The following is a 56,155-nucleotide window of genomic DNA, read 5'->3' as shown; positions in this document are numbered from 1 at the left end:
GCACCTGCGGCCCTTCGACGAGTGCTTTGCCCCACTTGGTTTTCTGCGCACTGCCGTCGAGCTTGGGCAGGCTGATCAGCAAAAGGGTGTCTTCGGCGGGGCGTGAGCAATATTCGATCAGCGCCGCAGCGCCCTTGTCGCCCGGCTTGCCGGAGGGTAGGCGCAGTTCCAGCACGCGTTTCTGAGCGAACAGCGAGAGGCTGGCACCCGCCTGGAGCAGGGTGCCCCAGTCGAAGTTGGCATCGGCGCTGAATACCTGACGCTCATCGAAGCCCTGCTGGCGCGCAGCCAGGCGAATGGCGTCGGCGGCTTCCTGGCACAGCAGCGGATCATCGCCGCTGACCACATAAACCGGGGCGAGCGCGCCTTGCAGGTGCTTGTTGAGCTGGGCGGGAGCAAGTTTCATAAAAGAAGTCGGGGCGCCGAAGCGCCCCGTTCAGCCTCAGCGGGCCGGGATTTCCAGCGGCGATTGCTGGGGTTGGGCTGCCTGGGCGCGGCGGGCCGCTTCCAGTGCCTCGGCTTCTGCCCGGGCGCGCTCGTCGGCCTTGGCTTGCAGCTCGTCGAGCTGGGCCGGAGTCAGCAGTTGCAGGCGCAGCACCATGTTCTGTACCAGGTCGCGACGCATTTCCTTGCGGATCTGGCTGGCTTCCTGGCCGGAGCCGGTGATGTTGTTGCCGTCATGCACGTAGATCTTGCGGACTTCCAGCTTGTCGTTGAGCAGCGGCGTGTTGTTCTGGCCCTGGATCTCGTAGGACAGTTCGGTGCTCAGCTCGTATTCCACCGAGCGAGCGGAGCCGGCGTAGCTGGCGGCGCGCTGGTTTTCGACTTCGTTGGTCAGGACCAGTTTGAACGGCGCGCCAGCATGGACGTTGACGCCGCTGTTCTTCAGCACGTCGCGCAGTTGAGTGACCGTTTCGCCGTAAGCGTTACGGGCGCTCACATCCAGTTCCTTGATGGCCAGCTCGTTGGTCCCGGTACCACGCAGTTGGAAACCGCAGGCGCTGAGCATTACCGCCAGGCCTATTACCAACAAATTGCGTTTGATCATCTTGTTGCTCCCTTGAAACCTTGTGGGCCTTGTCTGTGCGGGCGCCCGCCAGGGCGCCCGGTCCTGTCAGTTGGCGACGATGTTGACCAGCTTGCCGGGTACCACGATGACCTTGCGGATCGTCAGGCCTTCGGTGAAGCGCAGCACGTTCTCGTTGCTGCGTGCGGCGGCTTCGACGTCCTCGCGGCTGGCGGCGGCAGGCATTTCGATCTGCCCGCGCAACTTGCCGTTGACCTGGATGACCAGTTGCAGGCTGTCCTGCACCAGGGCGCTTTCGTCCACGGCTGGCCAGCCGGCGTTGATCGCCGGGCCGCTGTGGCCGAGGCTCTGCCACAGGCCATGGCTGATATGCGGGGTGATCGGAGCCAGGATCAGGGTCACGGCTTCCAGACCTTCCTGGATCAGCGCGCGGTCCAGCTCGCTGTCCTGGGCGGCCTTTTCCAGCACGTTCATCAGGGTCATCACCTGGGCGATGGCGGTGTTGAATTTGTGGTGCTGGCCGACATCGATGCTGGCCTGGCGAATCGCCGAGTGCGTAGCGCGGCGCACGGCTTTCTGCGCGTCGCTCAGGCTGCTCAGGTCGGCCTTGGCCGGCAGGCCCTGGGCGACATGCGCCTGAGCCAGGCGCCAGACACGACGCAGGAAGCGGCTTGCACCCTCGACGCCGGAGTCGGACCATTCCAGGCTCATGTCGGGCGGCGAGGCGAACATCATGAACAGGCGGCAGGTGTCGGCGCCGTAGGCATCGATCATCGACTGCGGGTCAACGCCGTTGTTCTTGGACTTGGACATCTTCTCGGTGCCGCCGATTTCCACCGGCAGGCCGTCGGTCTTCAGGCGTGCGGCGATGATCTTGGCTTTCGCATCACGCTCGAGCTCGACGTCGGCCGGGTTGAACCAGTCCTTGCCGCCGTTGCTGGCAACGCGGTAGTAGGTCTCGGCGACGACCATGCCTTGGGTCAGCAGGTTCTTGAACGGCTCGCTGGAACTGACCAGGCCTTCGTCACGCATCAGCTTGTGGAAGAAACGCGCGTAGAGCAGGTGCAGGATGGCGTGTTCGATGCCGCCGATGTACTGGTCGACCGGCAACCAGTGGTTGGCCGCTTTCGGATCGACCAGGCCACCTTCGTAGTTCGGCGACGCGTAGCGGGCGAAGTACCAGGACGACTCGACGAAGGTGTCCATGGTGTCGGTTTCGCGCTTGGCCGCAGTGCCGCATTTCGGGCAGGTGCACTCGTAGAACTCGGGCATGCGCGCCAGCGGCGAGCCAGCGCCATCCGGCACGACGTTCTCCGGCAGGGTGACCGGCAACTGGTCTTCCGGCACCGGTACGTCGCCGCAGGACGGGCAATGGATGATCGGGATCGGGCAGCCCCAGTAGCGCTGGCGGCTGATACCCCAGTCGCGCAGGCGGAACTGGGTGCGAGACTTGCCCGACTCCTTGCGGATCAGCGCGGCTTCGATGGCGTCGAAAGCGCCGGCGAAGTCCAGGCCGTCGAACTCGCCGGAGTTGATCAGTTGGCCATGCTCGCCGTAGGCGGCCTGCCATTCGCTACCGACTTCATCACCGGCGCTGGTGCGGACCACGGCCTTGATCGGCAGTTGGTACTTGCTGGCGAATTCGAAGTCGCGTTCGTCGTGGGCCGGTACGGCCATGACTGCGCCGTCGCCGTAGTGCATCAGCACGTAGTTGGCGACCCACACCGGCAGCTTCTCGCCGGTCAGTGGATGGCGGACCAGCAACGAGGTGGCCACGCCTTTCTTTTCCTGGGTGGCGATGTCGGCTTCGGCGACGCTGCCGCTCTTGCATTCGTCGATGAACGCTTGCAGTTGCGGGTTGCCCTGGGCGGCGAGGGTGGCCAGCGGGTGCTCCGCGGCGACGGCGACGTAGGTCGCGCCCATCAGGGTGTCGGGACGGGTGGTGAAGACTTTCAGCGCGCCGGCTTCGCCGATGCTCGCCTCGTCATAGGGGAACTGCACTTCCATGCCGCGGGACTTGCCGATCCAGTTGCGCTGCATGGTCTTGACCTGCTCGGGCCAGCCCGGCAGATCGTCGAGGCTTTCCAGCAGCTCGTCGGCATAGTCGGTGATCTTGAAGTAGTACATCGGGATTTCGCGCTTCTCGATCAGCGCGCCCGAACGCCAGCCACGGCCGTCGATGACCTGCTCGTTGGCCAGTACGGTCTGATCGGCCGGGTCCCAGTTCACGGTACCGTTCTTGCGGTAGATCACGCCTTTTTCGAACAGGCGGGTGAACAGCCACTGTTCCCAGCGGTAGTAGTCCGGCTTGCAGGTGGTGACTTCACGCGACCAGTCGATGGCCAGGCCCAGGCTCTTGAGCTGGGTCTTCATGTAGTCGATGTTTTCGTAGGTCCACTTGGCCGGCGCGACGTTGTTTTTCATCGCGGCGTTTTCCGCCGGCATGCCGAAGGCATCCCAGCCCATCGGCTGCAGGACGTTCTTGCCGAGCATGCGCTGGTAGCGCGCGATCACGTCGCCGATGGTGTAGTTGCGCACGTGCCCCATGTGTAGCTTGCCGCTCGGGTACGGGAACATCGACAGGCAGTAGTAAGTGTCCTTGCCTGGCTGTTCACTGACTTCAAAAGACTTGTGCTCGTCCCAGTAGGACTGGGCGGCGGCTTCGATTTCGCGGGGCTGATAGTGTTCGTGCATGGCTACTTTGCGCTGAGAAATGGGAGACCTTATCCAGGCCGGTTGAAAACCGTTTGTGCCCGGTAATCCGGTGTCAAGAGTGAACGCCGTAGCATACATGACCCCCAACGGTCGTGGGAAACCCTGATTGCATCGCGGGCCGGCGCCAGGGCCGTTGGTCGCGGCGTCCAGCCGCTTTTGCCGGTGACGCTAAGCTCATGTCTGGGGGAGATGAATTTTATCTTCGATGAGGTGAGCGGATGGGAGAGTCGCAGCTACAAGCATTGAAACCGGAGCTTTACGAACGACTGATCGACCGTCTGGGACTGGCCCTGGATGTGGCCCGGACCTCGGTTCGATTACGCGATGAAATGCCCGACGAACTGGAACTGCGTGGTTTGAGCAGCGCCGAGTTCGACGTTATCAAAGCCTATCTCGAGTCCGCGCCGGCACGCGGGCAAAAAGTTTCCGGCGTTGCACCCTCAATGGAAGCGCCCCCTTCGGGTCGGGTCATCTGGCTCAAGGACAAGGCACGTTCCACCGCAGCGCTCAACACCCGAGCGCTGCAACGCAAATAGCGTTAGGCCTATCACGGCGCAGTCTGGAGTGCGCCACCGCAGCATTCTTTTCTCCGATACGGCGCCTGGTTACTGTTTCCAGGCGCCGATTTCTCTTAGGCTTCGCGCATTTCAGGGAGATGCCCGATGCCGTTTCGTTTCTTCGTCAAACAATGGTTGATGCCGCCAGGCATTTTCTTCGTGCTGCTGATTGCCGGCTGGTGGCTGCGCAAATCGTGGCCGCGCACGGCGCGTTTGTGTTTCGTCGCGGGATTCGGCGGTCTGCTGGCGATGAGCCTGCCGGTGGTGATGCAGCATGTGGCCAGCCAGATCGAAACGGTGCCGGCGCTGCGCATGGATCAGTGGGCAACGCTGGCCGAGCATGCTGATGCCATCGTTGTCCTCGGCTCAGGGCGCGAGCGCGGCGACCCGGCCTGGGGCTCGCAAGACCAGCCAACCGGGGTGGCCCTCGAACGCATGCGCTATGCCGCGCAACTGGCCAAGGCGTCCGGGCTGCCGGTACTGACCACGGGCGGTCTGCATTACGGCTCGCCGCCCAGCGAAGCACGGCTGATGGCCGATTCGATGCAGCGGGATTTCGGTGTGTCGGTGCGCTGGCTGGAGGAAGAGAGCCGCACCACTTGGGAGAATGCCGAGCTGAGCGCCGCGATGCTGCTGCCACAAGGGGTCAAGCGGGTTGTCGTGGTGACCCAGGCCTGGCACATGCAGCGCTCGGTCTGGAGTTTCCAGCAGGCTGGTTTTGACGTGGTGCCAGCGCCGGTGGGCTTCATGGGCATCGACCACGGCTACCCGTTCGGCGGTTGGCTGCCGCACAGCAAGGTGATGTGGCAAAGCGGCCAACTGTTCAACGAAGCAGTTGGCCTTGTCGGTTACCGACTTTTCTACTGAGGCTCAGACGGTCTTGGCGATCCGGCTGGTCAGCAATGCCCAGCCCAGCAACAGCGTGCAGAGGATCACCAGCGGCCACGAACGCCATTGCAGGTAAGGCGTCAGTTGCTGCATCGGCACCACTTCGCCGTAGAGGATGGCGCGTTCGAACTGCGGAATCTGCGCGGTGATGCGACCGAACGGGTCGATCAGGCCGGTAACGCCGTTGTTGGTCGAACGGATCATCCAGCGTCCGGCTTCAAGGGCGCGCATCTGCGCCATTTGCAGGTGCTGCAGCGGGCCGATGGACTTGCCGAACCAGGTGTCATTGCTGATGGTCAGGAGGATGTCGCTGCGTGCCGCCAGGCTCGCGGCCAGTTCCGGGTAGACCACTTCGTAGCAGATGAACGGCGCAAGCTGGTAGCCCTTGGCCTGCAGCAGTGGCTGGTCGGCCGGGCCGCGGGCGAAGTCGGACATGGGCAGGTCGAAGAATTCGATCAGGCCGCGCAGCAGGTCTTGCAGCGGAACATATTCGCCGAAGGGCACCAGCTTCTGTTTCAGGTAGGTGCCGTCGCCTTCGCCGATCGCGGTGATGCCGTTGTAGTAGCGCCGCTGCTCGTGTTCGATCTGCCGCACCGGAACCCCGGTGATCAGCGCGGAATGCCGATCCCCGGCAAAGCCGCTCATCATGTCCAGATAGCCTTGCACCGAATCCTTGAACACCGGCACCGCGGTTTCCGGCCAGACGATCAGGTCGACCGGCTTGCTGGTGAAGCTCATGTCGCGGTACAGCTCCAGTTGACTGCGCAACTGGTTGGGTTCCCATTTCAGGCTTTGTTCTATGTTGCCCTGGATGGCCGCGACCTTCAGGGGATCGCCGGACGGCACGGTCCAGGCATGCCCCTTGAGCCCCAGGCCGATGGTCCACGGGCAGACCAGCAAGGCGATGCCGGCCGCGAGGAAGGCTTTGCGCTGGCGCAGAAGACGCAGGTTGCACAGCAGCGCGGCGGTCAACGCCAGCGTGAAGGACACCAGCCACATGCCGCCCACCGGCGCGAGTCCGGCGAGTGGGCCGTCAAGCTGGCTGTAACCGGCGTAGAGCCAGGGGAAACCGGTCAGGAACCAGCCGCGGAAGGCTTCCTGGCCCAGCCACAGGGCGGCGAAGCCCAAGGCGTCGGCCAGTGGCGCTTCGTTGCGCCGCAGCCAGCGCGCCCAGAGCCAGGCGGGCAGGGCAAAGAACCAGGCGATGGAGGCGAAGAACGCGAGCATCAGCCCGCCGGCCAGCAGCGCCGAGGCACCGCCGTAGGTGTGGATACTGACGTAGATCCACCAGGTGCCGGCGGCGAACAGGCCGAAGCCGTAGCACCAGCCGCGACCCAGCGCCTGGCGCGGGCTCAGCTCGCGCAGGCCGAGGTAGAACAGGCCCAGCGACAGCAAGGCCAGCGGCCAGATATCGAACGGCGCGAGCGCCAGCGGAGTCAGGGCGCCGGCCGCCACGGCCAGCAGGTTACCGGGCCAGCCGGGGCGGGTGATCCAACGCATGGTTGTCCTTAACGGGTGACGGGGGTCAGGCGCAGCAGGTGTATCCGGCGGCTGTCAGCGTTGAGGATACGGAAGCGATACGGCCCGATTTCAGTGGTTTCGTTGCGCTTGGGCAGGTGCCCGAACGCGCTCATGACCAGGCCGCCAACGGTGTCGAACTCGTCGTCGGAGAACTCGCTGTCGAAGAACTCGTTGAAGTTCTCGATCGGGGTCAGCGCCTTGATCAGGAAATCACCGCTGGGCAGCGGTTTGATGTAGCTGTCTTCCTCGACATCGTGCTCGTCCTCGATATCGCCGACGATCTGCTCCAGCACGTCCTCGATGGTCACCAGACCTGCCACGCCGCCGTATTCGTCGATGACGATGGCCATGTGGTTATGGTTGGCGCGGAACTCGCGCAGCAGGACGTTCAGGCGCTTGGATTCGGGCACGAAGGTGGCCGGGCGCAGCAGGTCCTTGATGTTGAAGCTGTCGCCGTTCTCCTTGAGGATCAGCGGCAACAGGTCCTTGGCGAGCAGGACGCCGAGGACATCGTCGTGGCTTTCGCCAACCACCGGATAGCGCGAGTGCGCGGCGTCGATGATCGCCGGGAGGAACTCGCGGGGCGACTGCGACGACTTGATGCTGATCATCTGCGAGCGCGGCACCATGATGTCGCGCACCTGCAGGTCGGCGACCTGGATGGCGCCTTCGACGATGGTCAGCGCTTCGCTGTCGAGCAGCTTGTTCTGGTGGGCTTCGCGCAGCAGCTCGAGGAGCTCCTGGCGGTTTTTCGGCTCATGGGCAAAAGCCTGGGTCAGTTTGCCCAGCCAGGACTTTTGCCCGTTGCTCGATCGATCTTCGCTCATGGCGGTTACTCGTGGTCCTTGCAGATATCGGTGTGAGGTGTGTCGTCTTCGTCGTCGGCATAAGGGTCCGGATGACCCAGTTCTGCTAGCAACGTTCGTTCCAGTGCTTCCATTTCCTCGGCCTCATCGTCATCGATGTGGTCGTAGCCCAACAGGTGCAGGCAACCATGGATGACCAGGTGCGCCCAGTGGGCTTCAAGGGACTTTCGTTGCTCGGCGGCTTCACGCTCGACCACTGCCACGCAGATCACCAGATCGCCCAGCAGCGGAATATCGAGCATGTCGTCGGGGACGTCGGCGGGGAAGGACAGTACGTTGGTGGCGTAGTCCTTGTGCCTGTACGTGTGATTCAGTTCGCGGGCTTCAGCTTCGTCCACCAGACGGATGGTCATTTCCGAGTCGGCAGTGCGCTGGCGCAAGGCCAGTTCGCACCAGCGGCGGAACAGGGCGTCATCGGGGGCGGCCGCTTCGGTCGCCCGTTGCAGGTCCAGTTCAAGCATTGCGCGGTTTGCCTTCAGCCTTGGCCTGCTGGTCTTCGAAGCGCTCGTAGGCTTCGACGATGCGTTGCACCAGTGGATGGCGCACCACGTCCTTGGGCTGGAAATGGGTGAAGGTGATGCCCGGCACGCCTTTGAGCACCTCGATGACATGGGCCAGGCCCGACTTGGTGCCACGCGGCAGGTCGACCTGGGTGATGTCACCGGTGATCACGGCGGTGGAGCCGAAGCCGATGCGGGTCAGGAACATCTTCATCTGCTCGACGGTGGTGTTCTGGCTCTCGTCGAGAATGATGAAGCTGTTGTTCAGCGTGCGGCCACGCATGTAGGCCAGCGGGGCGATTTCGATGACCTGGCGCTCGATGAGCTTGGTCACGTGCTCGAAGCCGAACATTTCATACAGGGCGTCGTACAGCGGGCGCAGGTACGGATCGATCTTCTGGGCCAGGTCGCCGGGCAGGAAGCCGAGTTTTTCACCCGCCTCTACCGCCGGGCGCACCAGCAGGATGCGTCGCACCTGTTCGCGCTCGAGCGCGTCCACGGCGCAGGCTACCGCGAGGTAGGTCTTGCCGGTACCGGCCGGGCCGATGCCGAAGTTGATGTCGTTGCCGAGGATTTCCTTGACGTAGCGTTGCTGGTTCAGCCCGCGCGGACGGATGGTGCCCTTGCGCGTGCGCAGCGAGACGCTGACTTCGTTGATGGCCGGGTTTTCCAGCGCTTCAACCGTGGATTCCTGGAGGTACAGATGGACCATTTCCGGCGACAGTTCAGTGGCCTTGGTCTCGCGATAGAGACGGCGCAGCAGTTGCTCGGCGGAGGAGGTGACCTTGGGCTCGCCAATCAATTCGAACTGGTTGCCGCGATTGCGGATTTCGATGGCCAGGCGTTGTTCGATCAGGCGCAGGTGCTCGTCGAACTGGCCGCACAGGTTGGCGAAACGGTGAGCTTCGAAGGGCTCGAGGATGAAACGATGGGGTTCGATGGGTGCGTTCAAGGTTGTTTTAAGCCGCCCTTGGGCAAGAAATATGTGGTGAAGGATAACCCCAGCCGCGTGCCTGCGAAAGCGCTGAAACGATCAATGGGTGGCGGGTTTGTCCGGCCCCGCCACCGTGCGCGATCATCGGGTGACCCAACGGGTGCACAGTGCAGGACCGGTGGCGGACTGTTCCCACGCCAGTGGTCCCAAGGGCCTGTGCTATAGTTCGCGCCCTCTTTGATTCCGATCTTGCCTGCCGAAAATGACCAAGCGTGAAGCCCCCATCTACAAAGTGATCTTTCTCAATCAGGGTCAGGTATTCGAGATGTATGCCAAGCAGATCTACCAGAGTGATCTGTGGGGCTTTCTCGAAATAGAGGAATTCGTGTTCGGCGAGCGCACCCAGGTGGTGGTCGATCCCAGCGAAGAGAAGCTCAAGGCGCAGTTCGAAGGTGTCACCCGCAGCTTTGTGCCGATGCATTCGATCGTGCGAATCGATGAAGTCGAGCGCCTGGGTACGCCGAAGATCAGTGAGGCCAAGGGCGTCAGCAATGTGATGCCGTTCCCGATGCCTATCTCGGATAAGTAAGCCGGAGAAATAAGCCCGGATCAGGGCAGTGGCGAGAAGGGGGTGCGACCGTCGACGGTCTGCAGCTCCAGCAAATACTTGCGGAAAATCTGCCCGAGCACCTGGGTAGCGACTTCCAGTTCATCACGCTGCATCTGCGCCGCCACCTGGTCGGCCAGGTCCAGCGCATCCTCGGCGCCGTTGACCGCCGCCATCTTCAGCACGATATACGCCTGGACGTTGTTGGCGGGGACGCCTTCGCCGCGGAAGAACATCGTGCCCAGTTGCAGTTGCGCGTCGGCGTGGCCTTGCAGCGAAGCCTGCTCGAAATAATTCAGGGCCTGATTGAGGTCGCGCGGAGTGTTCTTGCCATCGTGATAGAACTCACCCAGTTCGTATTGCGCCTGGGCATCGCCGGATTGCGCGGACTGCTTGCAGCGAGTCACGGCGTCGGCGAGTTCTTCTGGGGACGTGTTGAGGGTGCAGCGGCCCGTGGTGGGGATCAGCAACGAGTTACCGCCTGCCATGGCCAGCAGGGGCTGAAGTAGCAACAGGCAGCCCAGGACGAGGGCGCGGCCGGCGCGGTTCATGGTGATCGACTTACCTCTGCAAAGCTGCGGCCAAAGTGTGTCTGGTGGCACATTATGGGATAAGCAGCGCCAACCTTACAAAGTCTTTACCAGAATTTCTGTTAATGAGACGGAATTAACTGCCACGCCTTTGGTTAATTCTTAATAAACAGGGGCGAAAGTCTTACAAGCTATTGGCTTCAAGACTTTCGCCCCCGTTATGTTTGCCCGCTGTTTACTTCAGGCTGGCGAAGGCCCGCTCGGCGGCATCGAGGGTGATCTTCAGCTCGGTTTCGCCATGGGCGATCGAGGTGAAGCCCGCTTCGAACGCGCTTGGAGCCAGGTACACGCTGCCTTCCAGCATCAGGTGGAAGAAGCGCTTGAAGCGATCGGTGTCGCTGCCCATCACGTCTTCGAAGGTGACGATATCGTCGGCCCCGGTGAAGTACAGGCCGAACATGCCGCCCGCCTGGGTGGTGACGAACGGTACGCCCGCCGCGTCGGCGCGTTGTTGCAGGCCGTCCAGCAGGCGGCTGGTGAAGGCGCTCAGCTCGTCGTGGAAGCCCGGACGGCTGATCAGCTTCAGGGTGGTCAGACCGGCGGCCATGGCCAGCGGGTTACCGGACAGGGTGCCGGCCTGGTAGACCGGGCCCAGCGGGGCGATCTGTTCCATGATGTGGCGCTTGCCACCGAAGCAGCCGACCGGCATGCCGCCGCCGACGATCTTGCCGAAGGTCGACAGGTCCGGAGTCACGCCGTAGTGCGCCTGGGCGCCGCCGAGGGCGACACGGAAACCGGTCATCACTTCGTCGAAGATCAGCACCACGCCGTGCTGGTCGCACAGGCTGCGCAGGCCTTCGAGGAAACCCGGCGCCGGCGGCACGCAGTTCATGTTGCCGGCCACCGGCTCGACGATGATGCAGGCCACGTCCTGGCCCACTTCGGCCAGCATTTTCGCGACCGCGTCGATGTCGTTGAACGGCAGGGTCAGGGTGTGTTTGGCGAAGTCCGCCGGCACACCGGCCGAGCTTGGCACGCCCTGGGTCAGCAGGCCGGAGCCGGCTTTCACCAGCAGGCTGTCGGAGTGACCGTGGTAGCAGCCTTCGAACTTGATGATGCTGTCGCGACCGGTGAAGCCACGGGCCAGGCGGATGGCGCTCATGGTCGCCTCGGTGCCGGAGCTGACCATGCGCACCATTTCCATCGACGGCACCAGCGAGCAGACCAGGTCGGCCATCTCGGTTTCCATCGCGGTCGGAGCGCCGTAGGACAGGCCGTGCTCCAGTTGCTTGCGCACGGATGCCAGCACGTCCGGGTGGCTGTGGCCGAGGATCATCGGGCCCCACGAGCCGACGTAATCGACATAACGCTTGTCGTCTTCGTCGGTGACGTAGGCGCCTTCGGCGTGTTTGAAGAACAGCGGGGTGCCGCCGACGCTGCGGAAGGCACGGACCGGCGAGTTGACGCCGCCGGGGATGTGTTTCTGGGCGTTGGCGAACAGGATTTCGGAACGGGACATGGTGGTCTCTCGCAAATCAGATACGGGTAAAGAGGGCGTTGAAGGCACGGGCGCGGCGGGTGACTTCCTGCGCGCTGTCGGCACCGAACAGGCCGTGGATCACCGCCAGCAGGTCGGCGCCGTGCTCGACCAGCGGTGGAGCGTTCTCCAGGGTGATGCCGCCGATGACTGCGATCGGCAGTTTGATCCGCGTGCGGGCCTGCTCCAGCAACTCGACGTTGGCCGCCGGCGCGCCGGGCTTGGTCACCGAATTGAAGAAGCGGCCGAAGGCGACATAGCTGGCGCCTTCGCGGGCGGCCTGTTCGGCCAGATCAAGCTGGGCATGGCAAGTGGAACCGATGATTGCCTGGCGCCCGAGCAGGGTCCGCGCCGGGGTCAGCGGGCCGTCGGTCTGCCCCAGGTGCACGCCGACGCCCAGGCGCGCGGCCAGTTCAGCGTCGTCGTTGATGATCAGGCGGGTCTTGTAGCGCTCGCAGAGGTCGCGCAGGGCTTCGGCCTCGCGCAGGCGTTGCGCCTGGTTTTCGCTCTTGTCGCGGTATTGCAGCAAGGTCACCCCGCCTTCCAGCGCGGCCTCGACGTAAGGCAGAAACCGGCCGGCCAGCAACTGGCTGTCGGTGATGGCATACAAACCGCGTAGCTTCATTACAGGCGCCTCACAGCAATTCAGTGTTTCAGGAGCAGAAATCCAGGGGCAGGCGGCGGGGCACGAACTGGCCCTTGCCCAGTTGTTCGGCGTCGCGCAGGGTCCGCCAGGTGTAATCCAGCGCCGAGCGCACCGCGCTCGGCAGTTGCTCGCCAAGGGCCAGACGGCCGGCGAGGGCGCTGGCCAGTGTGCAGCCGGAACCGTGGTAGCTGCCGGGCAGGCGCTGGCAGGTCCAGGTGGATTGCTCGCCGCCGCGGCTGTAAAGACGGTTGTGGATTTCGGTTTCTTCGCCGTGGCCGCCGGTGATCAGTAGGTGCTTGACGAACGGCAGGAGTTTTTCCGCGCATTCGTCGGCCGTGCCCTCGGGCAGTTCGGCGAGGATGCGCGCTTCGGGCAGGTTCGGCGTGGCGATGGTTGCCAGCGGCAGCAGGCGTTCGCGGATCGCGTAGCCAACTTCGTCCTTGCCCAGCCGACCGCCGCCACCGGCGCGCAGCACCGGATCGCAGACCACCGGCAGGTGCGGATGCGCGCTGAGCAGTCCGACCACGGTTTCGACCATCTCCAGCGACCCGAGCATGCCGAGCTTGACCGCGGCGACCTCGGAATCAGCCAGGACGATGTTGGCCTGGGCCAGTACCCACTCGCGGTCGAGCACGCGAAAGTCCTGGACATTGACGGTATCCTGCACGGTCAGTGCGGTCACGGCCGGAGCGGCGTGACAGCCTTGCGCGATCAGGGCTTCGATATCTGCCTGCAAGCCGGCGCCGCCACTGGGGTCGTGGCCGGAGAGACAGAGGACAACGGGGCGGGAGCTGTAGATATTCATGGTGCGCGAGCTTACCACCAAACTCTTTTAGCGGGTTTGCCGCCGCGCGCGAGTTTTTTGATCGAGCGGTCAGAAATATTTTGTTTTATGGCTGTAGAGGCCGTGTCAGAGCGGCTGGTTTGAAATTCGCCGTGGTTGCTGGCAGCGCCGAGCGGCTATACTTGCGCGCTTCGAAATTGACATCAGGCACTGCCGGATTTCGTCGTCTCAAACGGACAGGAGGCATCGCGACGCGACCGTGCAGGCCACGCTGGGGCTGTATGCGCTATTTGCTGATCGTTCTGTTGGGCTGGCTTCCGTTGCTGGCCGATGCGGTGGAGTTCGACGACTCGACCCGAAACCTGCCCCTGGGCCGCGTCATGCAGGTGTTCGAAGACCACGACGGCAGTGCCTCCATCGCCCAGGTCAGTGCGCCATCCTTTGCCACCCACTTCCAGCCGCACCAGGCTGATGTGCTCAACGCCGGTTATTCCAAGTCCGCGTTCTGGCTGAAAATCGACCTCCACTACAACGCCATGCCCCAGGCCGCGCCGCGCACCTGGCTGCTCGAGCTCGCCTACCCGCCGCTGGATCACCTTGAGCTGTATCTGCCGGACGCAGGCGGCAGTTACCGCCTGGTCCAGCGCACCGGCGATGCGCTGCCGTATGCCAGCCGGCAGATCGCCCAGAACAACTACCTGTTTGAACTGCCCTTGCAGCCGGACCAGTCGCTGACCGTCTACCTGCGCCTGCAAAGCGAAGGCTCGGTGCAGGCGCCGCTGACGCTGTGGTCTGGCCAGGCCTATCTGGAAGCCCTGCCGGCGAAGATCTATGTGCTCGGGCTGATCTACGGCGTGCTGCTGGGGATGCTGGTCTACAACCTGTTCATCTATGTCAGCGTGCGCGACACCAGTTACCTCTGGTACATCCTTTATATCGCCTCGTTCGGTCTCTATCAGTTGTCCGTCAACGGTGCGGCGGTGGCCTATTTCTGGCCGGACAGCCCGTGGTGGGCGAATGCCGCGACGCCGCTGTTCATCGGCGCTGCCGGCCTGTTCGGTTGCCAGTTCGCCCGCAGTTTCCTGCAGATGGCCCGCCACAGCCGGACCTTCGACCGCCTGTTGCAAGTGCTGGTGGCCTGCTCGGCGCTGGTGATGTTGATGTCGCTGGCGTCCAGCTACGGCCTCGCTTTGCGCCTGGCCACCGCGCTGGCGCTGGCCTTCACCCTGTGCATCTTTGCCGCCGGCCTGTTCGCCTGGCGGCGAGGCATGCGGGTAGCGCGCTACTTCATCATCGCCTGGTCGGCGTTTCTGCTCGGTGGCCTGGTCAACACGCTGATGGTGCTCGGCTACCTGCCCAACGTCTTCCTCACCATGTACGCCAGCCAGATCGGCGCGGCGCTGGAGGTTGGCCTGCTGTCGCTGGCCCTGGCCGACCGGATCAACGGCATGCGCGATGAACAGGCACGAACCCTGCGCGAAGCCGGTCATGCGCTGGAGCAAATGAACCAGCAACTGGCCCACAGCAACCGCCTCAAGGATCAATTCCTCGCCACCGTGACCCACGAACTGCGCACTCCGATGAACGGCGTGATCGGCTCGCTGGAACTGATGCAGACGCTGCCGCTGGAAGCCGAGCTGGGCCACTACCAGCACACCGCCAGTGTTGCTGCGCAGAACATGATGCGCATGGTCGATGACATCCTCGTCCTCACTGAACTGCAGGCCGGCCGGCTGGCCGCGCGCAACGAGCCGTTCAGCCTGCGTGGCCTGCTGCATGAATTGCGCGGGCGGTTCCACCCGACAGCTCTGGACAAGGGTCTGCTGCTGAACCTGGACGCGGCGGAAGAACTGCCGGACCGGATCGTCGGCGACCGGCACAAGCTGGCCCTGTGCCTTGGTCACCTGCTCGACAACGCCCTCAAATTCACCCACCGCGGCGGCGTCAGCCTGCGGGTGCGGGGTGGCCGGGCGCAGGGGCAGTCGCTGCATTTGAGTTTCGTCGTGCGCGACAGCGGCATTGGCTTCGCCGCGCTGGACGAGACCCTGCTGTACCAGCGTTTCTTCCAGGTCGATGGCTCGATGAGCCGTGAATACGGCGGGCTCGGTATTGGCCTGGCGATCTGCCGGAAGCTGGCCGGGCTGATCGATGCCCGATTGCAGCACAGCTCGGTGCCGGGCGAGGGCAGCCGCTTCGAACTCGATGTAGCGGTGACCTTGGTAGCGCCGCAGGTCGACGCCCACGGGCAGGTGTCATATCGCGGCTAGTGTGGCGTTTATGTCACTTTGACCCTGGCGTAGGGCGTGATTCACTGGCTTTTTCAGACACGTCCTATCGATCAGGAGCCCGCATGAACCTGCATCAGTACGCTGAAACCCACGAAGTCACCAACCAGCCGCCGTCCCTCGATGGCGCCAACCTCTACCGCCTCGACCTGCCGTTGCAGGAATGGAGTCGCAGGTTCGGGGCCGGTTGGGCCGAGTCGCGGATCGATGCCTACGGTGCCCTCGCCGGCGGGCCGCTGATGGCAGCGGGCTTTCTCGCCAACCAGAACAAACCGCAATTCGTCAGCCATGACCGCTACGGCCACCGGATCGACCTGGTGGAGTTTCATCCGGCCTATCACGAACTGATGCGCACGGCCGTCGAACACGGCCTGCCGTCACTGCCCTGGACCGACCCGCGGGAGGGCGCGCATGTCGCCCGCGCCGCTATGACCTACCTGCACAGCCAGGCCGAAGCCGGCAGTGGCTGTCCGCTGACCATGACCTTCGCCGCGGTGCCGGCGCTGAAGTTGCAGCCGGAACTGGCGCACTACTGGTTGCCCAAGGTGCTGGCCACCGAGTACGACCCACGCAATGTCGGCGACCGGCACAAGGCCGGGGTCACCATTGGCATGGCGATGACCGAGAAACAGGGCGGCACCGACGTGCGGGCCAACACCACCCGGGCCTACCCGGTGGGTTCGCCGGGGCCGGGCCAGGCCTACGAGCTGGTCGGCCACAAGTGGTTCTGTTCGGCACCGATGTGCGACGCCTTCCTCACCCTGGCGCAGACCGAAAAGGGCCTGAGCTGCTTCCTGCTGCCGCGCCATCGCCCGGATGACCAGCGCAACGAGTTCTACGTGCAGCGCCTGAAGAACAAGCTCGGCAACTGGTCCAACGCGTCCAGCGAAGTCGAGTTCCGCGGCGCCCTGGCCTGGATGATCGGCGAGGAAGGCCGCGGCGTGCCGACCATCATCGAGATGGTGGCGATGACCCGCTTCGACTGCATGGTCGGTTCCAGCGCGTTGATGCGCCAGGCCCTGACCCAGGCAGCCCATCACTGCGCGCACCGTCAGGTCAGCGGCCGCCTGTTGGCGGAACAGCCGCTGATGCAGAACGTGCTGGCGGACCTCGCGCTGGAAAGCGAAGCGGCGCTGGCCCTGAGCCTGCGCATGGGCCACGCCCTGGACCATCTCGACGATCCGCACCAGGCCCGCTTCGCCCGGCTGGTGACGGCGGTGGGCAAGTATTGGATCTGCAAACGCGCCCCGGCGATGATCAACGAGGCCGCCGAGTGCATGGGCGGTGCCGGTTATGTCGAAGACAGCATTCTCCCGCGGCTGTACCGCGAGGCGCCGGTGAACTCGACCTGGGAAGGCTCGGGCAACGTCCAGTGCCTGGACGTGCTGCGGGCGTTGTCCAAAGAGCCGGGTGTTCTCGACAGCCTGTTCGCCGAACTCGGCGACGGCCACGGCGACCCGCGCCTGGCCGCGCATATCGGCAACCTCAAGGCGGCGTTCGCCGACACCGGCGATATCCAGTACCGCGCCCGGCAACTGGTCGAAGAAATCGCCGTCGGCCTGCAGGCCAAGCTGCTGCTGGAGGCGGGCAACGCCACGGTGAGCGACGCCTTTATCGCCAGCCGCCTCAGTGCTGGCGGGCGGGTCTACGGCACCTTGCCGCGAGGCGTGGACGTCGCCGCGCTGGTGCAACGGGCCACGCCGGCCTGGCCGCTCTGAACGGGCGTGCCTTTGGCCGCGGATGTAGGCAAGATGGAAACCTGCATGTCAGACAGGAAGTAACCAGTGAGCCGTTTTGATGAAGCCTTCGTTGTCGTAGAAACCGCCGAGCAAGCCGTCGATCGTCTGGCGGCCCTGCACGAAAACGCGACTACCGCCCTGAGCCAGGCGCTCAAGCGCTACCTGAAGGACCGTACCGAGCCGGATGCGGACGAGCGTGCGCAGTTCCGTTATCCCGAACTGCGCCTGACCTATCACTACAACGGTGAGGTCGCCGCCACCACCCGCGCCTACGCCAAGGTCCAGTTGCCGGGCACTTATAGCGTTACCGTGACCCATCCAGCGGCGTTCCGCGGCTACCTGCTGGAGCAACTGCGCCCGTTGATGCAGGACTTCACCGTCACCGTCGAAGTGGGCGTCAGCGAACAGAACATTCCTTACCCCTACGTGGTCGAGCAGGGCGATGAACTGGCCGGCACCGGCATCACCGCCGCGGCGCTGGCGCGGGTGTTCCCGAGCACCGACCTGTCCGCCGCCACCGATGGTATCGCCGACGGCCTGTACGATTGGGGCAGCGCCGAGACCCTGCCGCTGGCGCTGTTCGACGCCGCGCGGGTGGACTTCTCGCTGCGCCGCCTGGTGCATTACACCGGCAGCGACTGGCGTCATGTGCAGCCGTGGATCCTGCTGACCAACTACCACCGTTACGTCGACCAGTTCATCAGCCATGGCCTTGAGCAATTGCGCGACGACCCGCGCTTCGTGCGCATGGTCCTGCCGGGCAACGTCATCATCGAAAAGGCCATGGACAACGGCGAGGCTCAGGCGCTGGTGGCCGGGGTGGTGTGGCACCGCTACCAGATGCCGGCCTATCACCTGATCGCCGCCGATGGCGACGGTGTCACCCTGGTCAACATCGGCGTCGGCCCGTCCAACGCCAAGAACATCACCGACCACCTGGCGGTGCTGCGCCCGCATTGCTGGCTGATGATCGGCCACTGCGGCGGCCTGCGGCAATCGCAGACCATCGGCGACTACGTGCTGGCCCACGCCTACATGCGGCGCGACGGCATTCTCGACCGCGTGGTGCCGCCGAACATTCCGATCCCGGCCCTGGCCGAAGTGCAGATGGCCTTGCAGGAAGCGGCGGCGCAGGTCACCGGCGAACGTGGCGACGAACTGAAGAAACGCCTGCGCACCGGCACCGTGCTGACCTACGACGACCGCAACTGGGAACTGCGCTGGGCGCAGGAACGACCGTTGATCAACCTGTCGCGCGCCGTGGCGGTGGACATGGAAAGCGGCACCATCGCCGCTCAGGGTTATCGCTTGCGGGTGCCTTACGGCACGTTGCTGTGCGTCTCCGACAAGCCGCTGCACAGCGAGATCAAGTTGCCGGGCGCGGCCAACGCCTTCTACAACCGCGCCGTCAGCCAGCACTTGAAGATCGGCATCGCCGCCCTCGATCTGCTGCGCACCGAACTGAACTCGCTGCACTCGCGTAAACTGCGCAGTTTTGACGAGCCGCCGTTCCGCTGAGGCCCCATGCCGTTACCCCCACGCTCCACGCCGCGCCGCCCCGCGGCAAAACCCGCCGGTCCGCGACGCCCGCCCAAGGCGCCGCCGGCCGAGTCGCGGTTGATCCTGTTCAACAAGCCCTTCGACGTGCTGACCCAATTCAGCGACGGCGAGGGGCGGGCGACCCTCAAGGATTTCATCGCGGTGCCCGGCGTCTATCCCGCCGGTCGCCTCGACCGCGACAGCGAAGGCCTGCTGCTGCTGACCAACGACGGCCAGTTGCAGGCGCGCATCGCCGACCCGAAGCACAAGCTGCCGAAAACGTATTGGGTGCAGGTCGAAGGCGAGCCGAACGAAGAGCAGATCCAGCGCCTGCGCGACGGCGTCGAACTGAATGACGGCATGACCCTGCCGGCCCAGGCCCGGCAACTGCAAGAGCCGGAACTCTGGCCACGCAATCCGCCGGTGCGGTTTCGCAAGAGCGTGCCGACCTCTTGGCTGGAGTTGATCATCAAGGAAGGGCGTAACCGCCAGGTGCGACGAATGACCGCGGCGGTGGGGCTGCCGACCCTGCGTCTGGTGCGGGTCAGGATCGGCGACTGGACTGTGGACGGGCTTGAGCCAGGCCAGTGGAAGGAAGTGCCTGCGAAGCGCTGAGGCTTACTGATGAAGCTCGATCCAGGTGATCACCACGCTCTTGATGACGAAGGCGAGGACGCCCAGGCCGAGCGCGAAAAACAGGATGAACGTGCCGAGTTTGCCGGCCTTGGACTTCTTTGCCAGGTCCCAGACGATGAAGCCCATGAAACCAATCAGGATGGTGACGAGGATGGTCATCATCCACTCTTCGAACAACACAGGATCCATCGATTTTCTCCGGCGGCGTGAGGCGCGCAAGTATACGCCTCACCCTCAGGGCTGACTAACGCAGGTGCGTCAGCGGCAGCTCCGTACTGGCCAACACTTGATTCAGGACAAAGCTTGAGCGAACGCTGGTCACGCCCTCGATACGGGTCAGGTGACCGAGCAGCAGTTTCTGGTAATGATCCATGTCCGGCACCACCACCTTGAGCTGGTAGTCGGCGTCCATCCCGGTGACCAGGCTGCATTCCAGCACCTGCGGCAGGTTGCGGATCGCCGCTTCGAAGGTTTCGAAGCGCTCGGGGGTGTGTCGGTCCATGCCGATCAGCACGTAGGCAGTCAGGCTAAGGCCGAGCTTCTTGCGGTCCAGCAGCGCGACCTGGCGGGAGATGAAACCGTCGTCTTCCAGTTGCTTGACCCGTCGCGAGCAGGGCGAGGGCGACAGCCCGATGCGCTCGGCCAGTTCCTGGTTGGAGATGCGCGCGTCGCGCTGCAATTCGGCGAGAATGCTCAGGTCATAGCGGTCCAGCTTGCTCATCGATCAGGCCTTTTCTGTTTGAATTGCTGGCAATTATTAATATTTAGTAAAAAATTGCGCAAGTGGTGTTTTTTTCCGCAATCTTCGCAATCCTCTATCACCTCTATTTTCCTATGATTGTTTCCAGAATCACTGCCCGGACACACGTCCACGGCGACTGACTCAATCAGGACAGTCGCGGCCAGCAATCCCACAGGGTTGTGCTTGGCCCCCGGGCTACACACGGTCCACAAGACAGGTGTGAGGTGAGCCGGCGTCACAAGCGCCGAGCCAGGACAAAATTCTCAAAGGGCGACCCAATGGTCGCTCTTTTTTAATGTCCGAGATTTCATCTGGCGACCGGAACCGCGCCTGCTAGAGTGGCGCTGTGATCATTTCCTACGATGAAAGAGGAACAGCATGACCTTGCGTATCTGGCCGTTGGTGGGTGTCGGCGTGCTCTGCCTGAGCCTGGGCGTCCACGCCGATGACGAGCGGGATCACCGCGGGCCTTCGGAGTCCCGAGGTGGCGAGCAGCACCAGCAGGGATCGCCGCTGGGCCAGCGGCCGGACGAAGTGCGACAGACCCAGCAGCCGCGCCAGGGCCATTACCAGGACATCCCCCGGCGCAACGATGGCAATCCGAACTGGCAGGGCAACCAGGGCGGTCAACGACCGCAGCAGCCGAACTGGAACGGCCGCCCCAGCGGGCATGGCAATGGCTGGGGCCCGGGGCCGCAGTATCGGCCGGGGCACACCATCGACCGTTTCCCTGATCGTTTTTCGCGGGTGCCGTATCGCGGCCAGGACTACTTCTTCTCTGGCGGCTACTGGTATCGGCCGCATGGCGGCGGCTACGTCGTGGTGACCCCGCCTTACGGCGTGCGGGTGAGCTACCTGCCGGATTACGCCCGCGAGATGTGGATCGGCGGGGCGTTGTTCTTCCTGGTGGCGGACACCTATTACCAATACCTGAATGACAGCCGCGACTACGTGGTGGTCAATCCGCCGCAGGTCCAGCAGCCCGTGCCGGTGCAGGGCAGTGGCTATGACGTGATCGCCTATCCGATGCAGGGCCAGCCGCCGCAGCAGGTCGAGCAGGACCGCTACCAATGCCATCGCTGGGCGGTGGAGCAGAGTGGTTTCGACCCGGCCTATGCCAACCAGGCGCCACCGGTGCAGGTGGCGGATACCTATCGGCGGGCGATGGGGGCTTGCATGGCGGGGCGGGGGTATAGCGTCAACTGATCCTGGGGCTCAATCGCTGGCGTGTCGGGGTGCCGAACCGCCGCGATTGAGGCCCTGGAGATCACCCCTAAACCGGATCCGCATGTACCAGCACCTCGGCCCGCGGATACTCCCGTGTGATCGCCGCTGCCGCGTCCTCGCACAACCCGTGCGCCTGGGTCAGCGGCAACGCCCCCGGCAATTCCAGATGCACCTGCACGAACCAGCGATTTCCCGAAACCCGCGTGCGCAGGTCATGCGCCCCGACCACGCCCGGCACCGCACACACCAGGCCGAGCATCCGCTCGCTGACATCCGCCGGCAATTCCTCATCCATCAGCGTGGCAAAGCTCTCGCGAGCGATGGTCAGCGCGCTCCAGAGGATGTAGACCGCAATCCCCAAGCCGAAAAACGCATCCAGTTGCGGCCAGCCAAACGCTGCCAGCAACAGGGCGACGAGGATGCTGCCGTTGAGCAGCAGGTCGGAACGGTAATGCAGCGAATCAGCCCGCACCGCCGTGGAGCCGGTGATGCGGATCACCCGCGCTTGCACCATCAGCAGCGCCACGGTGAGCACCAGCGACAACACCATCACCGCCACGCCCAGCCCGGCATTGCCCAGCGGCTGAGGGTTCTGCAGCCGCTCCACGGCCTGAAACGCGATCAGCACCGCACTGACACTGATAAACAGCGCCTGCGCCATGCCCGCCAGCGCTTCGGCCTTGCCGTGCCCGTAACGGTGATCTTCATCGGCGGGGCGCAGCGCGTAATGCACCGCGATCAGGTTGAGAAAGGACGCGGCGCCGTCGAGCAGCGAGTCGGTCAGGCCCGCCAGCAGGCTGACCGAGCCGCTGAGCCACCAGGCGATCGCCTTGCTGACGATCAGGATGCACGCCACCGCCAGCGAAGCGCGGGTGGCGAGGCGCAGCAGGCGAGCGTGCTCGGCGGAGGTGGTGGTCATGTCAGGCGGCAGGAACCAGGCCGTACATCGCCAGTTGTTCGGTGCTGCCTTTGTGCTGGATCAGGCGTGGGTCGTTCAGCGGCAGACGCTGGCCCAGTTCGCTTTCGATAATGGCTTGCAGGCGGGTGTTGTCCACTTTGCCGTCAGCGCCGATGGCTTCGTTGAGCTTCTCTGGCGAGACTTGCGCGGTGCTGCCGCCCGGCAGGTAGATCGCGCCGCTGGCGAAGTCGATGCCGAAGGCGATCAGGCCGGGGATCACGTAGAAGAGGATGCCGACCGCGTCGAGGGCGACGATCACCGGGTCGATCTTGCCTTCGATCTGGCCGCGGCGGTCGGGGTAGAACAGGGTGCCGCAGGCCGTGAGCTGGGTCAGCAGGGCCGCGATCAGGGCGCCGCCAGTGACACGGGAAGAAATACGCATTGAGAGTCTCCGCAATGAAAGCCGCAACGATACCGGCAAAAGGCCGGCTTCAGGGGATAAGACCATGATAGGGCAGGGTGGGTTCGCCGTTATACTCGCCCCATTGTTTGAGGGCTACCATGATTTCCTTACCGATTGATGCCGTTCTGCCAGCGCTGCGCGAAGCCTTGGCGCAACGCCACGAAGCCGTGCTCGAAGCACCGCCTGGCGCCGGCAAGACCACCCGCGTACCGCTGGCGCTGCTGAACGAGCCGTGGCTGGCCGGGCAGACCATCCTGATGCTCGAACCACGGCGCCTGGCCGCCCGCGCCGCCGCCGAACGACTGGCCAGCGAACTGGGCGAAAAGGTGGGCGAGACGGTCGGTTATCGCATCCGCCTGGACAGCAAGGTTGGCCCGCGCACGCGCATCGAAGTGGTCACCGAAGGCATCCTCACCCGCCGTCTGCAGGACGATCCGGCGCTGGAGGGCGTCGGCCTGCTGATCTTCGACGAGTACCACGAACGCAGCCTTGATGCCGACCTCGCCCTGGCCCTGAGCCTCAATGGTCGCGAACTGCTGCGCGATGATTCGCCGCTGAAAATCCTGCTGATGTCCGCGACGCTGGAGGGTGAACGCCTGTCGGCGCTGCTCGACGACGCCCCGGTGATCAGCAGCGAGGGTCGCATGTTCCCGGTGCAGATGCGCTGGAGCCGGCCGTTCCAGCCAGGCGAGTACATCGAGCCACGAGTGGTCGATACGGTGTTGCAGGCGCTCGACGACGAAAGCGGCAGCCTGCTGGTGTTCCTGCCGGGTCAGGCCGAGATTCGCCGCGTGCACCAGTCGTTGCAGGAAGCGCTGGCGGGCCGCGCCGGCATTCTGCTCTGCCCGCTGCATGGCGAACTCGACCTGTCTGCCCAGCGCGCCGCCATCGAGCCGGCTCCGGCGGGCACGCGCAAGGTGGTGCTGGCGACCAACATCGCCGAGACCAGCCTGACCATCGATGGCGTGCGGGTGGTGGTGGATGCCGGCTTGGCGCGAGTACCGCGTTTCGACCCCGGCAGCGGCATGACCCGCCTCGACACCCAGCGTATTTCCCGCGCCAGCGCGACCCAGCGTGCGGGTCGCGCCGGGCGTCTGGAGCCGGGCGTGTGTTACCGGCTGTGGTCCGAGGCCCAGCACGAGCAACTCGCGGCCTATGGCACCGCGGAAATCATCCAGGCCGACCTCTCCGGGTTGGCCCTGCAACTCAGCCGCTGGGGCGTGACCCCGGCGCAATTGTGCTGGCTCGATGTGCCGCCCGCCGCCGCGTACGCCCAGGCCCAGGACCTGCTCCTGCGCCTGGGCGCGCTGACGGCGGAGCGCCTCGGCCTCACCGCTCACGGCCAGTCGATGGCCGAGCTGCCGGCGCATCCGCGTATCGCCCACTTGCTGCTGCGCGGCCAGGACCTCGGCCTGACCGCGATGGCCTGTGATGTCGCCGCCTTGCTCGGCGAGCGCGACATTCTTCGCGGTGCGGGCGCCGACCTGCACAGCCGCCTGAGCCTGCTCAGCGGTGAAACCCGCGCCAACCGTGGCGGCCAAGGTGGCGTGCAGCGGGCGCGGCAGTTGTCGCGCCAGTACCGTGGCTATCTGCGGGGCAAACCCGGCGCCGCCGTCACCGACCCGGATCACCCGCGCTGGCTCGGCGCGCTGCTGGCGCTGGCCTACCCGGACCGGGTGGCCCAGCAGCGCCGCGCCGGGGGCGCCGAGTACCGGCTGGCCAATGGCCGCGCCGCGCAGTTCGGCGAGGCCGATGCCTTGATGAAAGAACCCTGGTTGGTGGTCGCCGATCTCGGCAGCCGCCAGGGCCAGCGCGAAGAGCGCATCTACCTGGCCGCCGAGCTTGATCCGGCGCTGTTCGATGACGTGCTCGCCGAGCAGGTCAGCGTGGTCGAGCAACTGGAGTGGGATGAAAAGGAAAACGTCCTGCGCGCCGAGCGCCAGCGCAAGCTCGGCGAACTGGTACTCAGCCGCGAACCGCTGACCGGCCTGGACGCCGACGCCCGTGCCCGCGCCTTGCTCGACCTGGTGCGACGCAAGGGCTTGGCGCTGTTGCCGTGGACACCGGAGCTGCGCCAGTGGCAGGCGCGGGTGACGCTGCTGCGCCAGCTCGACCTCGCCGCGGGCGCTGAGAGCGAATGGCCGGACCTGAGCGACGACGCCTTGCTGGCGACCCTGCCGGACTGGCTGCAGCCGTATCTCGGCAAGGTCACCCGCCTGAGCCACTTCGCCCAGCTCGACCTCTCCTCGATCCTGCGCAACCTGTTGCCGTGGCCGCTGCCGCAGCGCCTGGACGAATGGGCGCCGGTGCATATCAGCGTGCCCTCGGGTTCGAACATCCGCGTCGATTACAGCGAGCACCCGCCGGTGCTGGCGGTGCGCATGCAGGAACTGTTCGGCCTGGCCGACACGCCGCGCATCGCGCAGGGTCGGCAGACGGTCTTGCTGCACCTGCTGTCGCCAGCGCGGCGGCCGGTGCAGGTGACCCAGGACCTGGCGAACTTCTGGCGCAGTACCTACGCCGAAGTGAAGAAGGATTTGAAGGGGCGCTATCCGAAGCATTACTGGCCGGATGACCCGCTGGTGGCGGAAGCGACGGCGCGGGCCAAGCCGCGGGGGACCTGAGTGCGCCGTTAAGCGCACTCGGGTTTCTGCTGAATCTCAGCCCGCCTCGGAGAAGTCGGCAACCTGCACGTTACGCCGGAAGCCGCTGGTCAGCACCAGCAGGTAGACCACGCCGACGCCGAACCAGGCCAGGCCGATGCTCAGGGTCAGGGCGGACAGGCTGGTCCACAGCCACAGCGTCAGGGCCAGGCCGACCAGCGGCACCACGCCGTGCAGCAGCAGGTTTTTCGGCTGGCCTTTGGCGAACAGGTGGGTGCGCAGCACAGCCATGTTCACCGCCGAGAAGGCCACCAGTGCGCCGAAGCTGATCAGTGACGCCAGCGTTCCCAGGTCGATGACCAGCGCCACCAACGAAATCAGCGACACCAGCAGGGTCGCGTTGACCGGGGTGCCGAAGCGCGCCGACAGCGTGCCGAAGCAGCGCTCCGGCAGCAGCTTGTCGCGGCCCATGCTGTAGATGATCCGCGAGACGGCCGCTTGCGATGCCAGCGCCGAGCCCAGGCTGCCCGCGACGAAAGCCGCGGTGAAGAAGTTGGCGAGGAACTGGCCGCCGACCGTGAACATCACTTCATTGGCGGCGGTGTCGGCGTTTTCGAAGTGGCTGCCCGGGATCGCCAACTGGCTGAGGTAGGCCAGCAGGGTGAACAGCACGCCCGCTGCCAGGGTGGTCAGCATGATCGCGCGCGGCACGGTGCGGCGGGCGTCACGGGTTTCCTCTGCAAGGGTCGATACGGCGTCGAAGCCCAGGAACGACAGGCACAGGATTGCGGCGCCAGCCATCAGCGGGTCGAAGCCGGGCTTGCTGCCGTCTCCCAGCAGCGGCGAGAGGTAATCGACAGGTCCGGCATTGCCCAGTGAGTTACAGGACAGGGCCACGAACACGACGATGAAAATCACCTGCGCGCCGACGATCAGGTTGCTCGCCTTGGCGACCGAGCGGATCCCGAGGACGTTGAGCACGGTCACCAGGGCGATCGACACCAGGACGAAAACCCAGGCCGGAATGGCGGGGAAGGCGATGTTCAGGAACAGCCCGATCAACAGGTAGTTGATCATCGGGATAAACAGGTAATCCAGCAGCAGCGACCAGCCGGCGAGGAAGCCGATGTTCGAGCCGAAGGCGATATTGGTGTAGGAGTAAGCCGAACCCGCTACCGGAAAGCGGCGAACCATGATGCCGTAGGACGCGGCGGTGAAGAGCATGGCGGCGAGGGTCACCAGGTAGGCGCCTGCGGTTCTGCCACCGGTGGTTTCGGTCACGATGCCGTAGGTGGTGAAGATGGTGAGCGGCACCATGTACACCAGCCCGAAAAAGACCAGGGCGGGCAGCCCGAGCACGCGACGAAGTTGTTCGTCACCCTTCGCGGTGAGGGTGTGTTGGGTAGTGGTCATCTGGAGTCCCGTTATTTTTTTTATACGGTTGCACGCATGAAACTGCGCGGCGGCGATACCTGCCGAACGTGTCCTGTGTGCGGGCTAGGCTAGCAGCCGGGGACAAAGCACCGTAAGCGAATTGATAGTGCATGCGCGCAAGGTGTGATTGCCGAGATGCCCGGTCTAGAGCGCTAGCGCCTTCAGGCGTTGAACCCCAGTGCCGCCGAAATCTCCCCGCTCGCCGCCAGCAGGGCATCGAGAAACGCCTCCTGCGCTGCGGGCGTGTTCATCACCGCGTCAGGACCGGACAGGTTGATCGCGGCGGTGATGGCGCCGCTGTGATCGCGGATCCCGGTGGCGATGGCGGTGGAGTAATCCGAGCGGTGCAGCACCCAGCCGCGTTCGCGGTCCTGGGCGATCAACTGACGCAGTTCCGGCAGGGTGCGGGGCGCTGGCGGCGGGTAGTCGTCCAGGCGCACGTGCTGGTAAAGCTGGCTCAGTTCGTTGTCGTTCAAGGCCGTCAGCAGTACCCGGCCCAGGGCTGTGCCGTGACAGGGCAGGCGGGTGCCGATGGGGATGTTCACCGTCAGGCGCTGCGGGGCGAAGGCGCGGTAGATGTAGAGGCTGTCGGTTTGTTCGCGAATGCTCAGGTGGCAGGACAGCGAGGTGCGGTCACGCAGGTCGTTGAGGTGCGGCATGGCGACTTCGACGATGTCGCGGCTGGCGAGGTAGGCGAAGCCGTCGGAGATGACCCGGCTGCCCAGTTCGAAATCGCTGCGCCCGACCTTGCGCAGGTAGCCCATGTCCACCAGCGTCTGCACGATGCGGTAGACGGCGGAGGGGCTGACCGCCAGGCGCTCGGCCATGTCCTGCATGCTCAGGGTGCGCTGGCGAGCGTTGAACATGCCGAGGATGGCGAGGCCGCGTTGCAGCGCGGGGACGTGGTAGTCGGTGGGTTCGATGGCGGTCATTGGGGTCTCCTGAGAGGGCCGCAGAGCGGCCCCAAAATAGATCAGCCAAGCAAACTCTCAAGGCTCACCGGCAACCCCCCAAACTCCCCCATCGCATCCAGCAGCGCGTCCTGGAAATACGCCAACGAAGCCCGATCAAAAAGAATGTGGAACCGCGCCAACTCCGCGTTCCCGGCATTGATCACAATCGCATTGAGCCGCGCCACCGAGGTCTGCGCCACGCTCCCCACAGGGAAGGCTTCGCTGCGCAGGTCGACGCCGCACAGCTTGGCCATCACCTCGGCAACATGCCGCCCGGACAACTGCACCCAGGCGTGACTGTCCTGGCGCGGCAGCAGGTAGTTGCGCTGGTCGCTGAACACCCAGCCGGCCTCTTCGGCGGCGATGCGTTCGCCGCGATCCACCAGGCTGCCCAGCAGCAGATACTCGGTCTGCGACAGCCGCGCCACCAGCGTGCCGTCGGCGAGAAACACGGCCTGGTTGGGTGCCGTCGGCAGTTCGTAGCCACGCTGTTGCAGCCAGGCGGCGGTGTCGGCGCCACGAAAACCCACTCGCGGCAGGTCGGTCAGGTCGATGAGCGCGCAGCGCTCGATAGGGTTGAGGCTGGTCATGGCTCAGAGCTCCTGGCGCTGGTTGGCGGGGTCGTAGAACGGCAGTTTCACCACGGTGGCCTGGACCACTTCGCCGCCTTCGACGCGGATCGGAATGCGCATGCCCGGCTCGGCCTGGTCGGCGCCGGCGTAGGCCAGGCCGATGATCTGGCCCAGCGTCGCGGAGTACTCGCAGGAGGTGACGTTGCCGCTGATGTCCGCACCGCTGAGCACCAGATGGCCTTCCAGCGGCTGGCTGCTGCCCTTGGGCAGGCTGAAGCCGACCAGTTTGCGCTTGAGCGGCTGGCGTTCGAGGATCTCGATGGAGCGCTTGCCGACGAAGAACGGCTTCTTGCGACCGATCGCCCACTGCATGTCGATCTCGCCGGGGTGGGTCATGCCGTCGGTGTCCTGGCTGATGATTACGTGGCCTTTTTCCAGGCGCAGCAGGCGCTGGCTTTCCACGCCGAACGGACGAATACCGAATGCGGCGCCGGCTTCCATCAGCACGTCCCAGAGTTTGCCGCCATGGCGCGCCGGCACATGGATCTCGTAGCCCAGCTCACCGACGAAACCGACCCGCATCAGCCGCGCCGGAATTCCCGCCACGCGGCCAGTGCGCACCGCCAGATAAGGGAAACCCTCGGCGGACAGATCGACGTCCGCGCAGACCTTCTCCAGCACCTTGCGCGACAGCGGCCCCGCCACGTTCACCGCGGCCAGGGCGGCGGTGACGTTGGTGATGTCGACGTCCAGGCGCCATTGCGCGTTCCACTTGAGCATCTGCTGGTAGATGCGGTCGACGCCGCTGGTGGTGGCGGTGACGTAGAAGTGGTGTTCGGCCATGCGCGCGATGACGCCGTCGTCGATCACCACGCCATGCTCGTTGGTCATCAGGCCATAGCGGGTGCGGCCGACTGGCTGTTTTTTGAACGGCATGGTGTACATGCGCTCCAGTAACTCGGCGGCATCCGCGCCGCGCACGTCGAGGCCGCCGAGGGTCGAGACGTCGATCAGGCCGACCTTCTCGCGCACCTGGCGAACCTCGTCCTGCATGCAGCGCTCGCGCTCGCCGGGCTGGCCGTAAAAGGCCGGGCGCTGCCAGATGCCGGCGGGCATCAGCTTAGCGCCGGCGGCGACATGGCGGCTGTGCATGGCGGTCTGCCGATACGGGTCGAACGCGCGGCCGGCGACGTGGGCGAGTTTTTCCGCTTCGAACGGCGGCCGGGCGGTGGTCACCCCGGTTTCGCTGATGCTGCGCTGGGTCGCCTGGGCGACCAGTCGCGCGGTCGGCAGCGCCGAGTGGCGGCCCTGGGACGGGCCCATGCCGACCGTGGAGAAGCGCTTGACCAGTTGCACGTCGCGGTAGCCGCTGCGGGTGGCGTTGACGATATCACGCACTTGCAGGTCTTCGTCGAAGTCGACGAAATCCTTGCCCTTGGGGTGGGCGAAGATCGGCCAGTCGAAGTTGACCCGCGCCTCGCCGGCGAAGGTGACGTCGCCGATGCCCGGCGCCAGTCCCAGCGCCTGCACGGCGGCGGCGGCAACCCGGCTGCCGTCGAGCAGCACGTTGTCCAGTTGATGGCGGCCATTCACCGAACCGGCGACGGTCAGGCCGTCGGGCAGACCACTGATGGCGAACTCGGCGCGCTGTTCGTCGTAGGCCAGCTTGCCGCCCGCCTGGCACAGCAACTGGTAGACCGGCATGTAGCCGGCGGACATGCACAGCAGGTCGCAGTCCAGCGTCAGGCCGCGTTCGGCGACCTGGCCCTGGGCGGTGATGCGGCGGATGTCCACGCCGCTGACGTGGCGCATGCCTTTGTCGTGCAGCGCTTCATAGACGGTGCTGCCGACATGCACGGGGATGCCCTGTTTCTCCAGCGCGACTTTCAGTGCCATGTCGGCGGGTTGCTGGCGCATGTCCACCAGCGCCGCGACTTTCACGCCCTGTTCGGCGAGGTCGAGGGCGGCGAGGTAGCCGTCGTCGTTGCCGCTCAGCACCACCGCGCAGTTGCCCGGTTTGACCGCGTACAGCTTCATCAGCCGTTGCGCGGCGCTGGCGAGCATCACGCCCGGCAGGTCGTTGTTGCGGAACACCACCGGCTGGTCGAAGGACCCGGCGGCGACGATGCACTGCTTCGCCCGCACCTTGTACATGCGCCGGCCCTGGATCACCGGCAGGTAGTTGTCGGTAAACCAGGCGTTGCAGGTGGCCTGGGTCAGCACCTGAATATTGGCGTGGCCTTGCACCGCGTCCACCAGTTCGCGACGCAGGGTTTGCGCGCGCTGGCCGTCGGCGTCGAAGCGCGCGTAGGTCAGCGCGCCGCCGAGTAACGCCTGCTGCTCCACCAGCAGCACCCGCGCCCCGGCATTGGCGGCGGTGAGGGCGGCGCTGAGTCCGGAGGGGCCGGCGCCGATGATGGCGACATCAACAAACAGGTACGCCTTGTCGTAGTACTGCGGCTTGAAGTTCAGGTCGAGCACGCCGAGGCCGGCTTTCTTGCGGATCAGCGGCTCCCAGACTTTCCACATGCCCTTGGGCTTGTAGAACGAGCGGTAGTAGAAACCCACGGGCATGAAGCGCGAGAACTTGCCGAGCCATGCGTCCTTGTCGCTGTCCAGCGAGCCGTTGAAGTTCTGTCCGGTGACGGTCATGCCAGCGTCGATGGCGTGCGCGTCGGCCAGCACGTTGGGTTCGTCCGGCAGTTGCACCAGGGTGTTGGCGTCTTGCCCGGCCATGGTCAGCGGGCCGCGCGGGCGGTGGTATTTGAACGAGCGCGAGAGCAGCCAGCGGCCGTTGGCGAGCAGGGCGCTGGCGATGCTGTCGCCGGCGAAGCCCTGGTAGTCGGTGCCGTCGAAACTGAAGCGCAGGGGCTGCTCGCGGTCGATCAGCAGGCCCATCGGAGCGGGGAGGCGGTTCATCCGGCGATCTCCTCGGTGCGCGGGGCGAACTCGACCCGCTGGGTGAAGATTTCCTTCGCGTCGAAGGTGCGAATGATCTGGTCGGTGACGGTGTGGCGCTCGGCGAGGAACCAGTAGCTGGAGGCGTTGTGCAGCCACCACTCGCGGACGACGCCGGCGAGGTTGTCGCTGTTGAACACGTAGTCGGCCCATTCGGTGTCGCTGCAGGTGGCCGGGTCGGGCATCGCCTTGAACTCGCCACCGTAGGTGAACTCGCTGATGTTTCTCGGCCCGTTGAGCGGGCAGTGCATGATTTTCATGACGTTCCCCTTAGTGGCTGGCCGCGGTGGCGCCCATTTCGTTGACCTGCTGGAAGGTGCTGAAGCGCTCCAGGGCGAACGGCTTGATCAGCTCCGGCACGCGGCCGCCGCTGGCCACCAGCTCGGCCATGGTCTTGCCGCAGATCGGCGTCGACTTGAAGCCCCACGTACCCCAGCCGGCATCGAGGTAATAGTTCTGCACCGGCGACAGGCCCATGATCGGGCTGTAGTCCGGGGTCATGTCGGTGATCCCGGCCCACTGGCGCATCAGCTTGGCGTTGGCCATGAACGGGAACATCTCGATGGCGTGGGCCAGCAGGCTTTCCTTGAGGTCGAGGGTCGAGCGGGTGTTGTACAGCGGGTACGGATCGGAGCCGCCGCCGAAGACGATTTCGCCACGGCTGGTCTGCTGCACGTAGCAGTGCAGGGCGGACGAACTCACCAGCGGGTCGAGGAACGGCTTGAACGGCTGGGTGACCATGGCCTGCAGCGGGTAGGTGTGGATCGGCGCGCGAATCCCGGCCTTTTGCAGCATCAGCGAGCTGGCGCCGGCGATGGCTTGCACCGCGCAGCCGCACTTCACCGTGCCGCGGTTGGTCTTCACCGCGGTGATGCGGCCGTGCTCGATGACCAGGTCCTGCACTTCGGTGAGCTGGTGGATTTCCACCCCGCGCTTGGCCGCCTGCTTGGCGTAGCCCCAGGCCACGGCGTCGTGGCGCGCGGTGGCGCCGTCGATGTGCCAAAGGCCGGCGATCACCGGCAGGTGACCGGGGTCGAGGTTGAGGGTCGGCACCAGTTCGCGGATCTGCTGGCGGTCGAGCATTTCGGTGCGGCCACCGAAGTGCTTGTTCACTTCGGCGCGCTGGCGGAAGGCGCGCACCGTGGCGTCGGTGTGGGCCAGGGTGAGCTGGCCGCGCTCGGAATACATGATGTTGAAGTCGAACTCGTTGGAGAGCTCCTGGAACATCTTCACCGACTCGATGTAGAAGCGCACACCTTCGCTGGTCAGGTAGTTGGAGCGGATCACCGCGGTGTTGCGTGCGGTATTGCCGCCGCCGAGATAGGACTTTTCCAGCACCGCGACATTGGTGATGCCGTGGTACTTGGCCAGGTAATAGGCGATGGCCAGGCCATGGCCGCCGGCGCCGATGATGACCACGTCGTAGGACGGCTTGAGTTCGGTCGGCGGCGGCAGATCGACTTCCGCCGGGTATTCGGAGCTCAGGCCGTATTTCAGGAGATTGAAGGGCATGCGGCCTCCGGATGCTCAGCGAAAGTGACCGACGCCGGTTGTTGCAGGCGGGCGGCGGTCAGGGTGTTTTTCATCAGGAAGGCGATGGTCATCGGGCCGACGCCACCGGGCACCGGGGTGATGGCCGAGACGGTGGGCAGGGCGCTGTCGAAGTCGACGTCACCCACCAGCCGCGAGCGCTCGCCTTCGCTGATGCGGTTGATGCCGACATCAATCACCACCGCGCCGGGCTTGAGCCAGTCGGCGTCCACCAGGCGCGGGCGGCCGACGGCGGCGACGACGATGTCGGCCTGGCGGCACAGTTCCTTCAGGTTGGCGCTGCGCGAATGGACCACGGTCACCGTACAGTGCGCCTTGAGCAGCAGCGCGGCCATCGGCTTGCCGACGATATTGGAGCGGCCGATCACCACCGCGTGCAGGCCGGCGAGGTCGCCGCAGGTGTCGTGCAACAGGCGCAGGCAGCCCGCGGGCGTGCAAGGCGTGAGCACGTCGCGGCCCTGGCTGAGGCCGCCGACGTTCTCGGCGTGGAAGCCGTCGACGTCTTTCAGCGGGTCGATGGCCTGGAGCACGCGGGTTTCGTCGATATGCCCCGGCAGCGGCAATTGCACGAGGATGCCGTGCACATCGCGGTCGGCATTTAACTGCGCGATCAGCGCCAGCAGCGCGGATTCATCGGTCTCCGCCGGCAGTTTGTGTTCCAGCGAGCGAATGCCGCATTCCTCGGCGCGCAGCACCTTGTTGCGCACATAGACCTGGCTGGCAGGGTCCTGGCCGACCAGCACCACCGCCAGCGCGGGGGTGATGCCTTCGGTTTTCATCGCCTGCACCTGGCTTTTCACTTCGGCGAGGACACGGGCGGCGGCGGCCTTGCCGTCGATGATTTTGGGGGAGATGGGCGTGTTCACCGGAAGATCACCGTGCGGTCGTCGTTGAGGAAGACCCGGTGCTCCAGGTGGTATTTCACCGCCTTGGACAGGGCCACGGTTTCGGTATCACGGCCTACGTTTACGAGGTCGTCGGACAGGTAGCTGTGGTCCACGCGCTGCACTTCCTGCTCGATGATCGGGCCTTCGTCGAGGTCGGACGTCACGTAGTGGGCGGTGGCGCCGATCAGCTTCACGCCGCGGGCGTAGGCCTGGTGGTACGGCTTGGCGCCTTTGAAGCCGGGCAGGAACGAGTGGTGGATGTTGATGGCGCGGCCGGCAAGCTGTTTGCACAGGTCATCGGAAAGGATCTGCATGTAGCGGGCGAGCACCACCAGTTCGGTGCCGGTTTCTTCGACGATCTGCAGCAGCGCGGCTTCCTGTTGCGACTTGGTGTCCCGGGTCACCGGCAGGTAGATGAAGCGGATGCCCTCGCGTTCGGCCATGGGGCGCAGGTCGAGGTGGTTGGAGACGATGGCGGTGATCTGCATGTCCATCTCGCCCTTGTGGTGGCGGTAGAGCAGGTCGGCGAGGCAGTGGTCGTATTTGCTGACCATCAGCAACACGCGCATCGGCTGCGCGCTGCCGTGCAGGCTCCATTGCATGTCGAGGCGCCGGGCCACCGGGTCGAAGCCTTGCTCGACCTCATCGATGTCGCCTTCGTAGTGATCGTTGAAACGGAACACCGCACGCATGAAGAAACGCCCGCTGGTCTCGTCGTCGAACTGCGACATTTCGCTGATGTAGCAGCCTTTTTCTGCCAGGTAAGTGGTGACCGCCGCGACGATGCCGGACGTTGCCGGACAACTGATCTTGAGGATGTAGTGGCTGGTGGCGTGTTGCATTTCAGGTCCTCGGGTGGAGTGGCGGCAGCTCTCGCAAGGCGGAAATTTCAGCGGTGAAGCGACGTTTTGTCGGTGAATATTATTTATTGGTGGGAATAAAATATTCCTTTTGCGCTTTTATAGGCGAAAGGAAGGTGCAGGTCTAGCCTGTGGGGAAAATTTTTATCTTGGGAGGAAACTTTTGCGAGGGTGACGCTGGGCAGGTTTCGCGACGGCTCGACGCCGTCGCGATCAGCACTTCATTCGTTGCCGTAATTCATCACCGACAACAACCGGATCGGCACCTGCACCAGCTTCTCCGGCCCATGCGGCACATCACCATCGAAGGTCAGGCTGTCGCCGGCCTGCATGTGATAGAGCTGGTTGCCATGGCGGTACACCAGTTCACCTTCGAGCAGGTGCAGAAACTCGGTGCCGGGGTGGGCGAAGGTCGGGAACTCTTCGCTGGCGTCATCCATGCTCACCATGTACGCCTCGAAATTCTTCTTCGGCCCACGGGTGTGGTTGAGCAGGTGGTAGGTGTGGCCTTTCTCGGTGCCGCGGCGCACCACTTCCATCCCTTCGCCGGCCTTGACCAGAATCGCATTGCCGTCCGGCTGGTCGTACTGGCTGAACAACTTGGACATCGGCATGCCCAGCACATCGCACAGGCGGCTGAGGATATCCAGGCTGGTGGACACCTGGGCGTTTTCGATCTTGCTCAACATGCCTTGGCTGATCCCGGCGATGCGCGCCACATCGGCCAGCTTCAGCTCCTGGGCCTGGCGCTCGCGGCGGATCTGCATGCCCAGGTACTGCTCCAGGCGAAGGCGAGGCGGGGTCTCGGTATTCACGGTCGGTCAATCCTGCTTGTTTTCGGTTCAGGAAATTTAATTTCGCACTGAGAAAGTGCAAAAAAGATCCCGGCGCCGGGTCAGGGCGCTGGGACTTTCCTCGGGTGAAAGAGAGTTTCCCATATAAACAGCAGACCGGTGCAACGCCGGGGCCATTTCTGTTGGCCGCTGAAAAATTGGCAAGGGCATTGCATTCCTGCAAGGAAACTAAATTTCCTGATTGGAATTCACATGATCCAGGCCAGCTTCCCACCGCGGGTTTCGCTTCTTCGGGCACAGATGCTGGCGCGTTCCGTCCTTGTTCGCCTGCCTTCTATCGACCGCCTTGCCCTTTTCCAGGAGTGAAGAATCATGTTGCCAGTTGAAACGCAGCGCATCATCGAACAGCACGGCATCAAGTACGTGCTGGCCCAGTTCGTCGATATCCATGGCGCCGCGAAGACCAAATCCGTTCCGGTCAACGGGCTCAAGGCGGTGGCCGAGGACGGTGCCGGTTTCGCCGGCTTCGCCATCTGCGGCATGGGCATGGAACCCCACGGCCCGGACTTCATGGCCCGGGGCGACCTGTCCACGCTGGTGCCGGTGCCCTGGCAGCCGGGCTACGGCCGGATCGTCTGCATCGGCCACGTCAACGGCGAGCCCTGGCCCTACGACACCCGCTACGTGCTGCAACAGCAGGTGCAGCGCCTGACTGACAAAGGCTGGACCCTCAATACCGGCCTGGAACCGGAATTCAGCCTGTTCCGCCGCGATGCCGGCGGCAAGCTGCAACTGGTGGACGCCTCGGACAACCTCGACAAGCCTTGCTACGACTACAAGGGCCTGTCGCGCTCGCGGGAATTCCTCGAACGCCTGACCGAAGCGCTGCAGCCGGTGGGCTTCGACATCTATCAGATCGACCACGAAGACGCCAACGGCCAGTTCGAGATCAATTACACCTACAGCGACGCCATGGAGTCGGCGGACCGCTTCACCTTCTTCCGCATGGCCGCCGGCGAGATCGCCAATGACATGGGCATGATCTGCTCGTTCATGCCCAAGCCCGATCCGAAGCGCGCCGGCAACGGCATGCACTTCCACCTGTCGATCGCCAGCGCGACCAACAAGAACCTGTTCCACGACCCGAGCGACCCGAGCGGCATGGGCCTGTCGAAAATGGCCTATCACTTCGCCGCCGGCCTGCTGGCCCACGGCCCGGCGCTGTGCGCCTTCGCCGCGCCGACGGTGAACTCCTACAAGCGCCTGGTCGTCGGTCGCTCGCTGTCCGGCTCGACCTGGGCCCCGGCGTTCATCGCCTTCGGCTCCAACAACCGTTCAGCGATGGTCCGCGTGCCGTATGGCCGCCTCGAATTCCGCCTGCCGGACGCCGGCTGCAACCCCTATCTGGTGACCGCCGCGATCATCGCTGCCGGCCTCGACGGTATCGAGCGCCAGTTGGAACCGGACTTCGTGTGCAACGAGAACCTCTACAACCTCAGCCTCGAAGAAATCGCCGCCCGCGGCATCAAGACCCTGCCGCAGTCGCTCAAGGAAGCCACCGACGCCCTGGCTGCCAACCCGCTGTTCCGCGAAGTGCTGGGCGCCGGGATCGTCGACGAGTTCATCCGCCAGAAACGCATGGAATGGGTGGAGTACAGCCGCCACGTCTCCGACTGGGAGATCCAGCGTTACACCGAATTTTTCTGACAACCACTCCGATTTCATCTGCCCCAAGGAGACATGCCATGTGCGGAATCGTTGGCCTTTACCTGAAGAAGCCCGAGCTTGAAGGCCAGCTCGGCAAACTGTTCGAACCCATGCTCGAAGCCATGACCGACCGCGGCCCGGACAGCGCCGGCTTCGCTATCTACGGTGATGAAGTCGCCGACGGCTGGGTCAAGCTGACCCTGCAGGCCACCGACCTCGGCTACGACTGGAAACACCTGATGGGCGAGCTGGAAGGCCGCCTCGGCTGCTCGCTGGACTGGTTCCAGAACGCCAGCGCCGCCGTGCTCAAGGCCCACAGCGCCGAGGAACCGGTGCGCGCCGCCCTCGCCGAACTAGCCCCGGACGTGCGCATCATGAGCGCCGGCCAGAGCATCGAAATCCTCAAGGGCATGGGCCTGCCGCGGGAAATCTCCGAGCGCTTCGGCCTCAAGGGGATGAAGGGCAGCCACATCATCGGCCACACCCGCATGGCCACCGAAAGCGCCGTGACCATGGAAGGCAGCCACCCGTTCTCCACCGGCGCCGACCTGTGCCTGGTGCACAACGGCTCGCTGTCCAACCACTTCCGCCTGCGCCAGGAACTCAAGCGCGAAGGCATCACCTTCGAGACCGACAACGACACCGAAGTCGCCGCCGGCTACCTGACCTGGCGCCTGCGCCAGGGCGACAGCCTGAAAGAGGCGCTGGATAAATCCCTCGAAGACCTCGACGGCTTCTTCACCTTCGCCATCGGCACCCGCAACGGCTTCGCCGTGATCCGCGACCCGATCGCCTGCAAGCCGGCGATCCTCGCCGAGACCGAGGACTACGTCGCCATGGCCTCCGAATACCAGGCGCTGGCCAGCCTGCCGGGCATCGACAAGGCGAAAGTCTGGGAGCCCGAACCCGCCACCATGTACATCTGGGAACGTGCCTGAGGAGCCCCGCACATGAAAACCATCGACCTTTCCAGCGCCACGGTGCGTGAACTGAACCAGACCCTGCACGGCGAGGTGCAGGACCGCGAGTGGCTGGTCAGCCACCCGGACGGCAAGCACAACCTGGCGGTGGGCCTGAACCAGGCCGTGAGCATCGATATCCAGGGCCACGCCGGCTATTACTGCGCCGGCATGAACCAGAAAGCCTGCATCACCGTGCACGGCAACGTCGGCGTCGGCGTGGCGGAAAACATGATGTCCGGCTCGGTACGGGTCAAAGGCAGCGCTTCCCAGGCCGCCGGCGCCACCGCCCATGGCGGCCTGCTGGTGATCGAGGGCGACGCCGGCGCGCGCTGCGGGATTTCCATGAAGGGCGTCGACATCGTGGTCGGCGGCAGCATCGGCCACATGAGCTGCTTCATGGCCCAGGCCGGGCGCCTGGTGGTGTGCGGCGATGCCGGCGATGCGCTGGGCGATTCGCTCTACGAGACGCGCATCTACGTCAAGGGCACGGTCAAGTCGCTGGGCTCGGACTGCATCGAGAAAGAGATGCGCGCCGAGCACCTGAGCGAACTGGCCGAGTTGCTCAACCGCGCCGGCTTCGCCGAAGACCCGGCCAGCTTCAAACGCTACGGCTCGGCTCGCCAGCTTTACAACTTCAAAGTCGATAACGCATCCGCCTACTGACCCGCGGCGAGGAGTATTCCCATGAGCGAAAAAAACACCCCTGTGCTGCGCGAGTCCGCGACCTTCGACCGCCTGACCATCCAGGAAATCCAGCGCGCCGCCGAGACCGGCATCTATGACATTCGTGGTGGCGGCACCAAGCGCAAGCTGCCGCACTTCGACGACCTGCTGCTGCTCGGCGCCTCGGTGTCGCGCTATCCGCTGGAAGGCTACCGCGAGAAATGCGGCACCGACGTGGTGCTCGGCACCCGCTTCGCGAAGAAGCCGATCCACCTGAAAATCCCGGTGACCATCGCCGGCATGAGCTTCGGCGCGCTGTCGGCCAACGCCAAGGAAGCACTGGGCCGTGGCGCCACCATCGCCGGCACCAGCACCACCACCGGTGACGGCGGCATGACCCCGGAAGAGCGCGGCCAGTCGCAGCACCTCGTCTATCAGTACCTGCCGTCGCGCTACGGCATGAACCCGGACGACCTGCGCAAGGCCGACGCCATCGAAATCGTCCTCGGTCAGGGCGCCAAGCCGGGCGGCGGCGGCATGCTGCTGGGCATGAAAGTCACCGAGCGCGTGGCCGGCATGCGCACCTTGCCGATCGGCGTCGACCAGCGCAGCGCCTGCCGTCACCCGGACTGGACCGGCCCGGACGACCTGGCGATCAAGATCGCCGAGCTGCGGGAAATCACCGACTGGGAAAAACCGATCTACGTGAAAATCGGCGCCAGCCGCCCGTACTACGACGTCAAGCTGGCGGTGAAGGCCGGCGCGGATGTGATCGTCCTCGACGGCATGCAGGGCGGCACCGCGGCGACTCAGGAAGTGTTCATCGAGCACGTTGGCATTCCGATTCTTCCGGCCATTCCGCAGGCGGTCCAGGCGCTGCAGGAGATGGGCATGCACCGCAAGGTTCAGTTGATCGTGTCGGGCGGCATCCGCAACGGCGCCGACGTCGCCAAGGCCATGGCCCTGGGCGCGGATGCGGTGGCCATCGGCACTGCGGCGCTGGTGGCGCTGGGCGACAACCATCCGCGGCTGGATGAAGAACTGAAGAAAATCGGTTCGGCGGCGGGTTACTACGACGACTGGCAGAACGGCCGCGACCCGGCGGGCATCACCACCCAGGACCCGGAACTGTCCAAGCGCCTCGATCCGGTGGAGGCGGGGCGTCGTTTGGCGAATTACCTGCGGGTGCTGGTGCTGGAAGCGCAGACCATGGCGCGGGCGTGCGGCAAGTCGCACCTGCACAACCTTGACCCCGAGGATCTGGTGGCGCTGACGGTGGAAGCGGCGGCGATGGCGCGGGTGCCGTTGGCGGGGACCAACTGGGTGCCGGGGCAGCAGTACTGATCTAAGGGTGGGGTGTTTGATGTGCATGCCGGGTGATGGGGTGCGTGCTTGAGATCGAGCGCGCAGACAATCTACTGACGTGCACCAGAACTCCCCTGCTCAGGACTCCGGCGGCATCGGCAACAACAGCCGTGCTGTCACCGGCAAATGATCGGAAATCTCCAACGTGTCCTGCTGCAACACCTGCGCACTCACCCGACGCAGTTTCGGGCTGTGGAACAGGTAATCCAGCGTCCGGTCCGGCCCGTCCAGTTGCGGGTCATTGGGGAAATGGGTCAGCCACGCCGAGCGCTCGGCGCCGGTGGCCTCGGCATTGCCGGGGATCATCGGGTACTTGTCCCACAGCACATGCAGTTCGCTGTCCGCCGAATAGAACGGGCGCTGTTCCGGCTTCAACCGCCGGTACTGCCCCAGCGGCAGCAGATTGAAATCCCCACCGATCAACCACGGCGTGCCCTGGCGTTCGAACTGGTCGAGCAATCGCTCCAGCTCGGCGACCTGGCGCGCCTGCACGTCGCTGCCCGGTTCATGCTGCGCCAGTTGGGTGTTGAGCACCGCCAACTGACCGCCCTCACGCAGCGGCAGGTAGCTGACCAGCACCGCCTGTTGCGGCTGGAGCAAACGGCTGAGTAGGTTGTCGGACGCCCGCGGCAACTGGATCCGCTGCGCCTGCTGGATCGGGTAGCGGCTGAGGGTGGCGAGGGTGCGGCCCACGCTGCCGGCGATATGCCAGTCGGGGACGAATTCGGCTTTCCACTGGTACGCCTGGACGGCGCAGGGATAGAGATCGGCAAGGCGTTCGCGCAGCAGTGCCAGTTGGTCCTGGTAGTCGCTGGCCTTGGCGTTGTTGTCCAGCTCCTGGAGCAGGACGATGTCCGGCTGCTCGGCGCGGATCACCCGCGCCACTTCATCGAGGTTGACGGCCAGGTCCTGTTCGGTGGGGCGGCGGTCGTCGCCCTTGGCCTCGTCATACCAGAACACATAGCGCTTGCCCGCCAGGTACTGCACGTTCCAGCTCATCACCTTGAGCTGCTGGCCGGGAATCAGCGGCTTGGCCGGGGCGGTGCAGGCCACCGGCACCGTTTCTTCCGGCTCCGGTCGCCAACCCGCCTGCCAGGCCAGCAGCCAGAGCAGGACGGCGATCAACAGCAGTATCAGCAGGAGGTTGCGCAGTAGTCGGGTCATCGGGCTCGGCAAGGTCGGGTGTGACGATTGAGCATAGCCCCGGGGTTCAGGAACGCGCCGGGGTGGACTCGCTTATCAGCATGAACAGGCGGAACAGCACCACCGTGCTGAACAGTTGCACGAAGCTGTTGAGCACATTGACCAGCAGTTCCAGTACCGGGCTGACCTGCTCGGGCAGCAGCGCCAGGGTAAGCCCGTTGAACAGCCAAAGCGGCGCCATGACCCCGAGCATGCACACCAGGATCCGCCAGAAGTGGCCGTTGACCATCTGGAAGCTCTCGCGCATGGCGGCGATCGGCGCGCGGCCTTGCAGCACCAGCAGGTACTCGGCGAACACCAGATTGGTCATCACCCAGATGCCGGGCAGGATGAACAGCGAGATGCCCGCCATGATCAGCAGCGAGCTGAGCAGCACCAGCAGGGCGAAGGACGGCCACAACTGCAGGGCCCGCGCCATCAGGTTGCGCTTGAGCGGCTCATGGCCGTCACTGCGGGCGTCGAGATAAAGGATCAGGGCGGCGCTGTACAGCGGGTAGAACAGCAGCCCCACCAACAAGCCGTAGGCGGGCGAGGCTTCATCGCCCAACTGGCCGTAGAGCAATTGAGTGCACAGGGCCTCGATGATCACCAGCGGCAGGCACAGGCCGGCGATGCTGATCAGGTGGCGGCGGAAGAAATACAGGGAGTCACGCAGAACGCTGAGCGGATTCATGGGTCGTTTTCGAAGTCCAAAGCAAGCGGCCACTTTAGCGCAGGGGCCGAATCTGAACAAAGTTTCATGCCGGTGTCGCATTGAATTGGCGATGCTTGTCTTCATGTTCACTGCAACCGTACTAGAGAGGTCGCGTCATGAATCACGAAGAACAAACCCTGATCGATGGCCTGTTCGCCAGGCTGCGCCAGGCCGAAGCCGAAGGCGCACCGCGGGATGCCCAGGCCCAGGCTCATATCGCGGGCCTTGTTCAGCAACACGCCGCCGCGCCGTACTACATGGCCCAGGCGATCCTGGTCCAGGAGGCTGCGATCAAGCGCCTCGACGAGCAGAACCGGCAGTTGCAGACCGAATTGGCGGCGGCAAAGGCCCAGGCCGCCGCCGCCGCGAGTGCGCCGGCGCAGCAAAGCAGTGGTGGTTTCCTGTCGAGCATCTTCGGTTCCGGTACCCGTCCGGCGCCGAGCCAGCCTGCGGCTGCGCCGGCCCCTTCGAGCGGCGGCGGCTGGCGTGATGGTCCTGGCAGCGCTCCGCAATCCAACTGGGGTGCGCCACCTGCGCCGGCGCCCCAGGCGGCCCCGGCCCGCAGTGGTGCCAGCAGCTTCCTCGGCGGTGCGTTGCAGACTGCGGCCGGCGTGGCCGGTGGCGTGATGCTGGCGCAAGGCATCAGTAGCCTGTTCCACCACAATTCGCAGCCGGAAGAAATTGTCGAAGTCATCAAGGAAGAGCCAGCGCCGACCAGTGATCACGGCGGCTGGAATGATGACAACCAGCGCTATACCGCCGATAACGGCAACGACGCGGGTTTCACCGACACCGGTTACAACGACGACGGTGGCGGTTTCTTCTCCGACGACGATTACGTCTGATCGCGACGGTTCGGCGCCCCGACAAGCTCGCTCCTATGGCACCCGTTGGAGCGAGCTTGCTCGCGATTGCCCTCCAAGGGCGGCATACTGGGCGCCCTTGTTGGCTCAAACCCGGTGTGAAAGGAGGTGGAAGTGAAGAAAATCGCGCTGTTCGTCGATGTCCAGAACCTCTACTACACCGTCCGCCAAGCCTATGGTTGTCATTTCAACTACGCCGCCTTCTGGGCCGACGTCAGCCGTGATGGCGAGATCGTCGAGGCCTTCGCCTACGCCATCGACCGTGGCGACAGCAAGCAGCAGCAATTCCAGCAGATCCTTCGCAACCTCGGTTTCACCGTCAAGCTCAAGCCTTATATCCAGCGCAGCGATGGCTCGGCCAAGGGCGACTGGGACGTGGGCATCACCCTGGATGTGGTGGACGCCGCCGCCCGGGTCGATCAGGTGGTGCTGGCGTCCGGCGACGGCGATTTCGACCTGCTGCTGGAACGCATCATTCAGCGCCATGGCGTCGAGGCCGTGGCCTACGGCGTGCCGGGGCTGACCGCGAATTCGCTGATCCGCGCCGCCACGCGCTATGTGCCCATCGACGGCGCGCTTTTGCTCAAGCATTGAGGTTTTTTCGTGGAACGTATCGCTGTCATCGACTTTGAAACCACCGGCATCACCCCGGGCGCGAGTTGCCGCGCCACCGAGGTGGCGGTGGTCATGCTGGAGCGGGGCCGCATCGTCGAGCGCTACCAGAGCCTGATGAATGCCGGCGTGCCGGTACCGGCCTTCGTTGCCGCGCTGACCGGCATTACCACGGCGATGCTGCGCAGCGCGCCGCCGGTCAATCAGGTGATGAACGAAGTCGCCGAGTTCGTCGGCGACACGCCGCTGCTGGCGCACAACGCCGCCTTCGACCAGAAATTCTGGGACTACGAACTGAGCCGTATCGGCCGCAGCCGCAATCAGTCCTTCGCCTGTTCGCTATTGCTGTCGCGGCGCCTGCTGCCGGCGGCGCCGAACCACAAGCTCGGCACCCTGACCCGCTGGGCCGGCCTGCCAGACACCGGCACCGCGCACCGGGCCATGGCCGACGCCGAGATGGCCGCCAACCTGTTGCAACACCTGGTCGGCGAACTGCGCCAGACCCACGGTGTGCAGGAGCTGTCCCACTCATTCCTGTGCCGCCTGCAGAAAGTCCCCGCCGCGAAAATCCGCGAAGCCCTGAGCAAACACCGCTAAGCCTTTTTCTCCAGTTGCCCCAGCGGCACCCGCCGCTCGACGGCGCTGGAGAGGATGATCGAGGTTTTGCTGAAGCCGAATTGCGCCACCCGGTTGATCAGCTCTTCCAGCTCCGGCATCGACCCCACCGCCGCCTGCATGATCACGCAGGGATCGCCGGTGACCCGGTGACATTCGGTGAGCTGGGGAATCTGCGTCAGCGCTTCATACGCCTGCTGATTGCCGTGGCTGGCCAGGCGCAGCTCGATCACGCACTGGATCGGCAGGCCGATCTTGCTCATGTCGACCTTGGCCTGATAACCGGTAATCACCCCGCTGGCTTCCAGCTTCGCCACCCGCTCGGCCACCGCCGGGGCCGAGAGGTTGACCGTGCGCGCCAACTGGGCGAAGGAGGCGCGGCCGTTTTCCAGGAGGGCGGCGAGGAGCATGCGATCGTACTTGTCCATGGGGTCTGCAAAGGGCCTTGTGAAAACAAAGGGAAACACCTGAAAGATCCGTTTTTTCGAAAGCCCAGGTGCTCGATAAGCGTTTTTTGAAACTTAATTTTGCCGGTGAAGCTTTCTAAACTAACGCCACAACAACTCAAATTCGAGCCCCCCATGCCTGCCTCCCGTCGTTTTCCCTGGTTATTGATCGGTGCGTTCCTTGCCCTCTATCTGGTCTGGGGGTCTACCTACCTGGCCATTCGCATCGGTGTCGAGTCATGGCCGCCGATGCTGATGGCGGGTGTGCGCTTCGTAGTGGCGGGGGCGCTGCTCTACGGTTTCCTGCGCTGGCGCGGGGTGCCGGCGCCGACCTGGCAACAGTGGAAGGCGGCGGGGATGATCGGCGTGCTTTTGCTCAGTTGCGGCAACGGCGGGGTGACGGTGGCCGAGCACGCGGGCGTCGCTTCCGGCGTGGCGGCGCTGGCGGTGGCCACGGTGCCGCTGTTTACCTTGCTGTTCGGACTGTTCTTCGGGCACCGCAATACCCGTCTGGAATGGGGCGGGATCTTTCTCGGGCTGCTCGGCATCGGCTTGCTCAACCTCGGTTCCAACCTGCAGGCCAGTCCGCTGGGCGCGGCGCTGATCCTGTTCGCGGCGGCGTCCTGGGCGTTCGGCTCGGTGTGGAGCAAGAGTCTGCCGCTGCCGCAAGGCCCGATGGCCAGTGCGGCGGAGATGCTGGTGGGCGGCGTAGCCTTGTTGGCGGCGAGCGCGTTCAGCGGTGAGCGCATGACCCAGATGCCCACCGCCGCTGGCTGGGGCGCGCTGGCCTATCTGGTGGTGTTCGGCTCGATCCTGGCCTTCAGCGCCTACATGTACCTGCTCAAGCATGTGCGCCCGGCGGCGGCCACCAGCTATGCCTACGTCAACCCGGCGGTGGCGGTACTGCTGGGCATCGCCTTCGCTGGCGAGCAGATCGGCGCCGAGGAATGCCTGGCGATGGCGGTGATCATCGGCGCGGTGGTGCTGATCGGCATTCCGCAGTGGCGCAAGACGCCGGTGACGCCGCCCGCGCCCGAGGTGCTGAAAGGCGAGATGTCCGGAACTCGGTGATCCGGGGCCGAACAGGGTAAACTTCGCGCCATTGCACGAATCCCCTGACGGTATTTCCATGACATTCGCCAAACTCGGCCTGATCGAACCGCTGCTGCGCGCCCTCGAAGGCCTGAACTACAACACCCCGACACCGGTTCAGGCCCAGGCCATCCCCGCCGTGCTGGCCGGTCGCGACCTGATGGCCGCGGCCCAGACCGGCACCGGCAAGACCGCCGGTTTTGCTCTGCCGCTGCTGCAGCGCCTGACGATGGAAGGCGCCCAGGTCGCCAGCAACTCGGTCCGCGCCCTGGTGCTGGTGCCGACCCGCGAACTGGCCGAGCAGGTTCACGCCAACATCAGCGAATACGCCGAGCACCTGCCGCTGCGCACCTACGCTGTGTACGGCGGGGTCAGCATCAACCCGCAGATGATGAAACTGCGCAAGGGCATCGACCTCCTGGTGGCGACACCCGGCCGTCTGCTCGACCTGTTCCGCCAGAACGCGGTGAAATTCAACCAGCTCCAGGCGCTGGTGCTGGACGAAGCCGACCGCATGCTCGACCTCGGTTTCGCTGAAGAACTGCGTTCGATCTACGCCGCGCTGCCGGCCAAGCGCCAGACCCTGCTGTTCTCCGCCACCTTCTCCGACGAAATCCGCCTGATGGCCGGGCAGATGCTCAACGACCCGCTGAGCATCGAAGTCAGCCCGCGCAACGTCACCGCGAGCACGGTGAAGCAGTGGATCGTGCCTGTGGATAAAAAGCGCAAGACTGAGCTGTTCTGCCACCTGCTGCGCAAGCAGCGCTGGAGCCAGGTGCTGGTGTTCGCCAAGACCCGTAACGGTGTGGATCAACTGGTTGAGCGTCTGGTCGGCCTGGGCATCAATGCCGACGGCATCCACGGTGATCGTCCGCAGGCAACCCGCCAGCGTGCGCTGGACAGTTTCAAGGCGCGGGAAACCCAGATTCTGGTGGCCACCGACGTCGCGGCGCGGGGCCTGGATATCGATGACCTGCCGCTGGTGGTGAACTTCGATTTGCCGATCGTCGCCGAGGATTACATCCACCGCATTGGTCGGACTGGCCGCAAAGGGAATACCGGGGAGGCGCTTTCCCTGGTCTGCGCTGATGAAGTGCAATTGCTTTCGGCAATCGAAACCCTGACCCGCAAGACCTTGCCGCGTCATATGGAGCCGGATTTCGAGCCGGATCACCGGGTGCCGGAGACTGATGCCAGCGGACAGATCCTGAAAAAGCCGAAGAAACCGAAGAAGCCCAAGCAGAGCGGCGCGAAAGGTAGCCTTGGGCGCTGGACCGACAGCGGCGATGCGCCGGTGCCGGCGAAGGCGGTACGTAAGGTGCCGGCGTTCAATACCGGGCCTAAGAAGCGTAAGCCTTAAGAAGTTCTTTGCTTATTCGGGCCTATCGCTGGCAAGCCAGCGATAGGCCCGAACAATGAATCGATAATCACCGGTTTTTCAGCCAGTCGAGAGCACCCAACCCCGCCACCCGCCCACTGGCAAAACACGCCGTCAGCAAATACCCCCCCGTCGGCGCCTCCCAGTCCAGCATCTCGCCGGCACAGAACACCCCCGGTACCTGCTTCAACATCAAGCCCTGATCCAGCGCTTCGAACCTCACCCCGCCAGCACTGCTGATCGCCTCATCCAGTGGCCGCGGCCGTACGACCACTATGGGCAATGCCTTGATCGCCGCCGCCAGCCGTTGCGGGTCAGCGAACACCTCCGGCCCGGTCAATTCCCGCAGCAGCGCCGCTTTCACGCCGTCCAGGCCCAACTGACCGTGCAGGTGCTTGGCCATGGAGCGCGAGCCCCGCGGCTTGCTCAGCGCGGCGGCAATTTTATCCACAGGCTTGTTCGGCAGCAGGTCCAGCAGCAGGGTGGCGCTGCCGTCGCGGTTGATGGTTTCGCGGACCTGCGCCGACCAGGCATACACCAGGCTGCCTTCGACGCCGCCTTCGGTCAGCACGAATTCACCCAGGCGCGGCGCCTGGCCGGGCAGGCTGAGGGCGATGTTCTTCAACGGTGCACCGGCGAATTTCTGTTTCAGCAGGTCGCTCCACGCCGCCACTTCGAAACCGCTGTTGGCCGCCTGCAGCGGCGAGATATCCACACCCCGCTCAGCCAGCAGCGGCAACCAGGCGCCATCCGACCCCAGCCGCGCCCAACTGCCGCCGCCAAGCGCGAGGATCACCGCGTCGGGTTTTACCGCCATTTCGCCCTGTGGATAACCGATCCGCAGCGCGCCATCGTCATTCCAGCCCAGCCAGCGATGGCGGGTGTGGATAACTACGCCGGCATCGCGCAGGCGCTTGAGCCAGGCGCGCAGCAGCGGCGCGGCTTTCATGTCGGTGGGGAACACCCGCCCCGAGGTGCCGACGAAGGTGTTGATGCCCAGGCCGTGAATCCAGGCGCGCAGGGCGTCGGCGTCGAAGCCTTGCAGCAGCGCGGCGATGTTCTCGCGGCGCTCGGCGTAGCGGGCGATGAAGGCGGGGTAGGGCTCGGAATGGGTGATGTTCATGCCGCCGACGCCGGCCAGGAGAAACTTGCGCCCCACCGAGGGCATGGCGTCGTACAGATCGACGCGAACCCCGGCCAGGCTGAGGACTTCCGCCGCCATCAGGCCGGCGGGGCCGCCGCCGATAATGGCAACGTGGGCGGGGGGAGTGGTGGAGGCGTCGGTCATGGTGGCGGCAGGCTGGGGATAAAAGAGCCGGCCATTCTACCCGAGGTGGGTCACAGGCGGCACTGTACAAAAAACGATCAAGTGCCGCGCGTGCCCGGTTTCAAAGGACCAAACGGGCTTTCGCTCAGGTTATCCACAAGCGGTTCCACAGTCATTGTGGGTAATCCAGCACCCGTTGCGCGCTGTGATGGAGGATGCCGTGGCGGCGGGCGAGGGCTTCGCGGTCCTTGCTGTAGCCGCCGCCGATCACGCCCACCACCGGGATATCGCGGCCCAGGCAATGGCGCAGCACGCAGGTATCCCGCGCGGCCAGGCCCTCGTCGGTGAGTTGCAGGTAACCCAGGGCGTCGTCCTTGTGCACATCCACGCCGGCGTCGTAGAGCACCAGGTCCGGCTGGTAGAGCGGCAGCAGGTAGTTCAGCGCATCGTCCACCACCTTCAGGTAGTCGGCGTCGCCCATGCCGCGGGGCAGGGGAATGTCCCAGTCGCTGCGGGCCTTGCGCGCGGGGAAGTTCTGTTCGCAGTGCAGTGACACGGTGATGGCATCCGGCGTGTGTTCGAGAATCCGCGCGGTGCCGTCGCCCTGGTGCACATCGCAGTCGAAGATCAGCACCCGGTGGACCCGGCCGGCCTCCAGCAGGTAACGGCTGATCACCGCCAGGTCGTTGAAGATGCAGAAAGGCTGACTTTTCTCCAATCGTAAACAAATGATAGAAACATTCATATAAATCAGTCAGTTGAACTTCTTATTGGAAATTGCTCAGAAAGTGAGCTAGCGTTCTTAACGCTTACCTATCGGAAGTGTTAACAATGACTCCTTATAAAGTTAAGGTTGTCGGTCTTGAGGGCGGCGAGCGCTTCCCAATCCTCTGCGAACGTCAGAGCGGTCTACCCGTGTTCAGAGTAAACCTGTGGGTCCTCACGGAATTGCGTGCGGCTCACCTCGCAGTCAATACCATCCAGCAAGCCATACAATCTGTAATGATCCTGCTGGTCGTGCTGGATCAACTAAAAGTTGATTTGGATGCGAGGCTGAACAATGGGAAGTTCTTGACCCTAGGTGAAGTTGAGCTTATCTCCAGATGTTGTAAGCTACCGGCGGCTGAGATCGAAGGTTTTGCTCAGATAATGTCTGGAGCAAGGGGAGGTAAACCTGAGGCTCTTGCCCAACAGGTAAGTGTAACTACAGTATCAATAAGACTTTACTATATAAAGCGATACTTGAGTTGGGTTGCGACAGGGTATCTCATACAAGTAGGGGCGACGCATGAGAATTTCTTGGCGTTAGAGAAGCTCAGAGTGTCGGTGCTTGATTCTATACAAGCGCGTATTCCTTCGTCTTCGTCCTACTCAAGCTTCGCCCCTAGAGTGGGACTTTCTGAGCATGAGCTTAGGCTGGTTCAGCAATACGTTGAGCCTGGCTATGAGTTGAATCCATGGAAAAATGATCGCGTCCAGAAGAGAAATTATTTAATTATTCGCTGGCTGCTATCTTTGGGCGTTCGTAGAGGCGAATTATTGGGTATTAAAATTTCGGATGTGAACTTTCAGACTAACGAGATTTTGATAGCTAGGCGAGCAGGTGATCCTGCTGATCCGCGGCGTCGCCAACCCTGTACAAAGACATCTGCTCGACTGCTAGCTCTTGATCCTGGCTTGGCAGATCTAACCAGGAGTTACGTGATGTCGATCCGGAGATCAGTTCCGGGCGCTCGTAGGCACGAGTATCTTTGGGTTGCGTTAGGTACTGGTAAACCGATGAGCTTAGCAAATCTGAATAAAATTTTTAAAACTCTGCGGATGCATTGTCAAGAACTACCACAAGACCTTTCTCCTCACGTTCTTCGGCATACTTGGAATGAGCTGTTTTCTGAGGTCGTGGATCAGAAGGGTATTTCCGCTGAGATCGAGCAGAAAATTAGGTCTCGCATGATGGGGTGGTCTGAAACATCTGAGATGGCAAAAGTCTATAATCAGCGTCACATTAGAAGAAAGGCAGCTGAAGTTTCACTGGAAATGCAAGCAAGGCTTGGCATCGCCGGAGGCTCAGATGAGAAGTGGTCAGAATAGAATAACCTCGGTGCAAGCTGAGATACTACCCTGCACGCTACCAAGTAAGGTCCGTACAAAGGGTGGAGTATTACTTGATCCCAGCCTTTCAGTTTGGTCATATCAGGACGGACTGTATTCCGTATCGTTGGATTTCTCAATTTTTGATTTTAGTGACTCATTCATGAAGTCTTTCCGCCTGGCGTTAATCTGGTTTGCGGAACACCGATCCCCTACTACGCTATCGACTCATTTTCGTGCGTTCAAAGTTTTTACGTCAAGTTTGAGTAGGGAAGAAAGCAGTCCTCTGAACTCAATCTCAAAAACTGATGTTCTCGTGAACTGCGACGTTGAGAGCTTCATCACCAGGAATCTCGTTTCATTGCTTCGCCGATGGTATGCGCTGGGGTATCCAGGTATAGATGAAGATGTAATCCAAGCACTTGATGTCAAGAAACTTAGGCGTCGAGAGCTGGGTAGAGCGGTTTTGACTTGGGATGAGGACCTGGGGCCGTTTACTGCTATTGAGCAAGAGAGTGTTCAGGATGCGGTGGCTGAGGCATATGGTGCCGGACTCCTGAGTCGAGAAGCACATGTACTTACTTGGCTGTTCATTGTACTGGGAGCTCGTCCGATCCAGATTGCAGGCATGAAAGTTTGTGATGTGGTTCGCTCGGTAGCTGAGGACGGCACTGAGTCATATTTGATTTATGTCCCGCGTGCGAAGCAGCAAAGTGCTCAGATTCGTCAGCAGTTAAAACCCAGGGCCTTGATCGCACAAATTGGTAGATTGATATTTGACTATTCGATGAGTGTTAAAAAGAAATTTGTAAATGTTCTTTCAGACCCTCTGCAGGCCCCCTTGTTTCCTAATCATCTTGATCTGAATTGTAATGTCATGCAATCGCCCTCAGATTGGAGCAAATTTCACCGTACCAGCGAAAGCATAAGTAAGTTCCTTGTTAGATCTTTGGAGAGGTTATCTGTCCGTTCAGAGCGTACAGGAAAAGCCATGAACTTGTGTGCTCTCCGATTTCGTAGAACCATGGGTACAAATATTGCTCGTGAAGGTCACGGGATCTTGGTTATTGCAGAATTACTTGATCATTCGCGTACAGATACAGCGGCAGTGTACGTTGCAGCTACTCCGGAGCTCGCGATCCGAATTGACAAGGCAACCGCCTTGCATATGGCGCCGTTAGCGCAAGCATTTAAAGGACAGTTGATCGACGACGAACGGCAAGCAGTACGGGGATTGGATCGATCCAGCCGCATTATTGACTTGCGCGTAGATCAAACGGCTCAACCAATGGGGTCGTGTGGTAGCTATAGTTTTTGTGGATTGAGTGCACCTCTCGCATGCTATACCTGCCAGTGCTTTCAGCCATGGCTAGATGGGCCACATGAAGCAGTGCTGGAATATATTTTGAAACAGAACGAAGGGATTGTTGACGAGCGGATTGCTTCTATTAATGATCGGACGGTGCTTGCGGTAGCGCAGGTTGTTCAATTGTGTCGTCAAAGAAAGAGTCGGGCCGATGAGTAAAAAAATACTTATCTTCACGCCGCTTAAAGAAAAAACTATGGAGGCGAATCTGGAGGGTTTTATAGAGTTAGCTCGAAAGATGAATACCTTCGGCGATGATTTGGATTTTGATGCAGATGCGTGGGACGTCACTGATTATGTGAGGTTGAAAAGGCGGAACTCTAAATCTCGCATTGTATTTCGAGGCTTTCCTAGTGGCCGTGGATTTAACGACGCGAAGAGTTTGCCTCAACCGTTTCAGGATTTTGCGAAAGCCTATTGCCGTTATGACTATGCGCTGTCTCCCTATACTACAGTGAGTGCACGGCTAGCTGCACTTAGAGCATTGGCGGTGGCGTTGGAGGAGTCCGAGGATTGCATTACACCGTTGAGAGCAACACTTTTGCACTTTGACAAAGCTTGCTCAATTATTGAGGAAAGATATAGAACGGCTTCAGCCTTCATGGGTGCTGAAGAATTGAAGCGAATTTCCCGCTTTTTGGTACAGCATCAATTATGTTCGCTGCCAACAGCTTGGAACCACCATCTAAAGTCCCCTGAAGACAAAGAACGTCGTGTCGGGCCGACTTTTGATTCCAATAGACTCGCTCGCTTACCTTCACCCGAGTCTCTATCTGCTATTGCAGAAATTTTCGGGGTGGCGCAAGAACCGGGCGATGTATTCACCTCCAGCATTTGTGCCCTGCTGGCGTCTGCTCCGAGCCGTATCAACGAAGTTCTTTCAGTTTCAATAAATTGCGAAGTGGAGGAGTTTGACTCTAAGAGTGATCGGCTTTTGTATGGGCTGCGCTGGCTGCCATCAAAAGGTGGGAAGCCACAAGTGAAATGGGTAGTACAGTCGATGGCAAGTGTAGCGCAGGAAGCAGTTAAAAAAATCAGGGCGATTTCAGAGCCAGCAAGAGAGGTTGCTAAGTGGTACGAGGTCAATCCAGATAAATTGTTTTTGCCGCCAGAACTAGAAACACTGCGTGAGTGCCAATATCTAACGTCCGCGCAGGTTGGCATGATTGTTTTTGCCGACCCTCCGTTGAATGGTAATAATACTAGGCGTGGTGGGGATTGGTGCAGAAAGCATAATATACCTGAGAGATGCGCCTATGACCCCAAATGCAAAGATGCTCCCAGGTTCGCGTTTAAAGATGTTGAATTGGCGTTAACCAAGATTAAGCCCAAGGGATTCCCGTTTCTCGATAGAGAACGCCGTATTAAATACAGCAACGCATTGTGTCTGGTTCGTAGGAATGAGTTAAACAAAATGGCGACCTACCGGAGTGCGATTGTTTTGCCTGACACCGGTTATATTCAAACGCAGCTCACAGGGTCACCCTCTGTGATTAATATTTTTGATCGTTTCGGATATGCTGAGAAAGATGGTGGCAAGATGCAGATTACAACTCATCAGTTTCGTCACTATCTTAATACAGTGGCTCAGATGGGCGGACTGTCACAGCTTGATGTTGCGAAGTGGAGCGGTCGAGCCAAAATCACACATAACAAATGCTATGATCATCAGTCAGACCGCGATGTGCTCGCTTTGGCCAGGAGTGCACTGGGTGATCCAGAAAAGTCAGCAGGCCATGTGCCAAGTATTCCAGTTAATAGTCTGGTCACCCGTGACCAGTTTGCCGAGTTGCAGATTTTGACTGCCCATACCACGGACCTAGGCTATTGCTTACATGATTTTTCGATGTTGCCTTGTCAATTGCATCGGGATTGTCTGAGTTGTAATGAGCACGTATGTGTTAAAGGCGACGCAGTTCGAGAACGAGCTATTCGACAGCATCGTCAAGAAACACAATCTCTTTTGCAGCAAGCTCTAAAGGCACTTGGCGAAGAGGAGTTTGGTGCCAATCGTTGGGTTGAGCATCAGACACTGAAGTTGAAACGCCTCGATGAATTGTGCGTAATCCTAGACGACCCCTCGATCCCGGTGGATACAGTGATCAGGCCAAGTGGTGTGTTACCTGTATCGCGACTTCAGCAGCTTATTGATCCTCAACACTTGGCAATCCAGTTGGGTGTGCTGAAGAAGATCTGAAATCTAATGCATACTATGCGTCACTCTGATGGGGGCATTCAATGGGACGGTCAAAGAATCTTACCTCCTCAGTCGTTGAACAGATCATATCCATTTTGGATGGTTGGTCAGGGAGTTTGACTTGGGATTTGTTGATCGCCGCCGTCTTTCGGCGTGTAAGAAGTACATACACACGACAAGCTTTGTACAAACATGAGCGCATACGATGCGCGTTCGCGCTGCGTAAGCAGGCACTAAGGATCTCACCGGCCCGGAAAAAGTCCGCTAGTCCTGAATTGCAGGTAGCAGCAGACCGGATTGCGCGTCTAGAGGGGGAAAATGAACGCTTGCGTATGGAAAATGACCGTCTGCTCGAACAGTTCGTGAGATGGGCCTACAACGCATATAGCCGCGGCATTGATGAGCAATTTCTTTCCCGCCCGCTGCCGAAAATTAATCGCCAGCAGACAACTTAGGGAGCAAAGCTACGCAGCTGGATTGAACGGCTTTATCGTTTCCTGTCGTGCGAGGCCGTTGGTTCATTGATCAGGTTGCGATAATTAAACCTTGGAGTGAAGCTAAGGACTAAATCGATGAGTATCGAGAAGACAACAAGGATTATCAGCACTCGTAGTGAAGAAAATGCTAACCAGTTGCTTTCCGCTGGTTGGGCGTTGTTGCTTGTGGCCGACCGTCATCAGGATCAGTATCAATGGGTTCTGTATGTATTAGGCTGGCAACACGAAACAGAGCCCAGAGAAATCACCTTCCATGGCGTCGAAGATGGACCTGATCCATTCTGAGACCACTCGTAGGCTTTGTACGAAATGAGGTGTCGTAAACACCGCCGGCAGCAGGCCAATGTGACCATCGCCGCATAACTTGTTGCGAGCTTGCAGTAGCGGGTCGCCAGGCGGCGGTGCTCCTTCAACCAGCCAAACAGGCGCTCGATCACGTTCCGCTCCCGATACTTGGGTTTGTCGAACAGCCGCGGCAGACCGGGCTTTGGCTTGCGCTTCATTACGCGATAGGGAATGACAGGCTGCATACGATAGCGGTCACAGTATCGGCGTAGCGCATCAGCGTCGTAGCCCTTGTCAGCTAAAATCCAGCGGCAGCGTTTGCGAGGCCGGCCACGTTTGCTCGTCGGGATACAGACATCGTCCAGCAATGGCTCTGCGTAGCTGATATCGCTGGCTTGACCGCCAGAAAGCAGGAAGCGCAAAGGCACGCCGTTGGCGTCGCAGAGCATATGGATCTTGGTGGTGAGACCACCCCGACTGCGGCCTAAAGCGTGATCTGCGGGTTCATCAAGACCCCTTTTTTACCTGCACCTGATGAGGCGCGGGTGGCACGAACAGCAGTTGAATCGATCATCCAGGTCTGCAGGTCGATGAGCCCTTGATCATTGAGTTTCAGATGCAATCGCTTGAGCATCTGATCGAATGTTCCCCGGTTTCGCCAAAGCCGGAAGCGGTGATAAACCGTTCGCCAAGGCCCAAAGCACTCGGGCATGTCGCGCCAGGGAGCGCTGGAGCGCAGCAACCAGAGCACGCCATCGAGCATCAAGCGGTCACTTGATCGCGGCCTGCCTCTGGTGTGGGTTGAGGTGAACAGATCTGCGACCAGATTCCATGCTTCATCCGAAAGTTCGTAGCGCTTAGCCATCACAGGATTCCTTTCCATAGATGGTTGAAAACCTTACAAAAATCTCAGTGTTTGCGGCACTGAAGTTCGGTTTCTCTCAATTTCAGACAGAAGCTAGGGTAAGCAACTGCTCTGAAGCCAAGTGTCTCTCTCCGTCGCGCCAACCTCGCCCAGGTGCTCAAGCAGCCTGGGCATCAGATAGCTAGCGTCATCTCCTACGCCCCTGAGTGTCGCCGAGGCGAAGTTCCTTTGCTTGGGTAAACCCACAAAGTACAAACCAGGTACCTGATCAGCCACCCCGTTCCGCTGGAGGACATGCCCTTGCTGACCAACAACCGGGAGCCGAGCCAGAAACTCCAGGTTCGGTCGGAAGCCGGTGGCAAAGATCAGTACGTCGACCTTATCGATGCTCCCATCAGGCCAGACAACACCGTCAGGCATCACCTCTTGAAACATGGTTTTGCGCTGTAGGTAGCCGGTACCCAGAGCCTTGCGGTACTTACCGCTGTCCAGCACTGGCGTGCTCTGGTCACTCAGCCACCTTGTTTGCTCCAGCCGGGTGAGTTTCAGCCAGGCATGAAAATCGAGGCCCAGGATCCGCTGGGGGAAGAAGCGGATCTTCTCCCGGGTGGCCAGCACGACCTGTGCAACGCCGGCAAGCTCATAGGCAATTTGAACCGCCGAGTTCGCCGCGCCGATCACGACGACACGCTGGTCGGCAAAGGCCTCGGGCGCTCGATACGCCGAGCTGTGCA

At 62.8% G+C, this 56,155-nt stretch carries 51 protein-coding genes and 2 pseudogenes (1 of these 53 cut by a window edge); 22 read left to right on the top strand and 31 right to left on the bottom strand.

What is annotated here, in order from left to right; translation table 11 throughout:
* The 3 genes from holA to leuS all read right to left on the bottom strand — a co-directional run.
* Positions 1–406, bottom strand: partial view of a DNA polymerase III subunit delta gene (gene holA / locus CKW37_RS27380; RefSeq protein ID WP_095159316.1) — the 5' portion only. The gene continues 632 nt to the left of window position 1, outside the view; only the first 406 of its 1,038 coding nucleotides appear in the window; its start codon is at positions 404–406; its stop codon lies beyond the left edge, outside the window.
* A 36-nt stretch (positions 407–442) separates the two neighbouring features.
* Complete coding sequence (gene lptE / locus CKW37_RS27375; RefSeq protein ID WP_095159315.1) at positions 443–1,048, bottom strand: LPS assembly lipoprotein LptE; 606 nt, start codon at positions 1,046–1,048, stop codon at positions 443–445.
* Positions 1,049–1,114: 66 nt separating this feature from the next.
* On the bottom strand, positions 1,115–3,721 hold the full coding sequence (gene leuS, locus CKW37_RS27370) for a leucine--tRNA ligase (RefSeq protein WP_095159314.1): 2,607 nt from the start codon (positions 3,719–3,721) through the stop codon (positions 1,115–1,117).
* A 239-nt stretch (positions 3,722–3,960) separates the two neighbouring features.
* On the opposite strand from leuS, the gene CKW37_RS27365 reads away from it, so the two are divergent.
* Both CKW37_RS27365 and CKW37_RS27360 read left to right on the top strand, forming a co-directional pair.
* On the top strand, positions 3,961–4,278 hold the full coding sequence (locus tag CKW37_RS27365; protein WP_095159313.1) for a hypothetical protein: 318 nt from the start codon (positions 3,961–3,963) through the stop codon (positions 4,276–4,278).
* A gap of 126 nt (positions 4,279–4,404) precedes the next feature.
* Complete coding sequence (locus CKW37_RS27360; protein ID WP_095159312.1) at positions 4,405–5,166, top strand: YdcF family protein; 762 nt, start codon at positions 4,405–4,407, stop codon at positions 5,164–5,166.
* 3 nt (positions 5,167–5,169) lie between these two features.
* On the opposite strand, the gene lnt is transcribed toward CKW37_RS27360, so the two are convergent.
* The 4 genes from lnt to CKW37_RS27340 are packed head-to-tail and all read right to left on the bottom strand — an operon-like array spanning position 5,170 to position 9,026.
* Positions 5,170–6,687: an apolipoprotein N-acyltransferase gene (gene lnt / locus CKW37_RS27355; protein WP_095159311.1), complete on the bottom strand. Its 1,518-nt coding sequence runs from the start codon at positions 6,685–6,687 to the stop codon at positions 5,170–5,172.
* 8 nt (positions 6,688–6,695) lie between these two features.
* Positions 6,696–7,535 carry an HlyC/CorC family transporter gene (locus CKW37_RS27350; RefSeq protein ID WP_095159310.1) on the bottom strand — a complete coding sequence of 280 codons (840 nt, stop codon included), beginning with the start codon at positions 7,533–7,535 and terminating at the stop codon, positions 6,696–6,698.
* Between the two features lie 5 nt (positions 7,536–7,540).
* Positions 7,541–8,035, bottom strand: coding sequence for an rRNA maturation RNase YbeY (gene ybeY, locus CKW37_RS27345; RefSeq protein WP_095159309.1), 495 nt, complete (start codon positions 8,033–8,035; stop codon positions 7,541–7,543).
* Entirely contained in the window at positions 8,028–9,026 is a 999-nt protein-coding gene (locus CKW37_RS27340) for a PhoH family protein (RefSeq protein WP_095159308.1), read from the bottom strand. The genes ybeY and CKW37_RS27340 overlap by 8 nt, the downstream gene beginning before the upstream one ends.
* A gap of 244 nt (positions 9,027–9,270) precedes the next feature.
* Here CKW37_RS27340 and CKW37_RS27335 point away from each other — a divergent pair, with 244 nt between their 5' ends.
* Complete coding sequence (locus CKW37_RS27335; RefSeq protein WP_095159307.1) at positions 9,271–9,597, top strand: DUF1820 family protein; 327 nt, start codon at positions 9,271–9,273, stop codon at positions 9,595–9,597.
* A gap of 20 nt (positions 9,598–9,617) precedes the next feature.
* On the opposite strand, the gene CKW37_RS27330 is transcribed toward CKW37_RS27335, so the two are convergent.
* From CKW37_RS27330 to CKW37_RS27315, 4 genes are all read right to left on the bottom strand, one after another.
* Positions 9,618–10,166: a tetratricopeptide repeat protein gene (locus CKW37_RS27330; protein WP_095159306.1), complete on the bottom strand. Its 549-nt coding sequence runs from the start codon at positions 10,164–10,166 to the stop codon at positions 9,618–9,620.
* Between the two features lie 214 nt (positions 10,167–10,380).
* Positions 10,381–11,664, bottom strand: a complete 1,284-nt coding sequence (gene hemL, locus CKW37_RS27325; RefSeq protein WP_095159305.1) for a glutamate-1-semialdehyde 2,1-aminomutase — start codon at positions 11,662–11,664, stop codon at positions 10,381–10,383.
* Between the two features lie 16 nt (positions 11,665–11,680).
* The gene (thiE, locus tag CKW37_RS27320) at positions 11,681–12,307 is read right to left on the bottom strand and encodes a thiamine phosphate synthase (protein WP_095159304.1); all 627 of its coding nucleotides are present in this window, start codon (positions 12,305–12,307) and stop codon (positions 11,681–11,683) included.
* 28 nt (positions 12,308–12,335) lie between these two features.
* Complete coding sequence (locus CKW37_RS27315) at positions 12,336–13,133, bottom strand: hydroxymethylpyrimidine/phosphomethylpyrimidine kinase (RefSeq protein WP_095159303.1); 798 nt, start codon at positions 13,131–13,133, stop codon at positions 12,336–12,338.
* Between the two features lie 260 nt (positions 13,134–13,393).
* On the opposite strand from CKW37_RS27315, the gene CKW37_RS27310 reads away from it, so the two are divergent.
* The 4 genes from CKW37_RS27310 to CKW37_RS27295 all read left to right on the top strand — a co-directional run bounded on the left by CKW37_RS27310 (position 13,394) and on the right by CKW37_RS27295 (position 19,290).
* Positions 13,394–15,379, top strand: a complete 1,986-nt coding sequence (locus tag CKW37_RS27310; RefSeq protein WP_095159302.1) for a hybrid sensor histidine kinase/response regulator — start codon at positions 13,394–13,396, stop codon at positions 15,377–15,379.
* Between the two features lie 83 nt (positions 15,380–15,462).
* Positions 15,463–17,115 (top strand): acyl-CoA dehydrogenase family protein, encoded by a 1,653-nt coding sequence (locus tag CKW37_RS27305; RefSeq protein WP_095159301.1) that lies wholly within the window; start codon positions 15,463–15,465, stop codon positions 17,113–17,115.
* Positions 17,116–17,181: 66 nt separating this feature from the next.
* Positions 17,182–18,654, top strand: a complete 1,473-nt coding sequence (amn, locus tag CKW37_RS27300) for an AMP nucleosidase (protein WP_095159300.1) — start codon at positions 17,182–17,184, stop codon at positions 18,652–18,654.
* A 6-nt stretch (positions 18,655–18,660) separates the two neighbouring features.
* Complete coding sequence (locus tag CKW37_RS27295) at positions 18,661–19,290, top strand: pseudouridine synthase (RefSeq protein ID WP_095159299.1); 630 nt, start codon at positions 18,661–18,663, stop codon at positions 19,288–19,290.
* A gap of 3 nt (positions 19,291–19,293) precedes the next feature.
* Here the strand turns inward: CKW37_RS27295 and CKW37_RS27290 are convergent, their stop codons facing one another.
* Positions 19,294–19,500 (bottom strand): DUF2788 domain-containing protein, encoded by a 207-nt coding sequence (locus CKW37_RS27290; RefSeq protein WP_095159298.1) that lies wholly within the window; start codon positions 19,498–19,500, stop codon positions 19,294–19,296.
* A gap of 55 nt (positions 19,501–19,555) precedes the next feature.
* Positions 19,556–20,032, bottom strand: coding sequence for an Lrp/AsnC family transcriptional regulator (locus CKW37_RS27285; protein ID WP_009394930.1), 477 nt, complete (start codon positions 20,030–20,032; stop codon positions 19,556–19,558).
* Positions 20,033–20,431: 399 nt separating this feature from the next.
* On the opposite strand from CKW37_RS27285, the gene CKW37_RS27280 reads away from it, so the two are divergent.
* On the top strand, positions 20,432–21,259 hold the full coding sequence (locus CKW37_RS27280) for a DUF6515 family protein (protein WP_095159297.1): 828 nt from the start codon (positions 20,432–20,434) through the stop codon (positions 21,257–21,259).
* A gap of 67 nt (positions 21,260–21,326) precedes the next feature.
* On the opposite strand, the gene CKW37_RS27275 is transcribed toward CKW37_RS27280, so the two are convergent.
* Complete coding sequence (locus tag CKW37_RS27275) at positions 21,327–22,199, bottom strand: cation diffusion facilitator family transporter (RefSeq protein ID WP_095159296.1); 873 nt, start codon at positions 22,197–22,199, stop codon at positions 21,327–21,329.
* Between the two features lies 1 nt (position 22,200).
* On the bottom strand, positions 22,201–22,620 hold the full coding sequence (locus tag CKW37_RS27270; protein WP_095159295.1) for a polyribonucleotide nucleotidyltransferase: 420 nt from the start codon (positions 22,618–22,620) through the stop codon (positions 22,201–22,203).
* A 119-nt stretch (positions 22,621–22,739) separates the two neighbouring features.
* On the opposite strand from CKW37_RS27270, the gene hrpB reads away from it, so the two are divergent.
* Entirely contained in the window at positions 22,740–25,265 is a 2,526-nt protein-coding gene (gene hrpB, locus CKW37_RS27265) for an ATP-dependent helicase HrpB (protein WP_095159294.1), read from the top strand.
* Between the two features lie 36 nt (positions 25,266–25,301).
* Here hrpB and CKW37_RS27260 read toward each other — a convergent pair whose 3' ends face one another.
* The 9 genes from CKW37_RS27260 to CKW37_RS27220 form a co-directional block, all read right to left on the bottom strand.
* Positions 25,302–26,657: an APC family permease gene (locus CKW37_RS27260; RefSeq protein ID WP_095159293.1), complete on the bottom strand. Its 1,356-nt coding sequence runs from the start codon at positions 26,655–26,657 to the stop codon at positions 25,302–25,304.
* Between the two features lie 182 nt (positions 26,658–26,839).
* Positions 26,840–27,610: an IclR family transcriptional regulator gene (locus tag CKW37_RS27255; protein ID WP_095159292.1), complete on the bottom strand. Its 771-nt coding sequence runs from the start codon at positions 27,608–27,610 to the stop codon at positions 26,840–26,842.
* A 41-nt stretch (positions 27,611–27,651) separates the two neighbouring features.
* Positions 27,652–28,221: a sarcosine oxidase subunit gamma gene (locus CKW37_RS27250; RefSeq protein WP_095159291.1), complete on the bottom strand. Its 570-nt coding sequence runs from the start codon at positions 28,219–28,221 to the stop codon at positions 27,652–27,654.
* Positions 28,222–28,224: 3 nt separating this feature from the next.
* Positions 28,225–31,122: a 2Fe-2S iron-sulfur cluster-binding protein gene (locus tag CKW37_RS27245; protein ID WP_095159290.1), complete on the bottom strand. Its 2,898-nt coding sequence runs from the start codon at positions 31,120–31,122 to the stop codon at positions 28,225–28,227.
* Positions 31,119–31,421 (bottom strand): sarcosine oxidase subunit delta, encoded by a 303-nt coding sequence (locus CKW37_RS27240; RefSeq protein WP_095159289.1) that lies wholly within the window; start codon positions 31,419–31,421, stop codon positions 31,119–31,121. The genes CKW37_RS27245 and CKW37_RS27240 overlap by 4 nt, the downstream gene beginning before the upstream one ends.
* Positions 31,422–31,431: 10 nt before the next feature.
* Positions 31,432–32,673, bottom strand: coding sequence for an FAD-dependent oxidoreductase (locus CKW37_RS27235; protein WP_095159288.1), 1,242 nt, complete (start codon positions 32,671–32,673; stop codon positions 31,432–31,434).
* Positions 32,655–33,566 (bottom strand): bifunctional methylenetetrahydrofolate dehydrogenase/methenyltetrahydrofolate cyclohydrolase FolD, encoded by a 912-nt coding sequence (gene folD, locus CKW37_RS27230; RefSeq protein ID WP_095159394.1) that lies wholly within the window; start codon positions 33,564–33,566, stop codon positions 32,655–32,657. Before folD ends, CKW37_RS27235 begins: the two co-directional genes overlap by 19 nt.
* 8 nt (positions 33,567–33,574) lie before the next feature.
* A complete protein-coding gene (gene purU, locus CKW37_RS27225) occupies positions 33,575–34,441 on the bottom strand; it encodes a formyltetrahydrofolate deformylase (RefSeq protein WP_095159287.1) in 867 nt (288 codons plus the stop codon).
* Positions 34,442–34,680: 239 nt separating this feature from the next.
* Positions 34,681–35,274 (bottom strand): cupin domain-containing protein, encoded by a 594-nt coding sequence (locus CKW37_RS27220; protein WP_095159286.1) that lies wholly within the window; start codon positions 35,272–35,274, stop codon positions 34,681–34,683.
* Positions 35,275–35,625: 351 nt separating this feature from the next.
* Here CKW37_RS27220 and glnT point away from each other — a divergent pair, with 351 nt between their 5' ends.
* The 4 genes from glnT to CKW37_RS27200 are packed head-to-tail and all read left to right on the top strand — an operon-like array spanning position 35,626 to position 39,929.
* Positions 35,626–36,960: a type III glutamate--ammonia ligase gene (gene glnT / locus CKW37_RS27215; protein ID WP_095159285.1), complete on the top strand. Its 1,335-nt coding sequence runs from the start codon at positions 35,626–35,628 to the stop codon at positions 36,958–36,960.
* A gap of 38 nt (positions 36,961–36,998) precedes the next feature.
* A complete protein-coding gene (locus CKW37_RS27210) occupies positions 36,999–37,898 on the top strand; it encodes a glutamine amidotransferase family protein (protein WP_095159284.1) in 900 nt (299 codons plus the stop codon).
* Positions 37,899–37,910: 12 nt separating this feature from the next.
* Positions 37,911–38,585: a protein glxC gene (locus tag CKW37_RS27205; RefSeq protein WP_095159283.1), complete on the top strand. Its 675-nt coding sequence runs from the start codon at positions 37,911–37,913 to the stop codon at positions 38,583–38,585.
* 21 nt (positions 38,586–38,606) lie between these two features.
* A complete protein-coding gene (locus tag CKW37_RS27200) occupies positions 38,607–39,929 on the top strand; it encodes an FMN-binding glutamate synthase family protein (protein WP_095159282.1) in 1,323 nt (440 codons plus the stop codon).
* Between the two features lie 99 nt (positions 39,930–40,028).
* Here the strand turns inward: CKW37_RS27200 and CKW37_RS27195 are convergent, their stop codons facing one another.
* Positions 40,029–41,114, bottom strand: coding sequence for an endonuclease/exonuclease/phosphatase family protein (locus CKW37_RS27195; RefSeq protein ID WP_095159281.1), 1,086 nt, complete (start codon positions 41,112–41,114; stop codon positions 40,029–40,031).
* A 46-nt stretch (positions 41,115–41,160) separates the two neighbouring features.
* Complete coding sequence (locus tag CKW37_RS27190) at positions 41,161–41,826, bottom strand: hypothetical protein (protein WP_095159280.1); 666 nt, start codon at positions 41,824–41,826, stop codon at positions 41,161–41,163.
* Positions 41,827–41,963: 137 nt separating this feature from the next.
* Between CKW37_RS27190 and CKW37_RS27185 the strand changes: the two genes are divergently transcribed.
* The 3 genes from CKW37_RS27185 to CKW37_RS27175 all read left to right on the top strand — a co-directional run bounded on the left by CKW37_RS27185 (position 41,964) and on the right by CKW37_RS27175 (position 43,919).
* Positions 41,964–42,692, top strand: coding sequence for a DUF2076 domain-containing protein (locus tag CKW37_RS27185; protein WP_095159279.1), 729 nt, complete (start codon positions 41,964–41,966; stop codon positions 42,690–42,692).
* Positions 42,693–42,824: 132 nt separating this feature from the next.
* Positions 42,825–43,304: an NYN domain-containing protein gene (locus CKW37_RS27180; RefSeq protein ID WP_095159278.1), complete on the top strand. Its 480-nt coding sequence runs from the start codon at positions 42,825–42,827 to the stop codon at positions 43,302–43,304.
* A gap of 9 nt (positions 43,305–43,313) precedes the next feature.
* A complete protein-coding gene (locus CKW37_RS27175; RefSeq protein ID WP_095159277.1) occupies positions 43,314–43,919 on the top strand; it encodes a PolC-type DNA polymerase III in 606 nt (201 codons plus the stop codon).
* Here CKW37_RS27175 and CKW37_RS27170 read toward each other — a convergent pair.
* Entirely contained in the window at positions 43,916–44,365 is a 450-nt protein-coding gene (locus CKW37_RS27170) for an Lrp/AsnC family transcriptional regulator (protein WP_095159276.1), read from the bottom strand. The genes CKW37_RS27175 and CKW37_RS27170 overlap by 4 nt on opposite strands.
* A 153-nt stretch (positions 44,366–44,518) precedes the next feature.
* On the opposite strand from CKW37_RS27170, the gene yedA reads away from it, so the two are divergent.
* Together yedA and CKW37_RS27160 are read left to right on the top strand one after the other, a co-directional pair.
* Positions 44,519–45,454 (top strand): drug/metabolite exporter YedA, encoded by a 936-nt coding sequence (gene yedA / locus CKW37_RS27165; RefSeq protein WP_095159275.1) that lies wholly within the window; start codon positions 44,519–44,521, stop codon positions 45,452–45,454.
* 58 nt (positions 45,455–45,512) lie between these two features.
* Positions 45,513–46,835, top strand: a complete 1,323-nt coding sequence (locus CKW37_RS27160; protein ID WP_095159274.1) for a DEAD/DEAH box helicase — start codon at positions 45,513–45,515, stop codon at positions 46,833–46,835.
* A 67-nt stretch (positions 46,836–46,902) separates the two neighbouring features.
* Here the strand turns inward: CKW37_RS27160 and CKW37_RS27155 are convergent, their stop codons facing one another.
* Together CKW37_RS27155 and CKW37_RS27150 are read right to left on the bottom strand one after the other, a co-directional pair.
* On the bottom strand, positions 46,903–48,141 hold the full coding sequence (locus CKW37_RS27155; RefSeq protein ID WP_095159273.1) for a TIGR03862 family flavoprotein: 1,239 nt from the start codon (positions 48,139–48,141) through the stop codon (positions 46,903–46,905).
* A gap of 151 nt (positions 48,142–48,292) precedes the next feature.
* A pseudogene (locus CKW37_RS27150) lies at positions 48,293–48,820 on the bottom strand (histone deacetylase); the annotation flags it as partial.
* A gap of 131 nt (positions 48,821–48,951) precedes the next feature.
* Here CKW37_RS27150 and CKW37_RS27145 point away from each other — a divergent pair.
* The 4 genes from CKW37_RS27145 to CKW37_RS33040 all read left to right on the top strand — a co-directional run bounded on the left by CKW37_RS27145 (position 48,952) and on the right by CKW37_RS33040 (position 54,556).
* A complete protein-coding gene (locus CKW37_RS27145) occupies positions 48,952–50,211 on the top strand; it encodes a site-specific integrase (RefSeq protein WP_095159272.1) in 1,260 nt (419 codons plus the stop codon).
* Positions 50,192–51,736 (top strand): site-specific integrase, encoded by a 1,545-nt coding sequence (locus CKW37_RS32665; protein WP_143502153.1) that lies wholly within the window; start codon positions 50,192–50,194, stop codon positions 51,734–51,736. The genes CKW37_RS27145 and CKW37_RS32665 overlap by 20 nt, the downstream gene beginning before the upstream one ends.
* Positions 51,729–53,774: an integrase gene (locus CKW37_RS32660; RefSeq protein WP_143502151.1), complete on the top strand. Its 2,046-nt coding sequence runs from the start codon at positions 51,729–51,731 to the stop codon at positions 53,772–53,774. The genes CKW37_RS32665 and CKW37_RS32660 overlap by 8 nt, the downstream gene beginning before the upstream one ends.
* 572 nt (positions 53,775–54,346) lie before the next feature.
* A complete protein-coding gene (locus CKW37_RS33040; protein ID WP_177454487.1) occupies positions 54,347–54,556 on the top strand; it encodes a hypothetical protein in 210 nt (69 codons plus the stop codon).
* A 14-nt stretch (positions 54,557–54,570) separates the two neighbouring features.
* Here CKW37_RS33040 and CKW37_RS27130 read toward each other — a convergent pair.
* Positions 54,571–55,421 (bottom strand): annotated as a pseudogene (locus CKW37_RS27130) (IS5 family transposase); the annotation flags it as partial.
* 93 nt (positions 55,422–55,514) lie between these two features.
* Positions 55,515–56,155 (bottom strand): NAD(P)-binding domain-containing protein (locus tag CKW37_RS27125; protein ID WP_159985332.1); only part of this gene is annotated, 641 nt, incomplete at its 5' end.

Origin of the sequence: Pseudomonas sp. Irchel 3E13, assembly GCF_900187455.1 — a bacterium.
GTDB lineage: Bacteria > Pseudomonadota > Gammaproteobacteria > Pseudomonadales > Pseudomonadaceae > Aquipseudomonas.
The sequence above is the reverse complement of the archived record's forward strand: the minus strand, read 5'-3'. Positions and strand labels throughout refer to the sequence as shown.

Coding starts and splice junctions, on each gene's coding strand:
- CKW37_RS27200 (WP_095159282.1), top strand. CDS start 38,607: ATGAGCGAAAAAAACACCCCTGTGCTGCGCGAGTCCGCGACCTTCGAC.
- purU (WP_095159287.1), bottom strand. CDS start 34,441: ATGCAACACGCCACCAGCCACTACATCCTCAAGATCAGTTGTCCGGCA.
- yedA (WP_095159275.1), top strand. CDS start 44,519: ATGCCTGCCTCCCGTCGTTTTCCCTGGTTATTGATCGGTGCGTTCCTT.
- CKW37_RS27185 (WP_095159279.1), top strand. CDS start 41,964: ATGAATCACGAAGAACAAACCCTGATCGATGGCCTGTTCGCCAGGCTG.
- thiE (WP_095159304.1), bottom strand. CDS start 12,307: ATGAAGCTACGCGGTTTGTATGCCATCACCGACAGCCAGTTGCTGGCC.
- CKW37_RS27295 (WP_095159299.1), top strand. CDS start 18,661: ATGCCGTTACCCCCACGCTCCACGCCGCGCCGCCCCGCGGCAAAACCC.
- CKW37_RS27335 (WP_095159307.1), top strand. CDS start 9,271: ATGACCAAGCGTGAAGCCCCCATCTACAAAGTGATCTTTCTCAATCAG.
- CKW37_RS27240 (WP_095159289.1), bottom strand. CDS start 31,421: ATGAAAATCATGCACTGCCCGCTCAACGGGCCGAGAAACATCAGCGAG.
- CKW37_RS27270 (WP_095159295.1), bottom strand. CDS start 22,620: ATGCGTATTTCTTCCCGTGTCACTGGCGGCGCCCTGATCGCGGCCCTG.
- CKW37_RS27285 (WP_009394930.1), bottom strand. CDS start 20,032: ATGAGCAAGCTGGACCGCTATGACCTGAGCATTCTCGCCGAATTGCAG.
- CKW37_RS32665 (WP_143502153.1), top strand. CDS start 50,192: ATGAGAAGTGGTCAGAATAGAATAACCTCGGTGCAAGCTGAGATACTA.
- CKW37_RS27305 (WP_095159301.1), top strand. CDS start 15,463: ATGAACCTGCATCAGTACGCTGAAACCCACGAAGTCACCAACCAGCCG.
- CKW37_RS27330 (WP_095159306.1), bottom strand. CDS start 10,166: ATGAACCGCGCCGGCCGCGCCCTCGTCCTGGGCTGCCTGTTGCTACTT.
- CKW37_RS27310 (WP_095159302.1), top strand. CDS start 13,394: ATGCGCTATTTGCTGATCGTTCTGTTGGGCTGGCTTCCGTTGCTGGCC.
- CKW37_RS27260 (WP_095159293.1), bottom strand. CDS start 26,657: ATGACCACTACCCAACACACCCTCACCGCGAAGGGTGACGAACAACTT.
- CKW37_RS27160 (WP_095159274.1), top strand. CDS start 45,513: ATGACATTCGCCAAACTCGGCCTGATCGAACCGCTGCTGCGCGCCCTC.
- CKW37_RS27195 (WP_095159281.1), bottom strand. CDS start 41,114: ATGACCCGACTACTGCGCAACCTCCTGCTGATACTGCTGTTGATCGCC.
- hemL (WP_095159305.1), bottom strand. CDS start 11,664: ATGTCCCGTTCCGAAATCCTGTTCGCCAACGCCCAGAAACACATCCCC.
- lnt (WP_095159311.1), bottom strand. CDS start 6,687: ATGCGTTGGATCACCCGCCCCGGCTGGCCCGGTAACCTGCTGGCCGTG.
- glnT (WP_095159285.1), top strand. CDS start 35,626: ATGTTGCCAGTTGAAACGCAGCGCATCATCGAACAGCACGGCATCAAG.
- lptE (WP_095159315.1), bottom strand. CDS start 1,048: ATGATCAAACGCAATTTGTTGGTAATAGGCCTGGCGGTAATGCTCAGC.
- CKW37_RS27350 (WP_095159310.1), bottom strand. CDS start 7,535: ATGAGCGAAGATCGATCGAGCAACGGGCAAAAGTCCTGGCTGGGCAAA.
- CKW37_RS27245 (WP_095159290.1), bottom strand. CDS start 31,122: ATGAACCGCCTCCCCGCTCCGATGGGCCTGCTGATCGACCGCGAGCAG.
- CKW37_RS27170 (WP_095159276.1), bottom strand. CDS start 44,365: ATGGACAAGTACGATCGCATGCTCCTCGCCGCCCTCCTGGAAAACGGC.
- CKW37_RS27145 (WP_095159272.1), top strand. CDS start 48,952: ATGACTCCTTATAAAGTTAAGGTTGTCGGTCTTGAGGGCGGCGAGCGC.
- CKW37_RS27280 (WP_095159297.1), top strand. CDS start 20,432: ATGACCTTGCGTATCTGGCCGTTGGTGGGTGTCGGCGTGCTCTGCCTG.
- CKW37_RS27155 (WP_095159273.1), bottom strand. CDS start 48,141: ATGACCGACGCCTCCACCACTCCCCCCGCCCACGTTGCCATTATCGGC.
- CKW37_RS27250 (WP_095159291.1), bottom strand. CDS start 28,221: ATGACCAGCCTCAACCCTATCGAGCGCTGCGCGCTCATCGACCTGACC.
- leuS (WP_095159314.1), bottom strand. CDS start 3,721: ATGCACGAACACTATCAGCCCCGCGAAATCGAAGCCGCCGCCCAGTCC.
- CKW37_RS27190 (WP_095159280.1), bottom strand. CDS start 41,826: ATGAATCCGCTCAGCGTTCTGCGTGACTCCCTGTATTTCTTCCGCCGC.
- CKW37_RS27365 (WP_095159313.1), top strand. CDS start 3,961: ATGGGAGAGTCGCAGCTACAAGCATTGAAACCGGAGCTTTACGAACGA.
- ybeY (WP_095159309.1), bottom strand. CDS start 8,035: ATGCTTGAACTGGACCTGCAACGGGCGACCGAAGCGGCCGCCCCCGAT.
- CKW37_RS27205 (WP_095159283.1), top strand. CDS start 37,911: ATGAAAACCATCGACCTTTCCAGCGCCACGGTGCGTGAACTGAACCAG.
- CKW37_RS33040 (WP_177454487.1), top strand. CDS start 54,347: ATGAGTATCGAGAAGACAACAAGGATTATCAGCACTCGTAGTGAAGAA.
- CKW37_RS32660 (WP_143502151.1), top strand. CDS start 51,729: ATGAGTAAAAAAATACTTATCTTCACGCCGCTTAAAGAAAAAACTATG.
- CKW37_RS27360 (WP_095159312.1), top strand. CDS start 4,405: ATGCCGTTTCGTTTCTTCGTCAAACAATGGTTGATGCCGCCAGGCATT.
- CKW37_RS27255 (WP_095159292.1), bottom strand. CDS start 27,610: ATGACCGCCATCGAACCCACCGACTACCACGTCCCCGCGCTGCAACGC.
- CKW37_RS27235 (WP_095159288.1), bottom strand. CDS start 32,673: ATGCCCTTCAATCTCCTGAAATACGGCCTGAGCTCCGAATACCCGGCG.
- CKW37_RS27275 (WP_095159296.1), bottom strand. CDS start 22,199: ATGACCACCACCTCCGCCGAGCACGCTCGCCTGCTGCGCCTCGCCACC.
- hrpB (WP_095159294.1), top strand. CDS start 22,740: ATGATTTCCTTACCGATTGATGCCGTTCTGCCAGCGCTGCGCGAAGCC.
- CKW37_RS27290 (WP_095159298.1), bottom strand. CDS start 19,500: ATGGATCCTGTGTTGTTCGAAGAGTGGATGATGACCATCCTCGTCACC.
- CKW37_RS27210 (WP_095159284.1), top strand. CDS start 36,999: ATGTGCGGAATCGTTGGCCTTTACCTGAAGAAGCCCGAGCTTGAAGGC.
- CKW37_RS27315 (WP_095159303.1), bottom strand. CDS start 13,133: ATGAATATCTACAGCTCCCGCCCCGTTGTCCTCTGTCTCTCCGGCCAC.